Consider the following 57,671-nt stretch of genomic DNA (forward strand, 5'->3'; position numbering starts at 1 on the left):
GACTAGTACTAATTGGTCGAGGACTTAACCAAGTAAGGTTGTTCTCTAAAAGAAATAATAATATCTAGTTTTGAAAGAACGAAGTTCTTTCAGATAAATAGTGTGGTGGCGATAGCTAGAAGGATACACCTGTTCCCATGCCGAACACAGTAGTTAAGCTTCTAAACGCCGAGAGTAGTTAGAGGATCGCCTCTTGCAAGGGTAGGAAGTTGCCGCGCTTATTATTCCGAATTAGCTCAGTTGGTAGAGCACCTGACTGTTAATCAGGTTGTCGTCAGTTCGAGTCTGACATTCGGAGTATATTAGAAAGTGCTAACAAAAGTTAGCACTTTTATATTATCTAATTAATTTTGCCGGCTTAGCTCAGTTGGTAGAGCATCGGTATCGTAAACCGGCGGTCACAGGTTCAAGTCCTGCAGCCGGCATAAAGAAGCCAAATTGTTTAAAAACTATTTGGCTTTTTTATATTTTTAAAATTGAAAATAATTATGTTAAGAGGGAGTGATTATTACTTGAAAAAAAGTAATGATATTTCTAATAATCAACCGCAAGGATTATCTTCACTTATAACTACGGAAACTTTTGAAAGGTTTACATATTATGGTACAAGATCGACATTACTATTTTATATGTATTATTCAATAAGCAGTGGTGGTCTAAATTTATCAACTTCTACTGCTGCTTCTATTTTTTCAATTTTTGGATCGATGGTTTATCTTATTTCAGTATTTGGGGGATATATAAGTGATCGTTTTTTAGGTAATCAATCTACGGTATCTTTAGGTGCCATATTGATTATATTCGGACAAATATTTCTTTCTATTCCATTTTTTAATTTATATTTATTAATCCTTTCACTGATCTTTTTGACGTTTGGGACTGGTTTATTAAAACCAACGATATCTTCGATGATAGGTAATTTATATGGTATAAATGATAAAAGGCAGGATTCTGGATTTACATATTTAATGTCTGGCATTAATTTAGGAGCTTTACTTTCACCAATTATTATTGGCTTCATAGGAACACATGTTAATTTTCATTTGGGTTTCTTATTTGGGGCTATTTCTATGACAATTGGTTTGCTGATATATCAAAAAAGTAAATTCAAATATATTAATGACGATAATATTTATCCATCTAACCCAATTGAACCTTATGATATCAAGAATATATTAATTAAATCATCAATATGTTTAATTGGAGTATTTTTAATATCATTATTAATGTTTGAGCTTGGTTCTTTTAATATTAATAACCTAATAACTTTTATAAGTGTTTTAATAATTATTATTCCATTTTTATATTTCTTATTTATATTCTTTAGTAATAAAATTAACGCAAAAGAAAAGCATAATTTATGGATATACTTATTTCTCTTTATATCGGCAACTATGTTTTGGATTATTGAAGAACAAGGATCTACAGTATTTGCCATGATGGCTAATTTTAATACAAATAATAATTTTCATGTTAATTTTTATGTATTAGAATTGACATTATTTTTAATATTTTCAATATTTATTTTAAAAAATAAATTGAATATTAAAAGGTTATTAACTTGTTTATCTATTTTTGTATTTATTTCTATATGTATGTATATCTTTTTGAATAACTTATACATACATATTCCTTCTTCTTGGTTTCAATCCATTAATCCATTATTTATATTAATTTATACGCCTTTATTTGCTATGATGTGGAAAAAATTTCATTTTTCATCTATTATTAAATTCTCTATGGGAATTGGATTTGCAGGACTAGGATGTCTATTCATGTTAATACCACTTATCTTTTTGAATAGTATTAGTAATCCTATATGGATATTAATTTCTATAGGAATTGTAAGTATTGGAGAAATGTTAATATCGCCAATTGGTTTATCTGTAACTAACAAATTGGCTCCTAAATACTTTAAATCACAAATGATGGGAATGTCATATTTATCATATGCCAGTGCCCAAGCAATTAATTCTCAAATAATAAAATATTATTACTTAAGTCCGGCAACTTATTTTACAATTCTAGGTATTTTTGGATTATCTATAGGGATATTATTAATTTGTATATATTTTTTTATAAAAAAATAAATTATTTTGTAAAAAGTATTGACTATTTATGTATAATTAGATATTATATTAATTGTTGGTTATGAGAGACCAACACAATAACTTGATTAATTAATATTAAAAGAGTTATTGACAAATATTAATTATAAATGTTATTATTAATATTGTTGATTAATTTAATATCTTTCGGAGGGGTAGCGAAGTCTGGCTAAACGCGGCGGACTGTAAATCCGCTCCTTCGGGTTCGGTGGTTCGAATCCACTCCCCTCCATATTATTGGGCTATAGCCAAGCGGTAAGGCATCGGGTTTTGATCCCGTGATGCGCTGGTTCGAATCCAGCTAGCCCAATCTTTGATGACTAACTTGTAAAAGTTAGTCATTTTTTTATGTTATAATTATGATATTATCAAATTTGGAGGGAATATATCATGAAAATAGGATTTATTGGTGTTGGTTCAATGGCAAAAGCTATGATTAAAGGATTTGTAAATTCAAAAAATATTAATTCTAATGATATTTTGATTCATAGTAAACATTCAAATAATTATGTTAACTTTGCTAAAGAATATGGATTAACAGCTGTTAGTACTAATGAAGAATTAGTTAAAAATAGTGATTGTATTGTTTTAGCTGTAAATCCAATTCAAGTAATTGATGTTTTGAAAGATATCAGAGAACTATTATCTGTAGATAATAAAATATTGTTATCTATTGTATGGAATTATAGCTTAAATCGACTTGAAGAACTAACTGACTATGATTTGCCTATTTTTAGAACAGTTCCTAATGTAAACGTTGAAGTTAATGCTGGTAGTTTATTATATGCATATAATGAAAATGTTAGTGAAGAAAATTTAAATGACATTGTATCTAATTTTAAACTATTAGGAGAAATGATTAATTTAACGGAAAACAAATTAAATACAGCAGGTGCTCTTGTTGGCTGTACACCAGCATATGCTTACTTATTTGCTGATGCTTTTAGCAGAATTGCTGTGAAGTATGGCTTAAGTAAGAGCGAATCAAATAAAATGATTGCACAATCCGTTAAAGGTTCTATGGATATGATTAGTAAAAGTAATTCTAATCCGACCGACTTAATGGATGAAGTATGTTCACCAGGTGGTAGTACGATTAAAGGACTACTTGCATTGAAAGAAAATGGCTTTGAAAAGGCTATTGATAAATGTTTTGATGCCACTCAAGATAATTAACTTGTGAGGAGGCTTAAATATGGCTTTACCAATTTATATCCAAATTCATAATGAAATTAGAAAAAACATTGAAAATGGTACTTGGAAGTTGGGGATTAGAATTCCTTCCGAAAGAGAATTATCTTCACAATTTAATGTTAGTAGAATGACTTTACGTCAAGCAATTCAAACTTTAGTTGATGAAGGAATTTTAGAACAGCGTGTAGGTTCTGGGACTTTTGTTGCTAATGAGAAAGTGCAAGAAAAAATGTCCGGGGTTACTAGTTTTACAGATATTATGTTAGCTCAAGGAAAAGAACCTTCTAGTAAGACGATTTCTTACCATTCATTAGAACCATCTTTGAGTGAAATTGAAAAACTTAAAATAAACCAAAGTGAGAAAGTTGTTAGGATGGAAAGAATTAGATATGGTGATGGGTTGCCTATATGTTTCGAAATTGCTACGGTTCCAGAAAAAATAGTTCAAAATTTAAGTAAAAATGATGTGACTAATTCATTTTATGCTTCTTTAAAGCACAAACTAGGTTTAATTCCTAAAGTGTCTAAACAAACAGTTTCTGCGACATTAGCATCTGAAAAGATTGCTGATTATTTGGATATTAAAAAAGGGGATGCAATTTTGTTGTTGCGTCAGACCACTTCATTACAAAATGGTGAACCTTTTGAATATGTTAGAACTCAATATGTTGGTGAACGTTTTGAATTCTATTTAGATAGTAAAAAGAGTACTCTTGAATGAATCTATTCATGAGTACTCTTTTTGTTTTGTTTTTTAACCAAGTAGATGAATTTTGGTAGTGCTAGCATTCTATTAAACCGAGATGGCTGTTTGATTAATCGATATAACCATTCAATATTATGTTTGATCCAAAACTGTGGTGCTCTATCTGTATGTCCAGATAAAACATCAAAACTACCACCTAATCCAATCCACAAACTATTTAATTTATTCTTATATTTAAATATAAAATCTTCTTGTTTAGGAAAACCTAATGCTACAAATACCATATCAGGTTTTTTGTTAATGATATCTTTAGCTATTATCTCATCATTTTTAAAATATCCATCTCGTAGACCTTTTATTTCTAAATTTGGATATTTATTCATTAATATTTTTTTTAGGTCTTTAATTACTTCTGGTTTGGCTCCTAAAAAATATGCTGATTTATTATTTTTATTACCCCAAGCTAGTAAGTCTAATAGGACATCATAGCCAGTGATCCTTTCAGGCATATTATGACCTAAAATTTTTGCTCCTTTTAGGATACCAACACCATCAGGTACTAAGTAATTAGCAGCTTTTACTTTTTTACTGTATTCAGGATGATCTAAAGCATAAGTTATAATTTCTGGATTAGCTGTTACTACAAATGTATTTTCTTTATTATTAATTCGATCTTTTATGTTATTTAGGAAATCCTTAAAAGTTGTATTTAAAAAATTAAATCCTAAAATATTAGTTTTATTATTTTTCATTTTTTTCCTTTCGAAGTGAATTATATATGAATATTTCTTTAATTAATGATAAAATAAAAGACAATAAAAAGCGATAATATTAGGAGGATTTAGTTAAATATGGCAGTAAATTTTGATAATTTGACATTGCACACGGATGCATACGAACTTAGTATGATGCAAACGTATTTTCAACAAGGCTTACAAAATCGTCATAGTGTATTTGAAGTTTATTTTAGAAAAATGCCATTTGGAAATGGATTTGCAATTTTTGCAGGTCTAGAACATGTTATTAACTATATTAATAATATCAAATTTACAGATGATGATATTGATTTTTTGAGAAAAGATGGTAATTATAGTGAAGACTTTTTATCATATTTAAAGAATTTTCATTTCACAGGAACCATTCGTTCTGCTGTTGAAGGTGACTTGGTCTTTAATAATGAGCCCATTATGCAAGTTGAAGGTAATGTTTGTGAATGTCAATTAGTTGAAACTGCAATTTTAAATATTGTTAATTATCAAACATTAATTGCTACGAAAGCTGCCAGAATTAGATTAGCATGTGGTGATGATTCACTTATGGAATTTGGTAGTCGTCGTGCTCAAGAAACTTCTGCTGCATTTTGGGGAGCTCGTGCTACTTACATCGGTGGATTTGATGCCACTTCAAATGTACTTGCAGGTAAGGCATTTAATATCCCAGTAAGTGGTACTCATGCACACTCATTAGTAGAATTCTTTCAAGATGATTATTTAGCATTTAAGGCTTATGCTGAAAGTCATTATAATTGTGTTTTCTTAGTAGATACCTTTGATACGCTTAAGAGCGGAGTCCCTAATGCCATTAAGGTAGCTAAAGAAATGGGTGATAAAATCAACTTTGCTGGAGTTAGAATTGATTCTGGTGATATGGCTTATTTATCAAAAAGAGTTCGTGAGATGTTAGATGAAGCCGGTTTTCCTAATGCTAAAATTGTCGCATCAAATGATTTGGATGAAAAAACTATTACCAGTTTAAAAATGCAAGATGCAAAAATTGATGTATGGGGAATTGGAACCAAATTAATCACAGCTTTTGATCAACCAGCTTTAGGTGCTGTTTATAAGATGGTTTCTGTAGAAAATGATGAAGGCAAGATGATTGATACTATCAAATTATCTAATAATGCTGAAAAAGTTTCTACGCCTGGTAAAAAACAAGTTTGGCGTATTACTGAAAAGAAAGATGGAAAATCTGAGGGAGATTATATTACATTTAGTGATGAAGATCCTAGAAAACAAGATAGTTTGTATATGTTTCACCCTCAATTTACTTATATTAATAAAACTTTAAATGATTTTGATGCTAAACCACTGTTACAAACTATTTTTAAAGATGGAAAGTTAGTATATAATCAGCCTAGTTTATCAGAAATAAAAGATTTCTCTACTAAAGCTTTATCTTCATTATGGCCTGAATATAAACGTGAGTTGAACCCACAAGAATATCCAGTTGATTTATCTTTGAATTGTTGGAACAATAAAATGAATATTATTAAAAATGTACATGAAAAAATTAAGAATAGAAAAGGTGAATTTTAATGCGTTCAATGCAAAAGCAAATTATTGACGACTTAAAAGTAAAGCCATCAATTGATCCAAAACAAGAAATTAGAAATAGAATAAACTTTCTAAAAAGTTACATGAAAAAGTTTTCATTTTTAAAATCATTAGTATTAGGCATTTCTGGTGGTCAAGATTCAACATTAACTGGTAAAATTGCTCAATTGGCTATTAGTGAACTTAGAAAAGAAACTGGAAACGGTGACTATAAATTTATTGCTGTTAGACTGCCTTATGGTAAACAAGCTGATGAATCAGACGCTATGGATGCAATTAAATTTATGAATGCTGATATTGTAATTAGAGTTGATATTAAATCAATGGCTGATTCTGCCGTTGCTGCTGTTGAAGAAGATGGTCCTGAAATTTCAGACTTTAATAAAGGCAATATTAAAGCTCGTGAAAGAATGATTGCTCAATATGCAATTGCAGGACAAGAATCTGGTGCTGTACTTGGTACTGATCATGCTGCTGAAGCAATTTCAGGATTTTATACTAAATTTGGAGATGGAGCTGCTGATATTACACCAATTTTTGGTTTAAATAAACGTCAAGGTAAGGAGCTTTTAAAACTATTAAACGCCCCTGAACATCTATATGAAAAAGTGCCTACTGCTGATTTAGAAGACAATCGTCCCGCATTACCTGATGAAGCTGCTTTAGGTGTTCGCTACGATGATATTGACGATTATTTAGAAGGTAAGGATGTTTCTGATAAGGTCGCTTCAATCATTGAGAATCGTTACAAAAATACAGCTCATAAGCGTCACTTGCCTATTAATATTTATGATAATTTTTGGAAATAGAGAGGATTTTTAATAATGAAAAAAAACAAAATGCCAATGTATGCTTCACTATTATCAGACTTAATTTCTGGTACTAATGAAACTGGAGAAAAAATGAGTAAAGATTATGAACCACTTGAAGCAGCAATGGAGAAAAATGATTTAAGTAATATTGATTTAAAATCTACTAAAGATACCTTTCAAAATGGTACTGATACTTATAAAACTTATTTAGATCAATTAAATGATGCTGACGTTCCTGCTAAGGCGTTAGGAATGCATTCTAACCTAAAATCTGCATATGCTAACTATGTAAAGGGATGCCAAGATATGGTGGATAGCATCAAAGGTGATTCAATTGATAATGATGCTTTTAAATCCGCTGGTGACTTACAACAAGCAAGTATTGAAAAAGTATTTAAGTACGCACAAAAGATTATGATGACTGCTTAATTTATAATTAAAAGTAGTTGGCAATTTTTATTGCCAACTACTTTTTTTGACAAAAAATTCGATGATATAATATTTATAGTTAATTTAATTAAAGGGGATTATCAATCTTGGATTCTAAAATTACAAAAGTAGTTGCTAAAAATTTAAATAATTTTACAGTAAAACAAATTAATGCGGTTTTATCTATGCTAACTTCTGGTAATACAGTTCCCTTTATTGCTAGATATCGTAAAGAACGAACTGGAAATTTAGATGAGGTAAAAATTCGTTCGATTGAAGATGAAAATACAAGAGTTACTAATTTGTTTAATCGCAAGGACGAAGTAATCAAGTTAATTAAAGAACAAAATAAATTAACCGATCGTTTATATAATGACATTATTGATGCAGAGACTTTACAACAAGTCGAGGATTTATATTTGCCTTATAAAAAGAAACGTATGACTAAAGCTGATATTGCTAAACAACAGGGATTAGAACCTTTAGCCCAAAAGATATTATCGTACGATGATTCTTTTGATCAGCAAGCAGCATCTTTTATTGATATAAATAAAAAATTAAATAGTAAAGGAGATGTTTTGTCAGGAGTTCATGAAATATTGGCAGAATATTTTGGCAATGCTGCTAAATATCGTGATTGGATTCGTAAATATACTAATAGTACCGGTCTTTTAACTAGTAAAATAAAAAATAATGCTAAAAATAAAGATGATGATCAAGTATATAAAAATTATTATGAATTTGAAATCCCCATTAAAAAAGCTAAAAGTTATCAAATCTTGGCAATCAATCGTGGTGAAAAAGAAAAAATACTAACAGTTAAAATAGTTGTTAATAAAGACAAAATTTTTAAATACCTATCAAACCATATTAATGGTAATATGCATGGAAAAGCAGCTGATTTTATTGAAAATAGTTATCAAGATGCTTATAATCGTTTTATTAAGACTGCAATAAATCGAGAAATTAGGAATCAAATGACTGAAGTAGCTGATGAACATGCCATTCAAATTTTTGGTAAAAATTTATATAATTTATTAATGCAATCTCCATTAAAGGGTAAAGTAGTCATGGGTTTTGATCCAGCTTATAGAACTGGATGTAAATTAGCAGTTATTGATGTAAATGGTAAATTCTTGGATAAGTTAGTCATTTATCCCCATGCACCGGCTAGTAAAAACGAACGTGAACATGCCTTAAAACAATTTATTGATTTTATTAAAAAGAATCATGTTGAAATGATTGCAATTGGGAATGGCACTGCTAGTCGTGAATCAGAACAATTTGTGATTAAAGCAATAAAAAAAATAAGCTGGCCGATTTATTACGTAATTGTAAATGAAGCTGGAGCTTCCGTATATTCTGCTAGTCAATGTGCTCGTGATGAATTTCCTAATTTTCATGTTGAAGAACGCTCAGCAGTAAGTATTGGAAGAAGGCTTCAAGATCCGTTAGCTGAATTAATTAAGATTGATCCTAAATCAGTTGGTATTGGTCAATATCAACATGATCTGCCGGAAAAACAATTAGACCATAAACTTGATCGCATCGTTGAAACAGCTGTAAATAAAGTAGGGGTTAATGTTAATACCGCTAGTGTGGAACTTTTAACACATGTTTCTGGGATGAATAAAAATGTTGCAAATAAATTAGTGTCTTATCGTAATGAAAATGGTGAATTTAATAATAGAAAATCTTTGGCAAAAGTTCCTAGATTAGGTAAGAAAACTTATGAGCAAGCAATTGGTTTTTTAAGAGTTATTGATGGTGATAATCCTTTAGATAATACTGATATTCATCCTGAAAGTTATTCAATTGCTAAAAAAATAATTAATATGACTCATATGGATTTAAATATGATGGGAACAAATCAGATGAAGGAAAAATTAAATTCTATTGATATTGCCAAATTTATTAATGATAATCATTTAGGTTATGAAACGGTAAAAGATATTTATCAAGGACTAATTAAGCCGGGTAGAGATTTTCGTGATAATATGCCTAAACCAATATTAAAACAGGATGTATTGAAAATTGATGATCTATATAAAGGTTTAAAATTACAAGGAACTGTTCGTAATGTTGTTGATTTTGGAGCTTTTATCGATATTGGTGTAAAGCAGGATGGATTGGTTCATATTTCTAATATGAGTAATAAGTTTATTTCAGATCCCAATACAATTGTTTCAGTTGGTGATATTGTGACAGTTTGGATTAAAGATATTGATATTGATCGCGGTCGAATTCAGTTAACGATGATCAATCCAACACAAAATGGATAAAATATGACAGATAAAGAATTGCAGTTATTAGTAGAAAAAACTTCTTTAAGTTATTTTGCTAAAAAGTTTAATCATAAGGCTTATTTTAATAATAGATTGAAAACCACTGGTGGTAGATACCACATTCAATCTCATAATATTGATATTAATCCTAAAATGTTAGAAGAACATTCATATCAAACATTAGTAGGGGTAGTAAAACATGAGTTATGTCATTATCATTTGCATTTAGCAGGTTATTCTGGTAAACATAATACAGTTGCATTTAAACAAATGTTAAATGCAGTTGGTGGTTCTAGATATGCACCTGCTCCTAAAAATAAGAATACATTGAAATATGTATGTAGTAATTGTGGACAAATTTATTTAAGAAAAAGAAGAATTAATACGAATCGCTATGTATGTAGCAAATGTTATGGAAAATTAATTAAACGGGGATGATTTATTTGGATAAGAAGTTAATTGTTAGAGTTCCAGCCACTTCATCTAATTTAGGTGCTGGTTTTAATTCTTTAGGAATTGCTTTTCATTTATACTATACAGTAATTGTTGAAGAAGAAATGGATGAATGGCAAGTTAATCATGCATTGGGTAAAAATATTCCACATGACAAAAATAATCTTATCGTCAAGACAATTTTGTCAATTGATCCTAATATTCATCCACATCAATTGACCGTTATGTCAGACGTTCCAATGGAAAGAGGAATGGGTTCTAGTACGACTGCATTAGTAGCTGGTATTAAAATTGCTAATGCTTTAGGGCACCTAAATTTATCTCTAGATGAGCAAATTGACATAGGAGCAAAATTAGAAGGACATCCTGAAAATGTTACCTCTGCAATTTTAGGTGATTTAACCATTTCCACTTTTGATGGTGATAGATGTACTACTGTAAAAGCATCGATGCCTAAAAATATTTCTGTTTTAATGTTTATTAATAAACATTCTGTAGCATCTAAACAAGATTTACCAAAAACAATTAATTTTGATGATGCTATTCAATCAAGTAGCTTTGCTAATGTATTCGTTGCTTCCATTATGAGTGGTGAGTGGAGCAAAGCAGCTGAAATGATTGAAAAAGATAAGTTTCATGAACATTATCGTGAAAAAGATGTGCCAGAATTAAGTACGATTAGAAAATATGCGCATGATATTGGAATTCGTGGTACTTATATTAGTGGGGATGGTCCTACTATTGCTACATTTGGAACTGAAAATGAATTATATCAATTAAGGGATGTTTTAAATAGTCATCATTTAGATGGCGACTTAAGAGTTTTAAAAATTGATTATGATGGAGCCTCAGTTAGAGGAGAATAATTGAGACTTACTACAAATAAATTTGTCAAATTAATATAAATTGACTATAATATTATTTGTAGTTGATTAAGCGGCCATGGCGGAATTGGCAGACGCGCAAGATTAAGGATCTTGTCGGGAATTATCTCGGTGGAAGTTCGAATCTTCTTGGCCGCATAAATAAAAAGGTACCTTCGATAATTTCGAAGGTACCTTTTTATTTATTAATATGATGTAGCAGCAGTATTATTAGTATTGTCGCTAGTTGAATTTGCACTATTATCACTAGTAGTATCTTGAGTATTATTTAAAACGCTAGAAGTACTTAAGCCTAATGTTTTTCTAATATCATTTGAAACATTTAATAACTCTTGTTGTGTTGGTACTTCATAGTCAACACCATTAACCATTGCAGATTCACCTTGAAGAGTTTGTGATTTAATATGATGAGTTGCATCGCCATATCTTTCGCGTAATGCAACCATATCATCAAACTTCATATCGGTTTTAAGTTTACCTGAAATGGAGTTTAATATTTCTTTATATCTTGGGAATGAAGAAATATTCATCCCTTTAATTACTAATTTTTGTAGAACTTGTCTTTGTCTAGTTTGACGACCATAGTCACCTGCAGGATCTTGATGACGCATTCTTGAATAATCAAGAGCTTGAGCACCATTAAGAGTTACTGTTTGACCCTTAACAACGTTGGCATTTCCATATTTGAAAGTTAAAGGAGGAGTAACAGTAACACCACCAACAGCGTTGACCATTTGTTCTAGTCCACCCATGTTAATAATTGCGAAGAAGTCGATTGGAACATTTAATAAGTTTTGAACAGTTTGAACAGCACTGGAGGCACCACCAATTGAATATGCAGCATTAATTTTTTCATAAGGTTGTGAGTCTCCAGGAACAGTTACTTTTGTATCACGAGGAATACTTGTTAAATGAATGGTTTCTGATTTAGGATTAACTGTTGCTAAAATCATAGTATCAGTTCTTCCTGTATCATTACGTCCTAGTGCACCAGTATCAGTTCCTAAAAGTAAAATTGAGACTGGCTTATTTTGAGCGATAACATTAGAAACATTTCTTTCTTTATGTTCAACACCTGGTTCATATGCTTTGTTAGCAGCTGATTTCATATTTGTATAGACATTGTAAGCGAAAATCAATCCTAACACTAATAATATTAGAAATATAAAGAATGCAATCCAAGCACCACGATGCTTTTTTTTCTTAAAATGAGGCTGATTATTTTGTGTTCTAGAGTATGCTTTATTTTTATCATTATTGTTTTGCATGTTTTAGTCATTACTCCTTTTATTTAAATGTGATCAAAATACTAATAGTTTATATTATAAGCGCATTTTATCAAAAAAAAATAAATTTCTCGATATTTTTTATATATATAAAGGTTATGATATAATTTTATCGTTTGATTGATAAACGATTTTTCTAATAAATGCACTTAAGTACGTAGTTTATCAATTTTTATATAATTTGTAAATTTATAAGGAGCGATATTTGTTTTGAAAAAAACTTTTTTGTATGTTTTGATATCTACATTTATGTTTAGTTCAATGGAAATTGCACTAAAAAGTGTAGGTAATGCTTTTAGTCCTATCCAATTAAATTTAATTCGTTTTTTTGTTGGAGGATTAGTTTTACTACCAATTGTTTTAAAAAATAAAAATACTGTTAATAACAATAAATGGAAAAGTCTAGGTATATTTTCCCTGACTGGTTTTTTATGTGTTGTATTTAGTATGACACTATATCAATTAGCAATTGTTTATGATCAAGCTGCAACGGTAGCAGTTTTATTTAGTTGTAATCCAGTTTTTGCAATATTATTTGCTTTTATTATTTTGCGAGAAAAAATTAATCGATTAGGTTTAATATCATTAGTTATTTCGATAATTGGTTTATTAATTATTGTTAATCCAGCCAATTTAACTAATCCTTTAGGTTTAACTTTAGCTTTAGGTTCAGCTTTGACTTTTGGTCTATATAGTATTGTATCTCGTTGGGGCTCATTTGTGAGCGGATATGGTGGATTAGCTTTAACTTGTTATACTTTTTTGGCAGGATCTATAGAACTATTTGTGTTAATTTTAATTACCCACATTCCATTTGTTGCTAATTTTATGAATTCAGTTTCATGGTTGAAGTCATTTGCTAATACACCAGTACTACAAAATGTTAACCTTCACTATTTTTGGATGTTACTATTCATCTGTGTATGTGTTACTGGTGGTGGATTTGCCTTTTACTTTTTAGCAATGGATCGAGCAGGGGTTTCAATTGCTTCATTAGTGTTCTTTATTAAACCTGGGCTAGCACCTATACTTGCAATGATGTTAATCGGTGAGAAAATTAGTTTAAATACTTGGATTGGAATTATTGTAATTTTAATTGGTTCTGTAATAACATTTATTGGTAGTCAGCTTGAACAAAAGGAATCTGATTTAAAAGAATAAATAAAAGAGATGATAATATGTCATATTTAGTAATTATGCGACATGGTGAAAGTGAGGCCAATCGAGATAAAATATTTACTGGTTGGAATGATGTTCCTTTAACTGCAAAGGGAATTGAACAAGCACATTATGCTGGTAAATTAATTGAAGAATTGAATATTGATTTCGATGATGTTCACACATCATTTTTAATGCGTGCAATCGATACTGCACATATTGTCTTAAAAGAGATTCATCAAGAATATATTAATGAACATAAAACATGGCGACTTAATGAACGTCATTATGGTGCTTTGAGAGGTAAGCAAAAAAGTTATATTAAAGAAAAATATGGTGAAAAACAATTTAAGTTATGGCGTCGTAGTTTTTCAGCAGTACCTCCACTACTGAAAAAATTAGATAACGAATTACGCTACGAAAAAATTGGGGTCAAAGAACCACGTGGTGAAAGTTTAAAAATGGCTTATAAAAGAATATTAAGCTATTGGATCGATGGTATTGCACCAAAACTATTAGATAATCATAATCAATTAATTGTTGCTCATGGATCTACTTTAAGGGCTTTAATTAAATACCTAGATAAAATATCAGATAAAGATATTGATAAAGTAGAAGTACCTAATGGCAAACCAATTGTCTATGAATTTGATAGTCGTTTAAATATAATTAGTAAAAAAATGATGAAATAAAAAAGCAATGATAAAAAATCATTGCTTTTTTATTTCATCATTTTTATTTTTCATAGAAGGCAAGTGTACCCATTGGATCCCATGGATCTAGTACAACTGGGTCTTTTGCTTGGGCATCTTTTAATTCATCTGATAAGTATTTCTTGTTAATAACAACTTGGTATGCAAAACGTCTGAACCATGATTCGCTCATTACAAAGTAACCTTTTGTACCAACTTTGTTCCCCCATGAGTTTTCAACTTTCCATTTAGTGGGTTGACCATCAACAATATCAACACCAGTTAATACCATTGCATGATCCATAACACTTTCTTTGTAGTCTAATTGTTCTGCTTTTGAAAGTGATAAGTCAGTATCGAATAATTCATCTTTTGAGTATAATCCATCATCCATAATACCCATTTTTCTATCTGAATTTTGAACAACATCACTACCAAACCAAACACTTTCACCATTTTGAATTTGTTTAATTGCTAATTTTTCAAAAGTATCAATATCAATATTCAAATGTTTAACTTGGCGGCCACCAACAACATTACCTAACATATCAATTGTGTATGTTTTATTATATGGTTTATCATCAGTAGGGGAATTAATGAATGATACGTAATCTTCTAAGTTTAGGTTTACATATTTATCAAAGAATTTATTTGGTGTTAAATTCTTATCAATATGATAATTTTTATCATGATCACGATATTCAAAATTAAATTCTTTAGTAGGTTCACCTAATGTATAAACTAAAATACGATAAATATCATTTAACATTTCATCCTTAGCGCTTTCAACATCTGAACCATCTTTAACTAGTTTACGTAGTTGAATAGCATCTTTTCTTAACTTAAGATTTAAAACTGAATTTAAGTCAGTAGTATCATTACTATTAAATGTTTCAGGCATTGCTGATTGAGGAACAACTCCGTATTTTTCAATAACAGCACATAGCATGTCCCATTGACCACCATCTTGTTGAGGAGTTTCAAGTAACCATGCTACTCTTCTTGAAGTTAGTGGTTGATCTGCGGTTTTAATAATATTTTCTAAGAACCAATTTGATTTTTCAAATTTATCCCAGAAGGTAGTGTAAATTTGAGATAATTCAAAATCACCATTTAAATTAAAGTTTTTAGCTAAATTATGTCTCATAGTGTTTAATGCAGCGAAAATCCAGCAACGACCACTATGCTTTTGATTAGAAACTTCACCAGTATCCAATTCTAATGAAAATACGGGATCCATTTTACTTACAGAACTATAATTAGAAGATGTTTTAGCAACACCGTCATGACTTATAGCACGTTGTAAGATTTTAGCTTCTTTACGATTATCTAAATCTTGTTGGTACTTTTTAACATTGTCTAAACTAATACTCTTTCCCATGATAATTCCTCCTTATATACTTTAATATTATAGACCTTTTTTCTAATTTTATAAATGCAAATCCCAATAAAAAGACCCAATTACTTTTTTGTAATTGGGTCTTTTTATTAAAATTAAATTAGAAACTATCTTGCTTGATAAGTTTTAGAACCATTTTCGTCACCAACAATAACGGTATTTACCATATCTAAAAATAATCCATGTTCTACAATTCCAGTTAAATTATTTAAAATTTGTTCTAGTTCATGTGGGTGTTCTATTGAATGCATTTTTAAATCAATAATGTAATTATCAGCATGAGTAAGAACGTGTCCACCTTTAGCATTAGTTCGAAATTGTGGTTGGTATCCCATGTCATCTAATCTTTTGAATAGATGGGTACTTCCATAGGGTGTAACTTCAAGTGGCAAAGGAAATGATCCCAAGTTTTTGGCAATTTTAGTTTTATCAACAATCCAAATATTCTTCTTAGAATTTATGGCAACAATTTTTTCTCTTAAGTGTGCAACACCGCCACCTTTAATTCCTTGAAAATTTTCATCAATTTGATCAGCTCCGTCAACTGTCAAATCAATATGATCAACATCATCGATGCTTTTTACATCAATACCTAAGTCACGAGCCCTTTTGGCGGATCGATTAGAAGTAGGGACACCAATTATGCGAAGTCCTTCTTTAGCAACTCTTTTTCCTAATGCATCTAAAAGATATTTAACTGTAGAACCAGTTCCTAGTCCAACTGTCATACCATCTTTAATATACTTAACAGCTTCTTGACCAGCTACTTGTTTCATTAATTCTTTATCCATAATCTTTGCCCCTCTAAAATATTGGTAAATGAATGTGGGATAAGATAATACATTATCCAATTTAATTTTCGATTTAAGACTAATTTAACCTAATATGATTAAACTATTAGTTAATATAATTTTCTATTTTAATAGCATGTTTGTCAAATAAAATATTATGTTTATTATACTTAATATTTGCTATAAAATAGGTACTATAATTATAATATAAATAATAGGATGTGTATGTATGAAACGTGGATTTCAGATTATATCAAAATATAAAAATGATGATATTCATTTACCATATCGTGCAACTAAACAGGCTGCAGGTTATGATATTGAAAGTGCATGTGATTTTAAACTACCCTCAATTTGGAAAATAGGTTTTCTAAAGGTCTTGTGGGCAATTAAACATGAAAAATCTGTATCAGAAAAAGACATGCAAAAGGCTAAAGAAATTTTGAAACCATATTTAGTACCTACAGGTATTAAAGTTTATATGCAAAGCAATGAAGTTTTTATTATTGCTAATCGTTCTAGTGGTCCATTAAAGCGCAATATGGTATTGCCTAATGGAATTGGCGTGATTGATGCTGATTACTATAACAATGATAATAATGAAGGTGAATTATTCGTTCAATTAACTAATTTTGGTCTTACTGATCGTAAGATTAAAAAAGGTGAAAGAATTGGACAAGGAATCTTTATGCCATTTTTAACTGTTGATAATGAAGAAAATACAGGTGAAACTAGAACTGGTGGTTTTGGTTCATCTGGTAAATGATTTTTTAATGAAAGGTAATTATATTGGCTAAACCAAAAACTCAATTTGTTTGTCAAGAATGTGGATATATTTCACCTAAATATTTGGGTCATTGTCCTAATTGTGGTAAATGGAATACATTTGAAGAACAAACAACGCGAAAAGAAAATAATAGCTTGAAGTCCACTCGTAGAATGGATTTTAATGGGAAAAAATCTAAGCCAGAGTTAATTAGTGAGGTTTCTTATGATAAAGAAAATCGTTTTGAAACTGATTCTGATGAATTTAATCGTGTCTTAGGTGGTGGAGTAGTTCCAGGTTCATTAATATTAATTGGTGGGGATCCTGGAATTGGTAAATCTACATTACTTTTACAAATCTCTGGGCAATTAGGTAAAAAAAACCAAACTATTTTATATGTTTCTGGAGAAGAAAGTGCCAGCCAAATTAAAATTAGAGCTGAGCGATTAGGTGTTGAAGGCAAAAATTTGTATTTATATCCAGAAACAGATATGGGAGCTATTAAAAGTGCAATCGATGAATTAAAGCCCGATGCAGTAGTAGTTGATTCAGTGCAAACTATTTCTGAACCGGAAGTTGATTCAAGCATTGGTTCAGTTTCACAAGTACGTGCAATTACTTCTGATTTAATGTCGATTGCAAAAACTAATGGCATTACAATCTTCTTAGTTGGTCATGTTACTAAGGGTGGAGCAATTGCCGGCCCTAAGACTTTGGAACATATGGTTGATACAGTCCTGTACTTTGAAGGTGACATGCATCATTCATATCGAATCTTACGAGCAGTGAAAAACCGTTTTGGATCAACCGATGAGTTGGGAATCTTTGATATGCAAGAATCTGGATTAGAAGAAGTTGCTAATCCATCAGAAGTATTTTTAGAAGAAAGATTAAAAGATGCAACTGGATCTGCAATTGTAGTTTCAATTGAGGGAACCAGACCTATTTTAGTCGAAATTCAAGCTTTAATTACACCTTCAGTTTTTGGAAATGCGCAAAGAACTGCAACTGGTATTGATCGTAATCGAGTAGCAGTTTTAATGGCAGTTTTGGAAAAAAGAGCTGGTTTGATGTTACAGAATCAGGATGCATTTTTAAAAGCAGCTGGTGGTGTTAAATTGAACGAACCTGCAATTGATTTAGCTGTCGCAATTGGGATTGCTTCAAGTTATCGTGATGTTGGGACCAATGCAGCAGAATGTTATATCGGTGAAATTGGTTTAACTGGCGAAATTAGACGAGTAAATCGAATTGAACAACGAGTTGCAGAAGCTAAAAAATTAGGATTTAGTCGTGTTTTAGTCCCTAAAAATAATTTACAAGGTTGGAAAGTTCCTAATGGTATCGATGTTGTTGGAGTTTCAACTTTATCTGAGGCAATTAAGATAGCCTTGAGATAATTTGAAAGGAGATGAATAAGCAAAATGAAAGCTTTTGATAGATATACAGTTGTACAATTAATATTTATTATTGTTGGTGGTACATTAGGTATAATTTATTTACCAGTGCTATGGTTAACTATTTCTGTGGAAAACGTTAGTTTACTAAATAATGGTTTTGTTAATTCAATTTTAGGAGCCATTATTTTCTTCATATTATCTCTAATCTTTGGAAGAAGAATTGTTAAAACATTAAGTAAACTGGAAAAATATTTATCTAGTAAAAATCCATTTTATATTTTAATGGGCACGATTGGCATGATTATTGGCTTAGTTTTAGCTATTTTAATATCAATTGTATTATTCAGAACGCCATATTTCATAACCAATACTCTAATCCCAGCTTTACTAATGATTGTTTTTGGTTATTTGGGATTTGTTTTAGGAACTACTAGACTAAATGATTGGAATAAAATATTTCACTTTAGTTTAAAAAAAGCTACTAATACTTTTAGTAACAGTACGAAAAAAGAGAAAAGCTATAAAATTTTAGATACCAACATTTTAATTGATGGTCGTATCTATGAATTAATTAAAACTGGATTCTTAGAAGGAACATTATTAGTGCCTAAATTTGTATTGTATGAGTTACAATATATTGCTGATTCCAGTGATAGCGCTAAAAGAGTGCGTGGACGTCGCGGCTTAGATATTTTAAATAAGTTACAGACTGAAAAAATAATGCCAATTGAGATTACAGATAAAGACTATAAAGAAATTCCAGAAGTAGACAGTAAACTAATTCAACTAGCTAAAAATGTTGATGGTGAAATTGTTACTAATGATTATAACTTAAACAAAGTAATTAAATTTCAAAGAGTTAAGGTATTAAATATTAATGAACTAGCAAGTGCATTGAAACCTAGTTATATTCCAGGAGAACATCTTGAAGTTATGATCCTAAAGAAAGGGACCGAAAGAAGTCAGGGTGTAGCATATTTAGATGATGGAACAATGGTAGTTGTGGAAGAAGGTAAGAATTATCTTAATAAACGACTAACGGTTGAAGTGACAAGCTCCATTCAAACTGATGCTGGTAAAATGATTTTTGCTAAGATAATCAATAAGTAAACCTTCCATAAGAATTTTTTGAACTCTTTATTTTTATTAATAATAATTGTAAAATTATATTGATGCTATTTTACAAGAAGAGGAGAAATATCATTGGCTAATAAAAATATTCGTGTTAGATATGCACCAAGTCCTACTGGTCATCTACACATTGGTAATGCAAGAACAGCAATTTTTAACTACTTATTTGCTAGACATAACAAAGGTAAGTTTATTATTCGTATCGAAGATACCGATACGAAACGTAATGTAGCTGATGGTGAAAAAAGTCAGTTAGATAATTTAAAATGGTTAGGTTTAGACTGGGATGAAGGTCCTGATAAGCCTGGTAAATTTGGACCATATCGTCAATCAGAGCGTCGTTCAATTTATGATCCACTAATTCAACAATTGTTGGATGAAGATAAAGCATACTATTCGTACAGAACAGAAGAAGAACTTACTGCCGATCGTGAAGAACAACGTGCTCGTGGTGTTATGCCTCATTATGAATATGAATATGAGGGTATGACAGAAGAAGAAATTCAAAAATCAATGGCTGAATCAGAAGCAAAAGGCTTAAAACCAGTTATTCGTTTCAGAGTTCCTAAGAATCATACTTATGCTTGGGATGATATTGTTAAGGGACATGTTGAATTTAATTCAGATACTATTGGTGGAGATTTCGTCATTGTAAAACGTGATGGAATGCCTACTTATAACCTTGCCGTTATTATTGATGACCATATGATGAAAATTTCACACGTATTTAGAGGTGATGACCACGTTGCTAATACACCAAAACAATTAATGATGTATGAAGCATTTGGTTGGGATGCTCCTAAATTTGGTCATATGAGTTTAATTACAAGTGCAGGAACTGGTAAAAAATTAAGTAAACGTGATGAATCTATTATTCAATTTATTGAACAATATCGTGACCGCGGATACCTTCCAGATGCAATGTTTAACTTCATTACATTGCTAGGTTGGTCTCCAAAGGGTGAAGATGAAATCTTTAATAAGCAACAATTTATTAAGATGTATGATGAAAATCGTTTAAGTAAATCACCAGCTAATTTTGATAATAAGAAGTTAGAATGGATTAATAATCAATATGTAAAATCTGCGGATGAAGACGTTGTTGTTGATCTTGCTTTACGTCAATTAATTGATAAGGGCAATATTGAAAAAAATCCTGATTCTAAAACTGTTGAATGGGCACGTAAATTAATTGTTACTTATAAACAACAAATGAGTTTTATGGCTCAAATTAATTCAATGGCTTCAGTATTCTTTAATGAACCAGAAGAAATTTCTGGAGAAGCATTGGAAGAAATCAGCAATGATACTGCTCCAGTAGTATTGAAAGAATTTTCATCAAGAATTAAAGATGTTGCTATTTTTGACAAAGTTGAAATTCTTAAGACTATTAAATCAATTCAAAAAGACACTAAAATCAAAGGTCGTCAATTATGGATGCCAATTAGAATTGCAGTTACCCACGAAATGCACGGACCTGAACTTCCAGAATCTATTGAATTAATTGGTCGCAAAAAAGCATTAAAACATATTGATGAAACTTTAAAGCAAATTAATCAATAATAATATTTTATTAAAATATAAATTGGTCTTGTTAGATGATATTCTAATAAGACCTTTTTTGTTTGATAATGAAACTGAAAAAATGGCTTAAATTATGATAAAATAAACTAAAAGTATAAATAAGAAATAGGGGTGCCCAAATTGTTAAGGATCTATAATACATTAAGTCAACAAAAAGAAACATTTGAACCAATTAAGCCAAGAGTGGTTAATATGTATGTGTGTGGTCCTACAGTTTACAACTATATTCATATTGGAAATGCTAGAAGTGTAGTTGCATTTGATACTATTCGTAGATACTTTGAATATTGTGGATATCATGTTAACTATATTTCTAACTTTACTGATGTTGATGATAAGTTGATAAAGGCAGCTAATGATCAAAATATGTCAGTTATGGATTTAGCTGATAAATATATTGAAGCTTATAAAGAAGATGTAAAAGCTTTAAATGTAGAACCTGCTACCAACAATCCACGTGCTACTGATAATATTGAGGGAATTATTGATTTTATAAAAAAATTAGTTGATAAGGGATATGCTTATGAATCTGATGGAGATGTTTATTATCGTGCACGTAAGTTTAATGGATATGGAAAATTAGCTCACCAAAGTATTGATGATTTAGAATCTGGAGCTAGTCAGCATGTTAATGATGAAGAATTATCTAAAAAAGACGATCCAATTGACTTTGCTTTATGGAAAAAAGCAAAAAATGATGAAATTGCTTGGAATTCACCATGGGGAAAAGGTCGTCCAGGTTGGCATATTGAGTGTTCAGTTATGTCTACAAAATATTTAGGTAATACGATTGATATTCATGGTGGGGGAGAAGATTTAGAATTTCCTCATCATGAAAATGAACGTGCTCAGAGTGAGGCCAAAACCGGTAAAAAATTTGTTAATTATTGGATGCACAATGGCTTTGTTACTGTTGGAGATGAAAATGAAAAAATGAGTAAGTCTCTAGGTAATTTTGTAACTGTTCATGACATTATTAAGAATGTGGATCCACAGGTTGTGCGTTTTTTAATGTCTACTACCCAATACAGAAGACCTATTCAATATAATCAAGCCAATTTAGATGCTGCAGCCAACAACTTGAAAAAAATAAAAAATGCTTATAATAATCTAAATTATCGTTTAAAAGATGCTGATTCTTTTAATGATCCTAAAGTAGATCAAGAAGTTAGACAGATTCAAGCAGATTTTCAAGATGCAATGGATGATGATTTTAATGCACAAAATGGTATTGATTGTGTTTATGAATTAGCTAAACTGGGTAATGTATATGCAGAAAGGTCAATTGTTTTTGAACAAACAGTTAAATTAATATTGAAAAAATTAACCAAAATGGCATCAATCTTTGGTGTTAAGTTTGAAACTGATGAAGAAATCAATGATGACAAAATTAACAATTTGATTAAGGAAAGAGATCAAGCAAGAGCAGATAAAAATTTTGCTAGAAGTGATGAAATAAGAGCAATCTTGAAATCTAAGGGAATTATTCTAGAAGATACTGCCCAAGGAACAAGATTTAGAAGGGAATAATTTAATTAATGGAAGAACAAGTACCTAATTACAAACAATTGAATGGTATTGCTTTAGCTTATTTGGGTGATTCTGTATATGAAGTTTACATTAGAAAACATCTTTTAGCATTGGGCATTACTAAGCCCAATCGTTTACAAAAGACTGCCAGAAAATATGTTTCTGCTAAGGCACAAGCTGCTTTAATTGATTTAATGAACCAAGAACATATTCTTAGTGAAGAAGAGGAATCTGTTTTTAAACGTGGTCGTAACTGTAAAAGTTACACCCATGCTAAAAATACTAGTGTATTAACTTATCGTTACTCCACAGGTTTTGAGGCAATGATGGGTTATTTGTCATTAAGTGATAATAATGAACGTTTGCAAGAATTATCTAAGTGGTGTATTGAAAATGTTGATGCAGGGAGGCTAGAGTATGAAAAGTAATAATGATGAACAAAATCAAAGTGAGTTTATTATTGGTCGTCATCCAGTAGTATCTGCATTAAGAGGTAAACAAGAAATTAATAAAGTTTTCTTACAAAATGGTATTCATAAAGATGAAAAAAGTGTAGAAGAAATTATTAAACTAGCTAAGAAAAAACATTTAGTAATTTCAATGGTGCCTAAACAAAAGTTAGACCTATTATCTGATCATCAAAATCATCAAGGAGTGGTTTTATCAATATCTCCATATAAATATGCAAGTATTGATGATTTATTTGAATATTCAAAAAGCAATGATACTGAGCCATTCTTTTTAATTTTAGATAATATTGAAGATCCACATAATTTAGGATCTATTATTAGAACTGCTGATGCTGCTGGAGTTACTGGTATTATTATTCCCAAGCATCGTGCTGTTGGCTTAACTGCAACTGTTGCTAAAACTTCTGCTGGAGCGATTGAAAGAGTACCAGTTGCAAGGGTTACTAACTTAATTAATACTGTTAATGAACTAAAAGACCGTGGAGTCTGGATTTTTGGAACTGATATTAAGGGAAATGATTACCGTCATTGGGATGCTAAAGGATCATCAGCTGTAGTAATCGGGAACGAAGGAAAAGGAATTTCTCCATTACTTAAAAAAAATGTTGATGAGATGTTAACCATTCCTATGATAGGTAATCTTCAAAGCTTAAACGCTAGTGTAGCTGCTGGACTTTTAATGTATCAAGGATATAGTTCTAGACATCCACTATAGGATATTTTAAAAATGAAAAAACAATTATTGTTATTAGACGGATATAATATTATTGGTAATTGGCCAGAATTAAATCAGTTAAAGCTTGCTGATCGTCTAGCAGATGCAAGAGATGAATTAATATCAATCATTGCGGAATATAAAAAATATCGTGATTTAGATATTTCTATAATTTTTGATGCAATGTATGTTCCGGGGTTATCTAAGAAGGACACCAAACATAACTTAAATATTATTTGGACAAATAAAGATGAAACAGCTGATAGTTATATTGAGGCTTATGCTCGTCGTAAACAATCAAGGTTTGTTCAAGTGGTTGTGGTTACCAGTGATCAAGCAGAACAATGGACTGTTTTTTCAGCAGGTGCATTAAGAATTTCTGCAAGAGAATTGCTAAGGGACGTTAAGAGATCCAAACAAGAAATTAAAAGTCAGGTTAGCACTTATGCTAATAATTCATATGTTAGGAATAATCCTTGGTCTGGCAATCAACTAATGGAACTAGAAAAGTTGAGAGATAATCTTTCTAAATGATATTAAAATATTAATATTAATATTTTGGTATAGGTATCAAATCTTATTATGAGAACTTTAGTTCGCTTGTTCTTTAATTTTTATATGTGTAAATTAATTTTTATAAATTTTCGTAGGGAGAAATTATGAATAATTGTTTAATTGATTTACAACTTATTAAAAATTTTAAGAATGGACACGATGAATACTTTGATGAACTTTTTATAAAATATAAACCTATTGTTAAAAAGTTATGGCGACAATATTACTTTAATGATATTGATGAAGATGATTGGTTCCAAGAATCAAGAATTACGATGCTAAAAATTATTGATAAATTTGATATAAATCGTGGGACATCCTTTGGAATGCTTTATAAAAGAAGTCTTAAAAATCGTTTGTTTGATATATTAAGGAAAAGCAAAGCAAAAAAAAGAATGCCCATCGATAAGAAAGTATCATTTAATGTTAATGAGGAATACTATAGTAACTGTGTTGAAGATTGTAGAAGATTAAATCCAGAATTTTCTTTAAAAATGGATGCAGTTAGGAAAAAATTAGTTACCCGTTGTTCTATGTTTGAAAAAGAATTATTATTTAAAATGTCTAGTTCTAAATTAGAATCTGATGATTATCAGTTAGTTAAGTTTAAACAAATTAATAAGATTAATGATGAACAATTTAGAAATTGTTGTTCTAGAATAAAAAATAAACTTAAAATTATTTTGGTAGAAGAAGGTATTTTAAAGGATGATCGTAAAATTGACGATTAAATTTTAAAATGATATTATTTATCTATCAGTTCAGGAGGGTATGCCTTGCCACAAAAGAAGGTTTCATTAGCATGTGAAGTTTGTGGTTCAAGAAACTATACAACTAATGTTAAGAAAGATCATACTAAGCGTTTAGAAATTAAAAAGTATTGTAAAAATTGCAATACATCAACAATTCATGAAGAAACATTTTAATACGGGGGAAATTACAAATGAAGTTAATTAACTTTTTTAAAAGTGTTGGCACAGAAATGAAATTAGTTGTATGGCCAAATAAACATCAAACAAGAATTGATACTTCAACTGTTGTTGGAATGTCAGTTGTTTTCGCAATTTTCTTTGCAATTATTGATTGGGCTATTCAATCAGGTTTAACATTTATTTAATTAAATATTTAATTAAAATAAAATAAATGATATTATGTAATTAATGCGGAACTTCGTTTAGGCGAAGTTTTTTTGTTTGGAAAAAATTAAAAGGAGCTAAATTTCAATGGAATCAACACAAAAACAATGGTATGTAATTCATACTTATTCTGGATATGAAAACAAAGTAAAAACCAATTTGGATTCTCGTAAAGAATCAATGGGAATGGAAGACTATATTTTTCAAGTAGTAGTTCCTGAAACTGAAGAACACGAGGTAAAAGATGGTGTTGATAAAGTTAAAATGGATAAAACATTCCCTGGATATGTTTTAGTTGAAATGGTTATGACAGATAAGGCTTGGTATATCGTAAGAAATACCCCAGGTGTTACTGGATTTATCGGTTCACATGGACAAGGTAGTAAACCAACTCCATTACTTCCAGATGAAGTAGATTACATTTTAAGTCAATTAGGTGTAGAAAAGAAACATCAAGATTTAGATGCTGAAGTTGGCGATACAATTACAATCATTGATGGTGCCTTTGCTAACTTGACTGGTAAAATTGTTGAAAAAGATGAAGAAAAAGGTAAATTGAAAGTTGATATTGACATGTTTGGTAGAGAAACAACTGCTGAACTTGATTTCAATCAAGTTAAGCCAATTAGATAATTTAGGGTTGTATAAATTATTTAAACATGATATATTGTATTTTGTATGTTTATGCATACTTGTTGTGGGAGGAGAAATCTAATCTCCAATTTTTACCACACACGGACTTAAGGAGGTATGTCTCGTGGCTAAAAAAGTAGCTAACGTAGTTAAATTACAAATTCCTGCGGGTAAAGCAACACCTGCTCCTCCAGTTGGACCTGCATTGGGTCAAGCTGGAATCAACATTATGGGATTCACTAAGGAATTCAATGCACGTACTGCTGATCAAGCAGGCATGTTAATTCCTGTTGTTATTTCTGTATATGAAGATCGTTCATTTGATTTCATTACTAAAACTCCACCTGCTTCAGTATTATTGAAAAAGGCTGCTGGTGTTGAACATGGTTCTGGTGAACCAAATTCTAACAAGGTTGCTAGTGTAACTAGTGACCAAATTAAGGAAATCGCCGAAACTAAGATGAAAGATCTAAACGCAGCTGATGTTGAAGCCGCAATGCGTATGATCGAAGGTACTGCTCGTAGTATGGGATTCACTGTTGAAGGTTAATTTCATATTCAACATGTAAGTACCATAACACCTGACTAATTCAGATGTTATGTGGGAGGTTTATCCGTTACAACCACAATTGCAAGGAGGAAAACACAGATGGCTCAAAATAGAAGAGGTAAAAAGTATCAAGATGCTTTAGAACAAGTAGATCGTAATAAATCTTACTCAGTTGAAGAAGCAGTTGAACTTGTTAAAAAAATTGATTTTGCTAAATTTGACGCAACTGTTGAAGTTGTATTTAATTTAGACGTTGACACAAAACAAGCAGATCAACAATTACGTGGTGCTGTTGTCTTACCAAACGGTACAGGTAAAGACCAAAAAGTTGTTGTATTTGCTAAGGGTGACAAGGCTAAAGAAGCTGAAGAAGCTGGCGCAGATGTTGTTGGTGAGGCTGATTTAGCTGAAAAAATCCAAAATGGTTGGTTAGACTTTGATGTTGCTATTGCAACACCAGACATGATGGCTCAAGTTGGTCGTTTAGGACGTGTTCTTGGACCAAAAGGTTTAATGCCTAACCCTAAGACTGGTACAGTTACTATGGACGTTAAGAAAGCTGTTTCTGATTCAAAATCAGGTAAAGTTACTTACCGTACTGACCGTGATGGTAATGTTGCAGTTATTATTGGTAAGTCATCATTTGATGCTGAAAAATTAGTTGGTAACTTCAAGACAATTGAAGATTTAATTGTTAAGAATCGTCCAGCTTCTGTAAAAGGTTCATACATTACTAACTTATCAATTTCAACTACATTTGGCCCTGGTGTCAAAGTTGATCTTGACTCATTCTAAAGTTAAGTAATTAATTTGGAATTTAAAAATCCCTATTGACCATATTTTGATTATGTGGTAAATTATTATTGCTAATTAAATATGACTTCTACCTAAGACTTGGGTGGTATTTAATACCTTAATATCCTGACGAGGACTTTAAAACGGTTTCTCTATGTCTGGGTAGGCATGGGGATTTTTTATTAAATCCCAAAAAAATTTGGGAGGTGAAATAATGCCAAAGAAAGCAGTTATTGATGCTAAAGCTAAACGAGTAGAAGCTGTTACTGAAAAATTTAACAATGCTACTTCTGCTATCATTATTAACTATCGTGGATTAAACGTTGAAGAAGTTACTGATTTACGTAAACAATTACGTGATTCAAACGTTGCTTTCAATGTTATTAAGAACAACATCGCTGTTCGTGCTTCTAAAGAAGCCGGATACGAAGAATTAGGTGATTTATTTAAGGGACCTACAGCCGTAGCATTCTCTGATGAAGATCCTATTGCTCCAGCTAAAATTTTAAAGAATTTTGCTGATAATACTGATGCTGTTGAACTTAAAGGTGGAGTTCTTGAAAATAAGGTTGCTAGTCTTGACGAAATTGAAGAATTTGCTTCACTACCAAGTCGAGAAGAATCTATTTCTACTCTTGCCAACATCTTACAAGCACCTGTTCGTAAATTTGCTATTGCAGTTAAAGCAGTTGCCGAAAAAGATGATGGAGACGCAGCTTAGTTTCTAAATAAAAATTATAACTATCCAAATTGGAGGAAAATAAAATGGCTTTTGATAAAGACAATATTATTGAACAAATTAAAGAAGCTTCAATCACAGACCTAAACGACTTAGTTAAGGCAATTGAAGAAGAATTCGACGTTACAGCAGCTGCTGCTGCACCAGCTGCAGGTGCTGCTGATGGTGGTGCTGCTAAAGATTCATTCGACGTTGAACTAACTGAACCAGGTAACCAAAAGGTTAAGGCTATCAAGGTAGTTCGTGAAATTACTGGTAAGGGTCTAAAAGACTCAAAAGACCTAGTTGATGGTGCTCCTTCAGTAATTAAAGAAGGCGCTAAAGAAGACGAAGCTAACGACATCAAGTCAAAACTTGAAGAAGTTGGCGCAAGTGTTACTCTTAAGTAATAACTTTCTTTTAAAAAGACGTACAACATTTGTTGTGCGTCTTTTTTGTTAAAACTTGTTAACTTGTTTATAAATTGAGATAATAATATTAATAATATTATTATGGGGGAAATATATTTGAAAACTTTTTTTCGAAGATGTGCTGATTGGGTAAATCGACACATGACAATAGTCAAAGTACTATTCGTTATATTTGTTTTAGGTGTTGTTATTCATGTTGGAATTTCTGAAGGATCAGAAATTAGTGGACATAAGATGGCACAAAGTTTTGCTACACAAACACCAATGTCGCTATTTATAATGATGATATTAGGGTTTATTGCAGTCTTACCAATGTTAATTTATGATTTTACAATTGTTAATTTTTTACCAGGAAAATTTAAGAAAACATATATTGCTAAAACCGGTTGGATTACCAATACACTTACTAATATTGCTGGATTTGGTGGTGTTTTGGGTGCAAGTTTAAGAGCTAATTTTTATAGTAAAAACGCTACCAAAAAACAAATTCTATACGCCATTTCTAAAATAGTTATATTTTTATTGGCAGGTCTTTCAACCTATTGTTGGATAGCTTTAATAATGATGTTTTCTTTTGGCTTTGGCACTAATTCTTTTGATTGGTGGTGGTGGATAGTATTAATCTTAGGTGGTTTATACTTTCCATTATTACTTTTAATCACTAGAAAAACAAATTTGGAATACTTTAAAGATTTAAATCTAAAATTAGAATTAAGATTAGTTATCGGTTCATTATTAGAATGGTTTGGTTGTGCATCTTTCTTTATGATTATTGGATTGTTTATGCATCAATCTATTAATATTATGGCAGTCTTCCCTGTATTCATTGTTGCCAATGTAATTGGAGTTGCTTCTTTAATACCGGGAGGAATAGGTAGCTTTGATAGTACAATGATGGCTGGATTATTGTTTTTAGGAGTTTCTCCTAGTAGTGCAGTAGTTTGGCTATTATTATACAGAGCATTTTATTATATTTTACCGGTTGCTTTAGGGATTATTTTCTTTATCGTAGATTTGTTGCAAAGGTTCAATGAATTTTTGGATGATATTCCTAAAGTCATTTTACAAAGAATTGCACATATATTTATAACTATTTTTATGTATTTTTCTGGAATAATGATGTTGTTAGTAGCAGTTATTCCTAATTTAGTTTTAGTAAATAAATTTTATTTATCTTTGGAACCTTATACATTTTACTTTTTAGATCAATTAACAACCATTATCGTATCCTTCTTGTTAATTGGTTTTGCTAGAGGTTTTGGATCTAAAGTCAAAAAAGCCTTTTGGCCTACGACCATTTTATTAGCTATTTCTATTGGAAATACTCTTTGGAAAGAAGATTTTCCTACTAATATGGTAATTTTATCATTACTATTAGTATTTGCACTATGGTTAAGTTATGGTGTCTTATATCGGGAAAAATTTACTTACTCATGGGGACATATCATAATAGATTTTGTCATTTTTGGTCTTGCTTTTATCTTCTATGGTTTAATTGGTTTATTTACTAATTTTCAATTTACTAAATTTCCATTTCATTTTGCCAATTCGTATCTATTTCCATCACCTCAGGTTTGGTTTGCTGGATTCTTAGGATTAATTTTGGCTTGTTTGATTCTAATTTTGACTTATCGGTACTTATCTTATACTAAAACTCAATGGTTAGATCAACCCTTTGATTCTAATCGGGTATTTAATGTGATTAAAGTGTATGGAGGCAATGAAGTTAGCCATTTGGCATATGTTAGAGATAAGGATATTTATTTTTATCAAGAAGATGGTAATGATCAGTTATTCTTTATGTATAAGCGTCGTGCAAATAAAATTATCATTATGGGAGAACCTATTGGTAATATGGATAAATTAGACGATGCAGTTGATCAATTTATAAATGACAGTGATAATTTAGGATATTCATTAGTATTTTATGAAATTGGTGAAGAACTAACGATGTTGTTACATGAAAAAGGTTTTAGTTTTACTAAAGCTGGTGAAGAAGGGCATGTTGTACTAAAAGACTTCTCTATTTCAGGTAAAAAGCATCGTGGTGAAAGAGCTTTAATGAACAAATTTGATCGTGACGAATATAAATTTGAAATTATTCAACCACCATTTTCAAATGAGTTTATTAAAGAATTAAAAGTAGTATCTGATCAATGGTTAAAAGGAAATCCTGAGAAGGGTTTTTCATTAGGTTATTTTGATAAATATTATTTAAGCCAGGCACCGATTGCTATTATGAAAGATAAAAATAATAAAATTGTTGCTTTTGCTAATATCATGCCAACTGGTGATCATGAAATGACATCAATTGATTTAATGAGATCAAGTAATGATGCACCTTCAGGTATAATGGATGGTATTTTCATTAACTTATTTAATCACGTTAAAGATCAAGGATATAAATCTTTTAATTTAGGAATGGCTCCATTATCTAATGTTGGGGAATCTAAATATAGTTTTATTGATGAAAAAATTTCTAATTTGATTTATAAATATGGAACTGCTTTCTATAGTTTCCAAGGCCTTCGTTCTTATAAAGAAAAATATGTACAAGAGTGGGCACCTAAATATATTTCTTATCGTCGAGGTAATTCATTAGTATTTACAATGCTTCAATTACTTATATTAGTAAATGAACATATTGATACCAATAAGAGGCCAAGCTTCTTTAAGAAATATTTTAAATAATATAAATTAAATGCTCTAAATGATTTAATAGATCATTTAGAGCATTTTTTTGTTACAAAAAAATGATGTATTCAGTTTAATCTGAATACATCATTTTAATTTAATTATTTTAATGCTTAGGGTACCAAATCTTATAATCGTCTTTCTTCATTGCTTCAACTTTACCTAAACGATAACCATTACCAACTTGTGAGAAGAAGTCATGATTAGCAGTTGAAGTTGAAATTCCGTTCATAACAATTGGGTCAACATCTTCACTATTATCAGGGAACAATGGATCTTGACCTAAATTCATTAATGCTTTATTAGCATTATAACGAATGAAAGCTAATACATCATCAGTCCAGCCAACTTGATCATATAACAAGTGAGTGTATTTTTCTTCATTTTCATATAAATCATATAAGAAGTTATACATCCAATCTTTTAGATCTTGTTGTTCATTTTTGCCTAATTTGTTAAAACCAATTTGGAATTTGTATCCGATATAAGTTCCATGAACAGATTCATCACGAAGAATTAATTTAATAATTTCAGCAACGTTAGGTAGTTTATTATGACCTAGATACCATAATGGTGTATAGAATCCAGAATAGAATAAGAATGTTTCTAGAAATACACTAGAGATTTTTTTCTTTAGTGGATTACCATCATCATGGTATAAATTATAGATTTTCTTGGCTTTATTTTGTAAGAATTCTTCAGAGTCACTCCAGTCAAAAATTTCATTAATTTCTTCAGGAGTATTCAAAGTTGAAAAAATTGAAGAATAACTTTTAGCATGAACTGATTCCATAAATTGAATATTATTTAAAACAGCAGTTTCATGAGGAGTTACAATATCCTTTCTAAGAGCTGCCATTCCATCTTGCGATTGAAGGGTATCCAACAAAGTTAAACCACCAAATACGTGTCCAACTAACCATTTGTGGTCATCATCTAAAGTACGCCAATCAGCTAAATCATTTGATAAAGGAATACGGGTATCTAACCAAAATTGTTCAGTTAATTTTTCCCAAGTTGCTTTATCAATTTGATCACTAACAGCATTCCAATTGATTGCTTTATAATTATCCATCTTACTTAGCTCCTTACTTAATTAGATTGAGCAACTTTCACACTCATTAACACCAACTTCTTGGTTATCATCTGTGTATGTTCTTACATAATACAATGATTTTATGCCCATTGCATGTGCATAATTTCTTAAAATATTTAAATCACGAGTTGTCATCTTATCAGTACGTCCATCTTTCCATTCATATAGTCCTTCAGGAATAGTTGAACGCATAAATAGAGTAAGACTTAAACTTTGATCGACATGTTCTTGTGCAGCTGCGTAAATATTGATTACTTTACGCATATCAATATCATATGCTGATTTGTAATATTTTAATGTTTCATTAGATAAGTATGGAGCAGGGTAATAGATTTTACCAGTCTTGGATTCATATCTTTCTTCAACTTTACTAATAATAGGATGAAGACTAGCTGTTGAATCATTAATATATGAAATGGAACCATTAGGAGCAACTGCTAATCTGTTTTGATGATAGATACCATCTTTCATAACAGCTTGCTTTAATTCATTCCAATCATCTTCATTTGGAACAAATATATTTTTAAAGATAGATTTAATTTTATCTGATTTGGGACCCCAATATTTATTAGTGTATTTATCGAAATATGATCCGTCAGCATATTTACTATTTTCAAAATTACTGAAAGTTTCTTTTCTTTCTCTAGCAATTTTATTAGAAGCCACTAAAGTCCAATAGTTAAGTAACATAAAGTAAACATCAGTAAATTCAACAGATTCATCTGAACCATATTCAATTTGATTTTTAGCTAAGAAACTGTGTAGTCCCATACCACCTAGACCAATACTATGTGATAATTCATTTCCGCGTTGAATAGAAGGTACAACATCAATATCTGAATGATCAGTTACAAATGTTAACGCTCTGACCATCGAATTAACTGATTTACCAAAATCTGGACTATCCATTAAGTTAACAATATTTGTTGATCCTAAATTACATGAAACATCGGTACCTTTTTCAATATAATCTTGTTTATTATCAACAGTTGATGGTTGTTGTACTTGCATAATTTCTGAACATAAATTACTCATCACAATTTTTCCATCGATTGGATTAGCGCGGTTAGCAGTATCAATATTCATGATGTAAGGGTAACCTGATTCTTGTTGTAATTTACTAATTTCAGTTTCAATATCACGAGCTTCGACTTTTGTCTTTTTGATTTCATTATTTGCGACCATATTGTCGTATTCTTTTGTAATATCAACATATGAGAAGGGTTCACCATATATTCTTTCCACATCATATGGACTAAATAGATACATATCTTCATCATTTTTAGCCAATTCATAAAATTTATCTGGGACTGTAATTCCTAATGATAAAGTCTTAACACGAATTTTTTCATCAGCATTTTCTTTCTTAGCAGATAAGAAAGAAATAATATCGGGATGAAATACACTTAGATAAACAGCACCAGCACCTTGTCTTTGTCCTAATTGATTAGAATATGAAAAACTATCTTCTAATAGTTTCATAACAGGTACTACACCAGAAGCAGCGCCTTCAATATGTTTAATCGGATCACCAGCAGCACGTAGATTTGAAAGATTAATTCCAACACCACCACCAATTCTAGACAATTGTAGGGCAGAATTAATAGTTCTTCCTATTGTGTTCATGTTATCAGTAGGTTGAATTAAGAAACATGATACAAATTCACCACGACGTTTTCTACCAGCATTTAAAAATGAAGGAGTGGCTGGTTGGTATCTTTGATGAACAATTTCATTTGCTAAATCTAAAGCTAATTCTTCATTTCCATCAGCAAATAGAAGTGCATTCATTGCTACACGATCAATAAATTGTTCAAGATAATATTCACCATCATTAGTTTTTAAAGCATATTGAGCGTAAAATTTATATGCAGCCATAAAAGATTTAAAGTGGAAGTTTTGTTCTTTTAAGTATTGATATAATTTTTCCATAAATTTGAAATCATATTTATCTACGAAATTTTTTTCAATATATTGATTTTTAATTAAATAATCAAAACGTTCTTTTAATGAAGAAAAACTTTTTAAGTTGGGCTCTACATTTTCTTTAATAAAAGCATCTAAAGCTTCTTTATCTTTATTCAATTGGATCTTACCATCTTTAGGGATGTTAATTTCGTTATTTAAATCATAATAAGTAACATCTTTTAGGTCCTTTAATGACATTTACAACCACTCTTTCATAATTTTTTGATTATTAGATAAAATATGGCGAGACCATTAGCGGTTTCGCCAAAAATTAGATTTTATAATATAATGTATTTATTAACAACTATGCTAATTGGCTTAATTGGTCTGGTCTAAACCCTGAAATAGCATTCATACCTTCAGCTTCAACTACAGGTAATGACATAAATCCCTTTTCTTTTAGGTAATCAACATATTCTGGTTGTTCATTTATATTTCTTTCAATAAATTCAATATTGTGTTCTCCTAAAAAACGTTTAGTCATTTTGCATTGCATACAGTTATTTTTTGAATATACAGTAACTTTTTCCATGATATAATGATCCTTTCTAGTTGTTAATTTATTTTTTTATTTCCGTCCATCGGATTAATTTATATATAAATTCTACACCAGAAAATTAAAAAATCAAACATAAAAACACCATATTTAGTATTGGAAGATTTCTAAACATACCAAGTATAGTGCTTTGTTGATTTTAAAAAATTTTATAAATATTTTTTTAGAAGTGAGTGATATAAAAATGAACGAGTACTATTATACACCTAACCCAGATGTTGTCCATGAACTCCACACATGGAAATATGAATTGTTGGGGAATGATTTGAAATTTACTACCGATAACGGTGTTTTTTCAAAAAAAACAGTTGATTATGGATCATCAACCTTAGTTAAAAATATAAATATAGATAAAATACCAGCTGGTAATATCCTAGATTTAGGTTGTGGATATGGACCTATGGGGATTGCGTTAGCTAAAAATTATCCAAATCGTATTTTTGAAATGGTAGATGTGAATAATTTAGCTTTATCTTTAGCTAAAAAAAATGCCGAACAAAATTCAGTTAAAAATGTTAAAATTCATAATTCAAATATTTATGAAGATGTCAAAGACAGATTTGCTGCTATTTTAACTAATCCTCCTGTTAGAGCTGGTAAAAATATAGTAAATGGAATGATTTCAGGAGCTTTAGATTACTTGTTACCAAATGGGACACTAACTGTTGTCCTTCAAAAAAAGCAAGGAGCACCTTCTGCAAAAAAATTAATGAGTTCATTATTTGGCAATTGTAAGATCATTCGTAAAGATAAGGGATATTATATTTTAGAAAGTACTTTTAAAGGTTAATTGATTATGAATGAATATTTTATGCAAGAGGCTTTATACGAAGCTAAAAAAGCTAGCTTGATTAATGAGGTCCCAATAGGAGCAATTGTTGTTAAAGACAATAAAATTATTGGACGTGGTCATAACTTAAGGGAACACAGCAATAATGCTCTTGATCATGCTGAAATTATTGCAATTGATGAGGCTTGTCGTTATTTAAACAGTTGGCGATTAGAAAATTGTGATTTATATGTAACAATTGAACCATGTTTAATGTGTGCAGGAGCGATAATAAATTCCAGAATTAAAAATTTATATTATGGAGCGCCTGATTATAAAGCCGGAGTATCTGAAAGTTTATATCATATATTTAATGATCAAAGATTTAATCATCATGTGAATGTAGAAAAAGGTATTTTAGCTAATCAAGCTAGTTATGAAATGAAAACTTTTTTTAAGAAAGCTAGAAAGCGTAAAAAGTTATTAAAAAAATTAAACAATAGTCTTGATAAATAATAATAAATCAGTTAGTATTATTTATGTCGAAAGACCTTGAAGCAAAGTTGTGTTTACGAACCGTGTCAGATCCGAGAGGAAGCAGCACTAAGTATTCTACGCTTGTGCTTCTTGTTTTTTATGTAATTAAACTCTTAGTCAATTGATGGCTAAGAGCTTTTTTTTACTCCAAATAATTTTTAAGTTATGTATGCAATAGCATAATTACTTAATAGCATATATAATGTAATTAATATTTAACATTTGAAAGGGAGTTTTTCATGAGCTATCAAGCTTTATACCGTGTTTGGCGTCCGCAACGTTTTGATGATGTAATTGGTCAGGATGTTATTACTACTACTTTAAAAAATGCAATCATTACTAATCAATTAAGTCACGCTTATTTATTTGCGGGACCTCGTGGAACTGGAAAAACTTCTGCTGCTAAAATTTTAGCTAAAGCTATTAATTGTCCCAATAAACAAAATGGTGAGCCATGCAATGAATGTGATATTTGTAAAAGCATTACGAATGGGACCTTAAACGATGTAATTGAAATTGATGCGGCCTCAAATAATGGGGTTGAAGAGATTAGAGAAGTACGTGATAAGGCTAAATATGCACCAACAGAAGCTGAATATAAAGTTTATATTATCGATGAAGTTCATATGTTATCAACAGGTGCTTTCAATGCTTTACTGAAAACATTAGAAGAACCACCTGCACATGTTATCTTTATTTTAGCTACAACTGAACCACAAAAGATTCCAGCTACCATTATTTCAAGAGTTCAAAGATTTGATTTTAGAAGGATTACTTCTAAAGATATTTTGGATAGAATGGAATTTATTTTAAAACAAAAAAATATGGACTATGATGATAATGCTTTAAAGGTAATCGCTAAGTCAGCTGAGGGTGGTATGCGTGATGCTTTAAGTATTTTAGACCAGGTTTTATCATTTGGCTCTGATCATGTAACTTATGAAAATGCATTACAGGTTACTGGCAGTGTGACTAAAACAGTCATGACTAAATATTTGTATTGTGTTATTCAACATGATGTCAAATCAGCATTAATGAATGTTCAAGACATTTTAAAAGAGGGAAAAGATGCTAGCAGATTTATCGAAGACTTAATCAACTATTGTCAAGATATTCTATTGTATCAACAATCTCCTGAAATGGTTGAATCCGCTGAGTTAGGAATTATTGATGATGATTTTAAAAGTTTAGCTAAACAAATTAATGATCAAGTAATCTATAAAATGATTAACCAGTTAAATGACGTTCAATCCCAAATGCGTTATACAATGCACCCTGATGTATATTTAGATGTTTTGACTGTTAAGCTATCTAGTAATTATGACATTAAAAATGAATCTAATGATGATAATGCAGAATTAAAACAACAAATTCAACATTTAAATGAGCAAGTTTCTTCATTGAATGATCAAATTAATCAATTAAATAGTGGAAAAATTAAGCAACCAACAATTGAGCAACAAACGGTACCTAAGCAAAGAACTGAAAAAATTAATAAAACTAAAGTAAAAACTTCTAATAAGGGAGAAAGAGTCAACTTAAGTAAAGTTTATCCAGTGTTGGATAATGCTACTCGTGAAAACTTAAATAATTTGCAAAATATTTGGGACGAATTATTGCAATCGTTGGACGTTACTCAACGTGCTATGATGCATGTTTCTAAGCCAGTTGCTGCAAGTAGCAATGGTGTAATTGTTTCTTTTGAATATCCTTTCTTATTCCAAAAAGCTAATTCAGACACTGAACTTAGTGATGCATTGGAAAATGGAATGGATCGTATTTTAGGTTATGTTCCTAAAATTGTATTTGTGCCAAGTGATAGATGGCCAGAAATTAGAAAAGATTATTTAGTTAATCGAAAAAATAATCACAAAGAATCCGAAAATAATAATGATTCAGAACATTCTACTATTGAAAAAAATGAAGAAAAACATGATAATAATGTTGAGAACAATCCAGATGATTCAGAGATTGTGAAAAAAGCCAAAGATATGTTTGGTGATGGTATTATCAATTTAAAAAATGATTAAGGAGATATAAGACTTATGATGAATGGTATGAACATGGGAAAGATGATGAAACAAGTTAAACAAATGCAAAAACAGATGGGTGCTGAACAAGAACAAATTAATAGTAAAGAATTTACTGGTAAAGCTCCCGAAGATATGGTTAAAGTAGTTTTTTCTGGTGATCGCAAGATGAAAGACATGCAAATTAAGCCAGAAGCTATTGACCCAGACGATCCAGATATGATGTCCGATTTAGTAATTAGTGCAGTTAATGATGCACTATCACAAATTGATAAAGAAACTCAAGATTCATTAGGTAAGTACACTAAGGGAATTCCTGGGATGTAATTTTATAAAGAAGGTATATTATGCAATATCCTGAACCAGTTGCCAAGCTAATCGATAGTTTTATGCGCTTACCTGGAATTGGGCATAAAACAGCAATCAGATTAGCTTATTTTGTAGTAGATATGAATGCTGATGATGTTTCCAAGTTTTCATCTGCTTTGAAAGAAACTAAAGATAAATTAAGATATTGTTCTATATGTGGAAATTTAACTGAAGAAGATCCATGTGTTATTTGTAAGGATAAAAGTCGTGACCAAAATATTGTATTGGTTGTAGAACAACCTAAAGATATTATGGTTATGGAGAAAATGAAAAGTTATCATGGCTTATACCATGTACTTGGTGGAGTTCTTTCTCCAATTGAAGGTACTGGGCCAGAAGATTTGAATATTAAATCTTTAATTAAACGATTACAGACTAATTCCAATATTAAAGAAGTAATCATTGCAACCAACGCTACACCTGAGGGTGAAGCTACAGCTATGTATCTTTCCAGGTTAATCAAGCCAGCTGGAATTAAAGTTACTAGATTAGCACATGGACTGTCAGTTGGCAGTGATATTGAGTATGCTGATGAAATGACTTTATCTAGAGCGGTTTCTGGTAGAACTGAAATATAGAGGTGTTAAAAATGTTAGGTTTTAGAAAAAATTTTAAAAATGTGGGTGCACAATATGATGAATTTCTATTAGATTCTATTGATCGAGCAAAAGACAAATGGGATAAGGCTCAGGAAACTGAAAGAGCAGTTTCAGAAATTGATGAAGAAATTATCGCTCAAACTCAATTATCTAAAGCCAAGTATTTATTTTTATACCGAGAAGCAAGAGAACGTAATGTTCATAACAATAGAATTCAATCTTCAGTAATAGATTACTAAATAAAAAAGTGTTAAAGTCTTTTTCAGATTTTGACACTTTTTTTCATTTGTTGAAAAGTAAAAATTAAAGTACAATTGTTACATAAATAAAAAAAGTGAGTGAATTAATATGGCAGGTAAATTTGTTACTTTTGAGGGCCCTGATGGTGCAGGTAAAACGACTGTACTAAATAAATTATTAGATAATTTACAACTTAAATTGGGATCTAAATTGGTTACCAGTCGTGAACCCGGTGGTAATCACATTGCTGAAAGTATCAGAAATGTGATTTTAGATCGTGAAAATACTAAAATGGACTCTAGAACTGAAGCATTATTATATGCAGCATCTAGAAGACAAAATATTATTCAAACAATTAAACCTGCTTTGAATGAAAATAAGCTAGTAATATGTGATCGTTTTTTAGATAGTTCAATTGCTTATCAAGGTGGCGGCCGTAAAATTGGGGAAAAATTAGTTTATTATATGAATCAATTTGCTACTGAAGGATTCTTACCTGACTTAACAATTTATTTTGATATTCCAGTTGAAATTGGGCTAAAAAGAATTGCCAAAAATCGCAATGCTAATGATATTGATCGATTGGATGTTGAGACAGTTGATTTTCATAAACGTGTTCATAAAGCTTATCAAGACATTGTTTATGATAATCCTAATCGGGTGAAAGTTGTTGATGCTACTAAGCCAATAGCGGATGTTTACAGTGATGTTTTAAGTATTATGAAAAAGTATGTTAATGAATTTATGTAACAATAATTTTAAGGAGTGAATTATAATGAAATTATTAATTGTAATTATTCAAAATAAAGATGCTAATAAACTTCAATCTCAATTCGTAAAAAATAATATTCAACAAACTAAGTTATCAACCACTGGTGGTTTTTTAAAGTCTGGTAATACTACTTTTATGATTGGAATCAAAGATGAAAGAGTACAAGAAGTTTTGGATTTGATTAAGAAAGTTTCTAGAAAGCGTGAACAATATATGACTCCTCCAGTTAATTTAGATGGTGGAGTATCTGATGCTTCTTACCCCGTTAAAATTGAAGTTGGTGGATCTATTGTTATGGAAATGCCAATGGATAATCTTTATCATTTCTAATTGAGGTAATTTAATGAATGAAAACAACGTAATTAATGAAGTAACTATTAAACAACCTCATCTATCTGAAAACTTTATTAAAGTTATTGCAAGAAATGAATTATCTCATTCATATCTATTTAATGGTGAATCTGGAGTTGGAAAGTTAGCTCTTGCTTTGTTTGTTACGATGGGAATCTTTTGTCCCAATCGTAAAAATGGCTATCCTTGTGGACAATGTAATGAATGTCGGCGTATTACTGAACAGCAACATCCAGACGTTGTTATTATAAAACCAGATGGTCAAAGTATAAAAGTTGATCAGGTTAGATATTTAAAAGACGAATTTTCTAAAAGTGGTCTTGAAGGAAACAAAAAGGTATTCATTATTCAAGATGCAGAAAAAATGACTAGTGGAGCTGCTAATAGTCTTTTGAAATTTATTGAAGAACCTGGCAATAATATTTTTTCGTTTCTATTAACTACTAATATGAATTTGATTTTACCTACAATTATTTCTAGAACTCAAGTTATTGAATTACAACATTTGGATACTGATTCTTTTGAAGAAAAGTTAAGTAAGATGGGTATTCTCAAAAGCCAATTGCATTTAGTTAATAAATTAACCAATAGTACTGAAATGGTAAAAGTTTGGCAAGAGGATGATTGGCTAAGTAAAATGCAAAATTCAATTGGAAATTGGTTTGATTTAATCGTAAATAATGATGCAGAAGCATTTGTCACCATTCAGTCTAATTTTATGCCATTAGTAATCGACAAAGATCATAGAGCACCGGTCATTAATATGATGATTGCTATTTTTGAAGATGTATTAAATTATAAATATTTAAAATTTGGTCAATTTAGTTTTCCAAATAACGAAAAAAATATAGAATCACTTGCTAATAAAATTTCATCTAAAACATTAGTTCAAATTTTAGAAATCATTTTAGGGTGTAATAAACAATTATCAATTAATGTTAGTTTTCAAAATATATTAGAATCGATAACACTAAAGGTTATGAATATTTTAAACCAATAATTAATTTAAAAAATGGAGTGGATTTTAATTGGATAAACGTGAATTATATGATGGATTCAAAAATATGGAAGCACAAACTCAATTAATGCTAACTAAATTTTCTGAATTAAGAGAGGGTTTAGCTGAAGTGTTAGAAGAAAATGCTGAATTAAAGATTGAAAATCAACATCTCCATGAATTTATAGAAGAACAAAAAATTGATGATAAAAACGTTGAAAGCATTAAAGAACCACGCTTATCTAAATCACGTAAGAATTTAGAAAAGCTTTACAATGAAGGCTTTCATGTATGTAATCAATTTTATGGAACTCATCGTGAAGACAATGAAAGTTGTATCTTCTGCAATGAAATTTTAAATAGATAGTTTTATGGAGGATTAAATTGAATATTCAACATAGTTTTACTGGAAACAATGATAAGGGTAAACTTTATTTAGTTCCAACACCAATTGGGAACTTGGATGATATGACATTTAGGGCGATTAAGATATTGAAATCAGTTGATATTATTGCAGCTGAAAATCCTAGTCATACACAACAGTTATTAAATCATTTTGAAATTGAAAGCAAAAAAATTAGCTTTAGAGAAGATAACAAAGAACGTCGTATTCCTGAATTAATTGAAAAACTAAATTCTGGTATTTCAATTGCTCAAGTTAGTGATGCAGGAATGCCATCAATTAGTGATCCAGGACATGAATTAGTTTCTGCTTGTGTGGAAAATGATATTAGTGTTGTATCATTGCCTGGTGCTAATGCTGGAATTACTGCATTAATAGCTTCTGGATTAAATCCACAACCATTTTATTTTTATGGATTTTTAAAACGAAAATATAGTGACCAAATTAGTGAATTAGAAAATTTAAATAATCATAAAGAGTCGTTAATAATTTATGAAGCACCCCATCGTTTGCTTAAAACGCTAAAGAATATTAAAAAGGTTATGGGTGTTGATAGAAAAGTAGTTCTTTGCCGTGAACTAACTAAAAAATTTGAAGAATTTACTCGTGGAAGTATTGAAGAATTAATTGAGTGGGCAAGTAATAATCAAATACGTGGTGAATTTGTTATTATTATTGATGGCAATAATAATCCTGATAATGTTGAAGAAGATGCTTTATCAGGATTATCTATTTCTGAACAAGTTGACCATTTTATTAATCAGGATATGAAACCTAATGCTGCAATTAAAAAAGTTGCTAAAATCCACGAAGTTAGAAAGCAAGAAGTTTATAACATATATCATGAAATTAAGAATTGAGGTTTAACTATGGAGCCTACAGAATATAGTGAAAAACATCGAGTTACTTATTATGAAGCTGATTTTACTAAAAGAATGACTTTAGCAATGATGTTAGACGTTATTATATTAGCTTCTGAAGATCACAGTGATTATCTTGGAGTTGGTGCTGACTTCGTTAGAGAATTCGGTGTTACTTGGATTGTTATTCAATACAATGTTGATATTAATCGTATGCCGACTGTGGATGAAGAAATAACCGTAACTACCAAATCCAAATCATATAATAAATATTTTGCTTATCGTGAATTCAAAATTAAAGATGAAAATGGTGATCTTTTAGTTCACATGACAGGACTATGGGCAGTCATGAATTATGAAGCTAGAAGAATTTCCTCAATTCCTAGTGAGATAGTTACTCCATTTGGTGCTGAAAAGGTAAATAGAGTGCCAAAATTAATGAAACCACTTAAAGTGGACTTAGATAATTCTAATCATCGTCGATTTAGTGTTAGATATACTGATATTGATTCAAATAAACATGTCAATAATGCTCATTATATGGACTGGATGATTAATGTATTACCTTCAGAGTTTTTAACTACCCATTCACCTGTTCATTTTGACTTAAGATATGAAAATGAAGTTAAGTATGGTACTGATATTGAAAGCCATTACAATATGGAAAAGTTAGAAAGTGGTAATATTTTAACTAAACATGAAATTATGAGTGGGGATAAGCACTGCACAGTTGCCGATATCATTTGGCAAAATAACTGATTAAATTAATAGACGTTTTCATTTTTTTATGGAGATGTCTATTTTTTTTGTTATAATTTAGTTTGTAATTTTAAAATAATATAAAATCAAGGGGATCGAAGATTAAATGAAAGTATTGGCTTTGGACACATCTAATCGACCATTAACGGTTGCTATTTTAGACGATGATCGTGTTTTAGCAACAGAATCAACGACAGTTCATCAAAAACACGCTGAATATTTATTACCAATTATTGACGAATTGTTTCAAAAAGTTGGAATGAAACCTAAAGATTTACAGAGAGTGGTTGTTGCTAATGGCCCTGGTTCTTATACGGGAATTCGTATTGCAACAGCAACTGCTAAAACTTTAGCATATACTTTAGATATTGATTTAGTAAGCGTTTCTAGTTTGTTGACTTTAGCTCTTAATGTACAACTAGAAGGTAGCTTAGTTATGCCAATCTTCGATGCCAGAAATAACAATGTTTTTACAGGACTATATAAAATTGAAAATGGGATGCCTAAAGCAATTATTAATGATCAACATACTGATTTTGATAAGTGGTTATCACTAGTTGGGAGTGTTGATTCCAATATTTATGCGATTGGGGAGACCGCAAACTTTTTAGATAAACTTAGCAAAAATTATGGTGATAATCTCAAATTGTTAGATCAATTTGCTAATTTACCTCAAGCAGCTAAATTAGGTACTTACGGGCAAAAACAAACTCCAATTAAAGATATCCATAGTTTTGTACCTAATTACTTACGATTGACTAAAGCAGAAGCAGATTGGAAGAAAAATAATCCTGAGGAAGAAGAAACATCATATGTTGAAAAATTTGATTAATTGGTATCGAAAAACTTTTCTTAACACTAACAAATCCTTTAAAAGGGAATGCTTAAAAGTTAAAAATCATAATGTTGAGATCAATGATCATAAATATTATGTTGCAAAAGCAATGATTACAGATATTCCTGATATCATGAAAGTAGAAAAATCAGTTTATAATGGAGCAACGCCATGGACAGCAGATGTATTTGAGACAGAATTACGTCGACGTGATGATCGATTTTATTTATTAGTAAGATATCGCGATCAACTTGTTGCTTTTATTGGTAGTTCCTTGAATGATAAAGAAAAAGATTGTCATATATCTAATGTTGCTGTTTTATCTGAATTTCAAGATCGTGGATTAGGTTACTTTTTAATCGCTAAGGTTATCCAAAAAGCACGTCAATTAGAATATGAAACGGTTTCTTTAGAAGTACGTCTAAGTAATGTTAGAGCGCAAAGATTATATTCTGATTTGGGATTTAAAAAAAACGGTTTAAAGAAAAATTATTATGACGATGACAATGAAGACGCATTGGATATGGTTTTAGACTTAAATTTGTATGAAACCATTCCTAATAATTTTGGAATTTAATAAAGAAATGAAGGTATTTTTTTGAAACCACATATAGTAATGTCTTTTGAATCTAGTTGTGATGAAACTAGTGTGGCTATTATTGAAGATGGCCATAAAATTTTATCAAATATTGTTGCTACACAAATAAAAAGTCATCAACGTTTTGGCGGAGTGGTACCAGAAGTTGCTAGTCGTCATCATATTGAAGAAATTACTATTTGTGTTGATGATGCAATGAGAGAAGCAAATGTAACTTATGATGATATTGATGCAATTGCAGTTACTTATGGTCCTGGATTAGTAGGAGCCTTATTAATTGGTGTTACTGCTGCTAAAACAATTGCTTGGGCTCATGATATTCCATTGATCCCAGTCAATCATATTGCTGGTCATATTTTAGCTGGTCGTTATGTAGAAAAGATTGAATATCCGGCATTAGCGTTAGTTGTTTCTGGTGGACATACAGAATTAGTTTTAATGCCTGAAGAAGGCGAATTTAAAATTATTGGTGAAACAAGGGATGACGCCGCTGGTGAAGCTTATGATAAGGTTGGTCGAGTTTTAGGCATTAATTATCCTGCTGGACCTAAAGTGGATGAAATGGCATCAAAGGGTAAAGATACTTTTGATTTTCCACGTGCTATGGAAAAAGATGATAATTTTGACTTTAGTTTTAGTGGATTAAAAAGCGCATTTTTAAATACAACGCATCATGCTGATCAAATAAAAGAAAAATTAAATAAGGATGATTTAGCAACTAGTTTTCAAGATGCAGTTGTTGATGTATTAGTATATAAAACTAAGCGAGCATTAGCGAAATATCCGGTTCATCAACTGATATTAGCAGGTGGAGTGGCTGCTAATCATGGACTAAGATCTGCTTTAGATAAAGCAATTAATGATGTTTCAAACACCCAATTGGTAAAAGTGCCATTAAAATTATGTGGTGATAATGCTGCGATGATTGGTGCAGCAGGTTATGTTTTAGCTAAAAAGAATATTTTTGCAGGTGTTAACTTAAACGCAGATCCTAGCTTGGACTTCGATTTATTAGAAGATAAATAAAAAAGGCATTATCGTAAATTCGATAAATGCCTTTTTTTATTCAATCTTAAGACTATATTCTTCCCATTTATTTTCTTTTTCTGTAATTTGTTTATTGATACCATCTAATTTTGTTTGTAAATCATTTAATTTATCGATATTTTGTAAATTTTCTGGTTTAACCATTGATTGCTCAAGCTCTATTTTGTTTTGATTTAAATTATCTAAATCAGTTTCTACCTTTTCGATGATTCTTTTAATTTTACGCTCTTTTTTTTGTTGATTTTTGTTGATTATGAATTGTTTTTGATTATCCGATTGAACATTATTTTCTTCATTATTATCTTCTTTTGCTTCTTCACGCTGTTTAATTGCTAATTGTTCTTCTTTTTTCTCAAAATAATAATCATAGTTACCTAAATATTCTTCAGAACCACTGTTTGTTAGTTCAATAATTGAAGTTGCAATTTTATTAATAAAGTAACGGTCATGAGAAACAAATAGAATAGTACCATCGAATAAATTCAAAGCATTTTCTAAAACTTCTCGGCTATCAATATCGAGATGATTAGTAGGTTCATCCAAAATAAGAAAATTATCGTGGTGCATTGCTAGTTTAGTTAATAACAAGCGAGCCTTTTCTCCACCAGAAAGGGTACTTACAACTTTATCAACATCATTACCTGAAAATAAAAAGCTGCCTAAAATTGATCTAATATGTTGTTCAGTTTGGGTAGGGTATTCGTCCCATATTTCGTCTAAAATAGTTTTTTTGTAATGTAATTTTTCTTGATGCTGATCATAATAACCAATTTGTACACCAGTACCAATATTAATTTTTCCAGTTATTTTTGGTATTTGCTTAATTATAGTTTTCAATAAAGTAGATTTTCCAACACCGTTAGGTCCAATTAGTGCAACTGCTTGGTGCTTTTTAATATCTAAATTTATATTATTACTTATTTTTTGATTATTATATCCAATTGTAAGATCATTAACTTTTAAAACTACATTTCCACTTTGCTTGTAAGGTGAAAATGAAAATTTAGCAGCTTTTTCTTCATTTTCAGGGGCATCGATACGATCCATTTTTTCTAATTGTTTACGACGAGCTTGTGCTCGTTTGGTTGTAGATGCTCTTACAATATTTTTCTTAACAAAATCTTCCATTTTATGAATTTTCTTTTGTTGTTTTTCAAAATTTTTCAGTTGAATTTGATAATTTTCCTGTTTTTGTTTGACGAAAGAAGAATAATCACCTTTATATGCATCCAAATGTCCATGATTTAAATCATAAACTTCGTTTACAATTTTATCCATAAAATAGCGATCATGTGAAATGATTAGTAATGCTCCTGGATATCCTTTAATATAATTTTCTAACCAAGATATAGTTTTAACGTCAATGTGATTAGTTGGTTCATCGAGAATTAACAAGTCTCTTTTTTCTAATAATAATTTAGCCATAGCTAATTGAGTTTGTTGACCACCAGATAATTCATTGATCTTTTTATTATATGAATCTTTTTTAAAACCAAATCCTGCAAGTACTGACCTAATCTCTGCTTCATATCCAAAGCCGTTTTTGGCTAAAAAGGTTGCTTGTAATTTATCATATACTTTACTAATTTCTGCTAGCTTTTCAGGGCTATCAATGACTTTAGAATCAGCCATTTTTTGTTCATATTCGTGTATTTTTTTTTCTAGTTCACGTAGTTCTTTAAAAACAGATTCCATTTCTTCTATAATAGTTCTTTTTGACTTTAATCCAGTATTTTGGGCCAAATATCCAATCGTTAAGCCATTTTTAGTTGTAATGTTTCCTTCATCAATTGATTCTTTACCTAAAATCATTTTTACTAATGTTGATTTACCAGCACCGTTACGACCAACTAAGCCAACTTTACCATTTTCTGGAATGCTCATATTTACATTTGTGAAAAGATCTTCTCCACCAAAACGTTTTGTTAACTTATTAGCTTGTAAAATAATCAAACTATTCACCTCCTGTAAGTGATTATAAATATAACAATACTAGTCATTTTAGCACATAACGTATATATTATTAAAATTATACAACTATAAAAGATTGAAAAGCATTTCACAATCAATGCTTTTGTGTTAAAATTATAGTTCGTTATGTGTAAAACTCAAGAGGAGGCAATGGACATGAAAATTCCTAGGGCAACAGCAAAAAGATTGCCTATGTATTATCGATATCTTAGTGGATTGCATGGTGCGAAAGTTAAGCGTATTTCTTCAAGCACTTTTGCCGATGCAGTTCAAGTTGATTCAGCAACAATTAGAAGAGATCTTTCTTATTTCGGTGCCCTTGGTAAACGTGGCTATGGATACGATGTTGATGACTTGTTAGATTTCTTTAAAAAGATTTTAAATCAAGATCATTTAACAAATGCAGCTTTGGTAGGACTAGGTAACTTAGGCCAAGCATTATTGCATTTTAATTTTCACAAAGATAGTAATGTAAGAATTTCTGCAGCCTTTGATATTCATGATAATATGATTAATACTGTTCAAAGTGGTGTACCTGTTTATGATGTTAATGATCTTGAAAAACAATTAAGTGAACAACAAATTGAAGTTGTTATTTTAACAGTTCCAACAGGAGTGGCTCAAAAAATTTGTGATCAAGCAATTGCTGGTGGAGCTAAGGGAATTATGAATTTTACTTCTAAAAGATTGTCAGCTCCTAAAAATGTCAGAGTACAAAACGTAGATTTAACAAATGAATTACAAACACTTATTTACTTTATTGAACATTATGATAACTAAAACTCAACACTAACTTCTAAGTACTTTCAGAAATTATGAAGGTACTTTTTTATTAAGCATCTTTCTTGCATTTAATCATAAAACATAATATATTAATAATTGTAATTAGCACTCTTTTATATTAAGTGCTAACGATTATTAAATGTTAATTGGAGGGATAGTAACAATGTTAAAACCATTAGGTGATCGTGTTGTTATTGAAACACAAAATGAAGAAGAAAAAACGGTTGGTGGCATTGTTTTAGCGAATAATGCTAAAGAAAAACCACAAACTGGAAAAGTTATTGCTGTTGGATCTGGACGTATTCTAGATAGTGGCAAAACATTAGAACCATCTGTTAAAGCTGGAGATAAAGTACTGTTTGATAAATATGCCGGAACTTCAGTTGACTATAATGATGAATCTTACTTAATTTTGCATGATAAGGACATTGTTGCGATTATTGATTAATAAAAAATGAATTATTAAAATTTTAATGAGGTGAAGTATTTATGGCTAAAGAAGTAAAATTTTCTGAAGATGCTAGAAATTCAATGCTAAGAGGTGTTGATAAATTAGCCAATACTGTAAAAACAACTTTAGGACCAAAAGGCCGTAATGTTGTTTTGGAAGAATCAGCTGGTACTCCTAACATTACTAATGATGGTGTAACCATTGCTAAATCAATTGATTTACAAAATCATTTTGAAAACATGGGAGCTAAATTAGTTTCTGAAGTTGCTTCAAAGACTGATGATATTGCTGGTGATGGTACTACTACTGCTACTGTTTTAACTCAAGCAATTGTTAATGAAGGAATGAAGAATGTTACTGCTGGTGCTAATCCAGTTGGCATTCGTCGTGGAATTGAAAAGGCTACTAAGGTTGCTGTAGATAAGTTACATAGCATGTCACATGAAGTTAAAAATAAAAATGATATTGCTCAAATTGCTTCAATTTCTGCAGATAACCCTGAAGTGGGTAACCTAATTGCTGATGCTATGGAAAAAGTAGGTAATGATGGAGTTATTACTGTTGAAGATTCTCGTGGTGTTAACACTACTATGGATGTTGTTGAAGGAATGCAATTTGATCGTGGATACATGTCTCAATATATGGTTACTGATAACGAAAAAATGGAAGCTGATTTAGATAATCCATATATTTTGGTAACTGATAAAAAGATTAATAATATTCAAGAAATCTTACCAGTATTACAAGCAGTTGTTGAACAAGGTCGTTCATTATTGATTATTGCTGATGATATTGGTGGTGAAGCTTTGCCAACACTTGTATTAAACAAGATGCGTGGAACATTTAACGTTGTTGCCGTTAAAGCTCCTGGCTTTGGTGATCGTAGAAAAGATCAACTACAAGATATTGCTACTTTAACTGGTGCAACACTTCTAACTGATGACTTGGGTATTAATTTAAAAGATGTTAAAATCGATCAATTAGGTCAATCAAATAAAGTAAATGTTACTAAGGACAATACAACTATTGTTCAAGGTTCTGGTGATAAAGATCAAATTGCCAAACGTGTTACTGAAATTAAAAATCAAATGGATACTACTACATCTGAATTTGACCGTGATAAATTAAGAGAACGTTTAGCTAAATTAGCTGGTGGAGTTGCAGTAATTCGTGTAGGAGCTGCTACTGAAACTGAATTAAAAGAACGTAAATACAGAATTGAAGATGCTCTAAATTCCACTAGAGCTGCGGTTGAAGAAGGTTTTGTTCCTGGTGGTGGAACTGCATTTATCAATGTTCTAAGAGATATTAGTTCTATTGAAGCTGATGGTGATGAACAAACTGGTGTTAACATTGTTTTAAGTGCATTAGAAGCCCCAGTAAGACAAATTGCTCATAATGCTGGTGTTGATGGTTCAGTTGTTGTTGAACACTTAAAGGATAAAGATAAAGGTGTAGGATATAACGCCGCAACTGGTAAATATGAAGATATGATTAAGGCTGGAGTCGTTGATCCAACTAAAGTATCTAGATCAGCATTACAAAATGCTGCCTCGGTTTCTGCATTGTTATTAACTACAGAAGCAGTAGTCGCTGATATGCCTAGCGAAAATGATGGTGGTAATAATACACCACAACCAGGTATGGGCGGTATGATGTAGTCATTTAATATAATATAGAAAAAAGGATTCCTTTTGGAATCCTTTTTTGTTTATCAAACTTGTTTTTGATTGTGCATATTTGTATAATTTAGTTAATATAAATTTAATTGAAAGGAAAACGATTAATGTTAAAACTTGAAATAATCGTTTGCTTATTTGCGACTTTAATAATTTCAGCTATTCTAACTCCATTTATTAGGAAATTAGCTTTTAGATGGGGAGCTATTGATGATCCAAATAAACGAAGAATGAATAAAATTCCTATGCCCACTTTGGGTGGCTTAGCAATCTTTGCATCATATACATTTTCGACAACTATTTTGTTAAGAAAACAGATGCCAACACATCAGCTATATGGAATGCTTGCTGGTGAAGCGATAATAATATTAACTGGTGTTATCGATGATATATGGGTCCTTAAACCTCGTCAAAAAGTTTTGGGCATAAGTTTGGCATCCATAGTAGTTTTCTTCTTAGGTAGCGTTCAGATGAACACAGTAACCTTACCATTTATCGGAACTTTTGGTCTAGGTTGGTTTAGTTTACCAATTACTTGGATTTGGATTTTAGCCATTACGAATGCTGTTAATTTAATTGATGGGCTTGATGGATTAGCCACTGGAGTATCGGCAATTGCACTAACTACCATGGGAATTACAGGGATGTTTTTCTTAAACGTAGGTAATACATATGTATCTATTATGATATTTGCACTAGTTGCATCTTGTTTGGGATTCTTACCATATAACTTTTTTCCTGCAAGAATTTATTTGGGAGATACGGGATCACTATTTATTGGCTTTATGATTTCTATATTCTCTTTGAATGGTTTAAAAAATGCTACCTTTATTACCGTAATCATCCCAGTTATTATTTTAGGGGTGCCAATTACTGATACTATTTATGCTATTTTAAGAAGGTTATTAAATAAACAAGCTATTTCACATGCCGATAAAAAGCATTTACACCATCGTTTAATGCAAATTGGTTTAACTCATCGTCAAACGGTTTTAGTTATTTATGGAATTGCTTTAATCTTTTCATTTATTTCATTGCTATATCCAATTTCAACAATGTGGGGTTCTATTCTACTTACAATTGCTACGCTATTGGGACTTGAATTATTTGTGGAATCTATTGATTTAGCTGGTAAAGGTAGGCAACCATTGTTAAACGCAATTAAGAAAATCGTAAAAGAAAATACAAGTAAAAGCAATCACTAAAAAAAGATTGATTCTATTTAATTAAGAATCAATCTTTTTTGTTATTTTTATACGGATTAAAATCTAATTCAAAATATTTTTCATCACCGTCAACCATATTAACGCGATTATTTAATAAATTAACGATATCTTGTTTAAAATTTTCAATATAATGATTGTCGACAGCTACAATGACGGAAACTTTATCAGTATATTGGGTATCAATAATATTAATATCGTTTTCATTTAAGTGATATTGCAATTGATTAAACAATTTATAATCCACATTAATTGTAATTTCAGTTTGTAAAACTTTTTCAATTACCCCAACACTTTCAATTGCCTTAGTGGTTGCATTACTATAAGCGCGAATCAATCCACCCGCACCTAGTTTAATTCCACCAAAATATCTTGTAACAACAGCAACCGTATTATGAATGCCAATCATTTTAATTGCATCTAAAATAGGAACACCAGCGGTTCCAGATGGTTCTCCGTTATCACTAGCACGTTGAATATGATCATCTTGTCCAATTACGTATGCATAACAATTATGGGTGGCCTTTTTATTTTCTAACTTGATACTTTCAATAAAATTATTTGCTTCTTCTTCATTTTGAACTCTTGCAATATTACAAATGAATCTTGATTTTTTTATATCAACTTCATTTGATCCTTTTGTTTTTATTGTTAAATAGTTTTTTTGCATTTTTAAAGAACCTCTTATATTAATTTTTTATTTTTGCGTATTTATTAAGTATGATTAAAAATTTAGTGGAACTATATGGAAGACAAATTGATGAAACAATGATTGATTCTAAATTATTGAAATCTAGTTTAATAAAAAGATATTTTCCAATTGAAGTTCATAATAACCATATTCATTGTAAACGATGTGGACAAGATAGCAATAAAATAAATGCTGAATTACCCAATGACAATTATTATTGTCCAATCTGTATAAATCTAGGTAGAGTAACTTTCAAAAAACAATTATGTTACCTAGATGAACCTAATAATTTTAAAAGATCAAACCCGATATTAACATGGAAAGGTCAATTAACCAATTTACAAAACGACTGTTCTAGAGACATTATTAAAGTTTTCAACCAAAACAAGAAACACCTATTATGGGCGGTCACTGGTGCTGGAAAAACTGAAATGTTATTTAAAGGGATTGCAGAAGCCATTAAACAAAATAAACGTATTTGTATTGCTTCACCAAGAGTTGATGTTTGTAACGAGTTATTTCCGAGAATTCAGGCTGCTTTGAAAAATACTGATATGATTTTATTACATGGACGTCAAGATGAAGAATACCGATATACTCAAATTACAGTATGTACAACCCATCAATTACTGAGATTCTATCGTGCTTTTGATGTGCTAATTATTGATGAAGTAGATTCATTTCCATATGTATCAGATGCAGGGTTACATTTTGCAGCTCAAAATGCATGTAAGATTAATTCTAGTTTATTATATCTAACTGCAACCCCATCCGAAGATTTAATCAAATTAGTTAAATATAATGAATTAAATATTAGTTACTTACCATTACGTTTTCACCAACATCTATTACCCGAAATTAATAATAAATTAATAGGAAATTGGCGTTTAAGGATTAATAAACAAAAACTACCATTTAAACTTTTAAATTTAATTAATAATAAAATAAACAGTAATCAGAGATTTTTATTATTTGTTCCACGAGTTAAGGATTTAGGGCCTTTGTCTGATTTACTAAAAATAAAATTTAATCATAAACTATGGGAAACTGTTCATTCAACTGATGATAAACGAATAGAAAAAGTACAAAAGATGCGTGATGAAAAGGTATTATTTTTGATTACTACCACTATTTTGGAGCGAGGGGTTACCTTTCCTGGAATTGATGTAATTGTTTTGGGCGCTGAAGATAATATTTTTTCAACTTCTGCTTTAGTTCAAATTGCAGGAAGAGTAGGGAGAAAAAATGATCGTCCTTTTGGTGAAGTTACATTTTTAATAAACTATTATACAAAAACTATAAAAAAGGCAGTTAAACAAATCAAATATATGAATAAACTAGGACAGAAGTTATTATGAAAAATAAGTGCTTGTGGTGTAACAAAAATATAAACAATGAATTAACATTATCTTTCATTCTTAGTTTTAAAAGCTATCAAGAACAATCTTTATGTAATGAATGTTTGAATTTATTTAAAGCCATTAATAATGATTTATGTTGTCATATTTGTGGAAGAAGTGGAACATTTAATTCAAATAAATGTTCTGATTGTTTAAGATGGCAAAAAATAGGAGATTCTTTAATTAACCATTCTTTTTTTCAATACAATGATGTAATGAAAGATTATATGCAAAAATATAAATTTAATGGTGATTATCGATTAAGAAAAATGTTTTGTAAATATTTTGAACAATATTTAAATTCTGATATGATAATTATCCCAGTTCCTGTTAGTGATAAAACATTTAAGCAAAGAGGCTTTAACCAAGTAGAAGGATTCTTAGAAAATGTTGAATATCTAAATGCTTTATTGGTTAATGAAGATAAGCAAACACAATCGCATTTGAATCGTAAAGATAGAATTAGTACAAAGCAACCATTTAAGTTAAATCATTCAATGAAAAATAATATTTTTAATAAAAATATTATTATAGTTGATGATATTTATACTACAGGAACTACAATGCGACATGCAGGTAAATTATTGATTGATAATGGGGCTAAAACCGTTCAAGGATTAACCTTAGCAAGATGATTTATTTGTTATGTTACTTTTAGTTTATAAAACATAAAACTATTTTTAAAAGTGGTAATAAAATGTTAAGATAATATAGTATATATTAATTAAAATCGGATTAAATTAAACAAAATTAAAAACGAAAGGGAATTTATTAATGCCTAATATTTTAAAGAAATGGGTTGAAAGCGATAAGCATGATATCAAACGTTTAAGTAAGTTAGCGGATAAAGTTGATAATTATGCTGATGAATATCGTAAATTAAGCGATGAAGATTTAAAAGCTAAAACTCCAGAATTTAAAAAACGTTATCAAGATGGTGAAACGCTAGATGATCTTCTTCCTGAAGCATTCGCTGTTGCAAGAGAAGGAGCTACTCGTGTTTTAGGACTAACTCCATTCCATGTTCAAGTTATGGGTGGAATTGTGCTTCATGAAGGAAGCATTTCTGAAATGAAAACTGGTGAAGGTAAAACATTAACTGCTACTATGCCTGTATATTTAAATGCATTGGCTGGTAAGGGTGTTCATGTTATTACAGTTAACGAATACTTATCCAAGCGTGATGCTGAACAAATGGGTGAACTATATAACTGGTTAGGCTTAACAGTTGGTGTTAACTTAACTGAAATGAGTGCTGAAGAAAAACGTGAAGCATACAATGACGATATTACCTATTCTACTAATAGTGAAATCGGATTTGATTATTTACGTGATAATATGGTTGTTTACAAAGAAGATATGGTACAACGTCCATTGAACTTTGCTATTGTCGATGAAGTAGACTCTATTTTAATTGATGAAGCTAGAACCCCATTAATCATTTCTGGTCAAGCTAAAGGTTCACAAGAATTATATATCCAAGCTGATCGTTTTGCTAAAACTTTAAAAGACAAAGATGATTTTAAGATTGATTTGGAATCAAAAACTGTTGCTTTAAAAGATCAAGGTATTGAAAAGGCTGAAAAGTACTTTAACTTAAAGAATTTATATGATACTGATAATACAGCTCTAACTCATCATTTGGATGAAGCATTACGTGCTAACTACATTATGCTTAAAGATAAGGACTATGTGGTTTCTAATGGTGAAGTATTAATCGTTGATTCATTTACTGGTCGTATTATGGAAGGTCGTCGCTTTTCTGATGGGCTACATCAAGCAATTGAAGCCAAAGAAGGCGTTGACATTCAAGAAGAAAGTAAAACCATGGCTAATATCACATACCAAAACTTATTCAGAATGTACCATAAGTTAGCTGGTATGACTGGTACTGCTAAAACAGAAGCTGATGAATTTAGAGAAATCTATAATATGGATGTTATTTCAATCCCTACTAATAAACCTGTAGCCAGAGTTGATGAACCTGATTTACTATATCCAACTCTTCAATCTAAATTCGATGCAGTTATCAGTAAAATCAAGGAATTACACAGTAAGGGACAACCAATGTTGATTGGTACCGTTGCTGTTGAAACATCAGAATATCTAGATAACAGATTAACTCAAGAAGGAATTCCACATAATGTTTTAAATGCTAAGAATCATGCTAAGGAAGCTGAAATTATTTCCAACGCTGGACAAAAGAATGCAGTTACTATTGCTACCAATATGGCTGGTCGTGGTACTGATATTAAACTTGGACCGGGTGTTGTTGAATTAGGTGGATTAGCGGTTATTGGAACTGAACGTCATGAATCAAGACGTATTGATAATCAATTACGTGGTCGTTCAGGTCGTCAAGGAGATCCAGGTCTTTCACAATTCTATCTTTCATTAGAAGATGATTTAATGCGTCGTTTTGGTTCTGACCGTATTAAGAGCTTCTTAGAAAATATGAAAGTTGATGGCGAATCTGCTGTTATTAAGAGTAGATTAATTACTAAACAAGTTGAATCAGCTCAAAAGCGTGTTGAAGGTAATAATTACGACTCTAGAAAACAAGTTCTTCAATATGATGATGTTATGAGACAACAACGTAATGTTATCTATGGTGAAAGATATCAAATTATTGAAGAAAATAAATCTCTTAAGTGGGTATTAATGCCAATGATTCAAAGAACTGTTAATAGAATTGTTAACTTGCATACTCAAGGAGATAAGAAAGATTGGGATTTAGATACTATTTTAGATTTTGCTATTAGTGCTTTAGTAAGTCCTGATCGCATTAGTTTGGATGATTTAGAAAATAAATCTGCTGATGAAATTAAAGACACTCTAATGAATCTTGCTAAACAAGTATATAAAGAAAAACAAGATCAATTATATGATCCTAATCAAATGCTTGAATTTGAAAAGGTTGTTATTTTAAGAGTTGTTGATTCACACTGGACTGATCATATTGATGAAATGGATCAATTGAGACAATCAGTTGGTTTAAGAGGTTATGGTCAATTGAATCCATTGGTTGAATATCAACGTGAAGGTT

Annotated in this window: 59 protein-coding genes, 5 tRNA genes, 1 rRNA gene, 1 other RNA gene and 1 other annotated feature (1 of these 67 running past the window's edge); of the genes, 57 read left to right on the forward strand and 9 right to left on the reverse strand. The window is 30.5% G+C overall.

The window, feature by feature from the left end:
- Window positions 1-101 precede the first annotated feature (101 nt).
- From rrf to C7N71_RS05325, 8 genes are all read left to right on the forward strand, one after another.
- Window positions 102-218, forward strand: a 5S ribosomal RNA gene (rrf, locus tag C7N71_RS05290).
- Window positions 219-225: 7 nt separating this feature from the next.
- Window positions 226-298 (forward strand) — tRNA-Asn (locus C7N71_RS05295).
- 54 nt (window positions 299-352) lie between these two features.
- Window positions 353-425, forward strand: a tRNA-Thr gene (locus C7N71_RS05300).
- 87 nt (window positions 426-512) lie between these two features.
- Window positions 513-2,090: a peptide MFS transporter gene (locus C7N71_RS05305; protein WP_157944365.1), complete on the forward strand. Its 1,578-nt coding sequence runs from the start codon at window positions 513-515 to the stop codon at window positions 2,088-2,090.
- Window positions 2,091-2,257: 167 nt separating this feature from the next.
- Window positions 2,258-2,340 (forward strand) — tRNA-Tyr (locus tag C7N71_RS05310).
- Window positions 2,341-2,346: 6 nt separating this feature from the next.
- Window positions 2,347-2,418: transfer RNA gene (locus C7N71_RS05315), tRNA-Gln, on the forward strand.
- Between the two features lie 80 nt (window positions 2,419-2,498).
- Window positions 2,499-3,284 (forward strand): pyrroline-5-carboxylate reductase, encoded by a 786-nt coding sequence (gene proC, locus C7N71_RS05320; RefSeq protein WP_105988101.1) that lies wholly within the window; start codon window positions 2,499-2,501, stop codon window positions 3,282-3,284.
- Between the two features lie 19 nt (window positions 3,285-3,303).
- Window positions 3,304-4,023, forward strand: a complete 720-nt coding sequence (locus C7N71_RS05325) for a GntR family transcriptional regulator (RefSeq protein ID WP_105988102.1) — start codon at window positions 3,304-3,306, stop codon at window positions 4,021-4,023.
- A 2-nt stretch (window positions 4,024-4,025) separates the two neighbouring features.
- On the opposite strand, the gene C7N71_RS05330 is transcribed toward C7N71_RS05325, so the two are convergent.
- Window positions 4,026-4,760, reverse strand: a complete 735-nt coding sequence (locus tag C7N71_RS05330; protein WP_105988103.1) for a WecB/TagA/CpsF family glycosyltransferase — start codon at window positions 4,758-4,760, stop codon at window positions 4,026-4,028.
- A 99-nt stretch (window positions 4,761-4,859) separates the two neighbouring features.
- Between C7N71_RS05330 and C7N71_RS05335 the strand changes: the two genes are divergently transcribed.
- The 7 genes from C7N71_RS05335 to C7N71_RS05365 all read left to right on the forward strand — a co-directional run bounded on the left by C7N71_RS05335 (window position 4,860) and on the right by C7N71_RS05365 (window position 11,345).
- On the forward strand, window positions 4,860-6,326 hold the full coding sequence (locus C7N71_RS05335; protein WP_105988104.1) for a nicotinate phosphoribosyltransferase: 1,467 nt from the start codon (window positions 4,860-4,862) through the stop codon (window positions 6,324-6,326).
- Window positions 6,326-7,153, forward strand: a complete 828-nt coding sequence (gene nadE / locus C7N71_RS05340; protein WP_105988105.1) for an ammonia-dependent NAD(+) synthetase — start codon at window positions 6,326-6,328, stop codon at window positions 7,151-7,153. Before C7N71_RS05335 ends, nadE begins: the two co-directional genes overlap by 1 nt.
- 15 nt (window positions 7,154-7,168) lie before the next feature.
- Window positions 7,169-7,585 (forward strand): hypothetical protein, encoded by a 417-nt coding sequence (locus tag C7N71_RS05345; protein ID WP_105988106.1) that lies wholly within the window; start codon window positions 7,169-7,171, stop codon window positions 7,583-7,585.
- A gap of 107 nt (window positions 7,586-7,692) precedes the next feature.
- Window positions 7,693-9,867: a Tex family protein gene (locus C7N71_RS05350; RefSeq protein ID WP_105988107.1), complete on the forward strand. Its 2,175-nt coding sequence runs from the start codon at window positions 7,693-7,695 to the stop codon at window positions 9,865-9,867.
- A 3-nt stretch (window positions 9,868-9,870) separates the two neighbouring features.
- On the forward strand, window positions 9,871-10,308 hold the full coding sequence (locus C7N71_RS05355) for a SprT family protein (protein WP_105988108.1): 438 nt from the start codon (window positions 9,871-9,873) through the stop codon (window positions 10,306-10,308).
- 5 nt (window positions 10,309-10,313) lie between these two features.
- Window positions 10,314-11,189, forward strand: a complete 876-nt coding sequence (thrB, locus tag C7N71_RS05360; RefSeq protein ID WP_225361887.1) for a homoserine kinase — start codon at window positions 10,314-10,316, stop codon at window positions 11,187-11,189.
- Window positions 11,190-11,259: 70 nt separating this feature from the next.
- Window positions 11,260-11,345: transfer RNA gene (locus C7N71_RS05365), tRNA-Leu, on the forward strand.
- Window positions 11,346-11,392: 47 nt separating this feature from the next.
- On the opposite strand, the gene C7N71_RS05370 is transcribed toward C7N71_RS05365, so the two are convergent.
- Window positions 11,393-12,475: an LCP family protein gene (locus C7N71_RS05370; protein ID WP_105988110.1), complete on the reverse strand. Its 1,083-nt coding sequence runs from the start codon at window positions 12,473-12,475 to the stop codon at window positions 11,393-11,395.
- A 228-nt stretch (window positions 12,476-12,703) separates the two neighbouring features.
- Here C7N71_RS05370 and C7N71_RS05375 point away from each other — a divergent pair, with 228 nt between their 5' ends.
- Both C7N71_RS05375 and C7N71_RS05380 read left to right on the forward strand, forming a co-directional pair.
- Window positions 12,704-13,654: a DMT family transporter gene (locus C7N71_RS05375; protein WP_105988111.1), complete on the forward strand. Its 951-nt coding sequence runs from the start codon at window positions 12,704-12,706 to the stop codon at window positions 13,652-13,654.
- Window positions 13,655-13,671: 17 nt separating this feature from the next.
- Complete coding sequence (locus tag C7N71_RS05380; protein ID WP_105988112.1) at window positions 13,672-14,343, forward strand: 2,3-bisphosphoglycerate-dependent phosphoglycerate mutase; 672 nt, start codon at window positions 13,672-13,674, stop codon at window positions 14,341-14,343.
- Between the two features lie 43 nt (window positions 14,344-14,386).
- Here the strand turns inward: C7N71_RS05380 and C7N71_RS05385 are convergent, their stop codons facing one another.
- Window positions 14,387-15,724 (reverse strand): C1 family peptidase, encoded by a 1,338-nt coding sequence (locus C7N71_RS05385; RefSeq protein WP_105988113.1) that lies wholly within the window; start codon window positions 15,722-15,724, stop codon window positions 14,387-14,389.
- Between the two features lie 125 nt (window positions 15,725-15,849).
- Window positions 15,850-16,533 carry a ribose-5-phosphate isomerase RpiA gene (gene rpiA / locus C7N71_RS05390; RefSeq protein ID WP_105988114.1) on the reverse strand — a complete coding sequence of 228 codons (684 nt, stop codon included), beginning with the start codon at window positions 16,531-16,533 and terminating at the stop codon, window positions 15,850-15,852.
- Between the two features lie 229 nt (window positions 16,534-16,762).
- On the opposite strand from rpiA, the gene C7N71_RS05395 reads away from it, so the two are divergent.
- From C7N71_RS05395 to mprF, 17 genes are all read left to right on the forward strand, one after another.
- The gene (locus tag C7N71_RS05395; protein ID WP_105988115.1) at window positions 16,763-17,299 is read left to right on the forward strand and encodes a dCTP deaminase/dUTPase family protein; all 537 of its coding nucleotides are present in this window, start codon (window positions 16,763-16,765) and stop codon (window positions 17,297-17,299) included.
- A 23-nt stretch (window positions 17,300-17,322) separates the two neighbouring features.
- Window positions 17,323-18,699, forward strand: coding sequence for a DNA repair protein RadA (radA, locus tag C7N71_RS05400; RefSeq protein WP_105988116.1), 1,377 nt, complete (start codon window positions 17,323-17,325; stop codon window positions 18,697-18,699).
- Between the two features lie 24 nt (window positions 18,700-18,723).
- A complete protein-coding gene (locus C7N71_RS05405) occupies window positions 18,724-19,809 on the forward strand; it encodes a PIN/TRAM domain-containing protein (protein WP_105988117.1) in 1,086 nt (361 codons plus the stop codon).
- 93 nt (window positions 19,810-19,902) lie between these two features.
- On the forward strand, window positions 19,903-21,393 hold the full coding sequence (gene gltX / locus C7N71_RS05410; protein WP_105964971.1) for a glutamate--tRNA ligase: 1,491 nt from the start codon (window positions 19,903-19,905) through the stop codon (window positions 21,391-21,393).
- Between the two features lie 141 nt (window positions 21,394-21,534).
- Window positions 21,535-22,944: a cysteine--tRNA ligase gene (gene cysS / locus C7N71_RS05415; protein ID WP_105988118.1), complete on the forward strand. Its 1,410-nt coding sequence runs from the start codon at window positions 21,535-21,537 to the stop codon at window positions 22,942-22,944.
- Between the two features lie 8 nt (window positions 22,945-22,952).
- Window positions 22,953-23,372 carry a Mini-ribonuclease 3 gene (locus C7N71_RS05420; RefSeq protein ID WP_105988119.1) on the forward strand — a complete coding sequence of 140 codons (420 nt, stop codon included), beginning with the start codon at window positions 22,953-22,955 and terminating at the stop codon, window positions 23,370-23,372.
- Window positions 23,362-24,129, forward strand: coding sequence for a 23S rRNA (guanosine(2251)-2'-O)-methyltransferase RlmB (rlmB, locus tag C7N71_RS05425; protein WP_105988120.1), 768 nt, complete (start codon window positions 23,362-23,364; stop codon window positions 24,127-24,129). The genes C7N71_RS05420 and rlmB overlap by 11 nt, the downstream gene beginning before the upstream one ends.
- Window positions 24,130-24,141: 12 nt before the next feature.
- On the forward strand, window positions 24,142-24,663 hold the full coding sequence (locus C7N71_RS05430) for an NYN domain-containing protein (RefSeq protein WP_105988121.1): 522 nt from the start codon (window positions 24,142-24,144) through the stop codon (window positions 24,661-24,663).
- 125 nt (window positions 24,664-24,788) lie between these two features.
- Window positions 24,789-25,415, forward strand: coding sequence for a sigma factor (locus C7N71_RS05435; RefSeq protein ID WP_105988122.1), 627 nt, complete (start codon window positions 24,789-24,791; stop codon window positions 25,413-25,415).
- Window positions 25,416-25,460: 45 nt separating this feature from the next.
- Entirely contained in the window at window positions 25,461-25,610 is a 150-nt protein-coding gene (rpmG, locus tag C7N71_RS05440) for a 50S ribosomal protein L33 (protein WP_105988123.1), read from the forward strand.
- Window positions 25,611-25,627: 17 nt separating this feature from the next.
- The gene (secE, locus tag C7N71_RS05445) at window positions 25,628-25,801 is read left to right on the forward strand and encodes a preprotein translocase subunit SecE (protein ID WP_105964964.1); all 174 of its coding nucleotides are present in this window, start codon (window positions 25,628-25,630) and stop codon (window positions 25,799-25,801) included.
- Between the two features lie 106 nt (window positions 25,802-25,907).
- Window positions 25,908-26,453 carry a transcription termination/antitermination protein NusG gene (gene nusG / locus C7N71_RS05450; RefSeq protein WP_105964963.1) on the forward strand — a complete coding sequence of 182 codons (546 nt, stop codon included), beginning with the start codon at window positions 25,908-25,910 and terminating at the stop codon, window positions 26,451-26,453.
- A 124-nt stretch (window positions 26,454-26,577) separates the two neighbouring features.
- Window positions 26,578-27,003, forward strand: a complete 426-nt coding sequence (gene rplK / locus C7N71_RS05455) for a 50S ribosomal protein L11 (RefSeq protein WP_105988124.1) — start codon at window positions 26,578-26,580, stop codon at window positions 27,001-27,003.
- A gap of 99 nt (window positions 27,004-27,102) precedes the next feature.
- The gene (gene rplA / locus C7N71_RS05460) at window positions 27,103-27,798 is read left to right on the forward strand and encodes a 50S ribosomal protein L1 (RefSeq protein ID WP_105988125.1); all 696 of its coding nucleotides are present in this window, start codon (window positions 27,103-27,105) and stop codon (window positions 27,796-27,798) included.
- A gap of 73 nt (window positions 27,799-27,871) precedes the next feature.
- Window positions 27,872-27,988, forward strand: a sequence feature (ribosomal protein L10 leader region).
- Window positions 27,989-28,012: 24 nt separating this feature from the next.
- A complete protein-coding gene (rplJ, locus tag C7N71_RS05465; protein ID WP_105988126.1) occupies window positions 28,013-28,519 on the forward strand; it encodes a 50S ribosomal protein L10 in 507 nt (168 codons plus the stop codon).
- Window positions 28,520-28,563: 44 nt separating this feature from the next.
- Window positions 28,564-28,926 (forward strand): 50S ribosomal protein L7/L12, encoded by a 363-nt coding sequence (gene rplL, locus C7N71_RS05470; protein ID WP_105964959.1) that lies wholly within the window; start codon window positions 28,564-28,566, stop codon window positions 28,924-28,926.
- A 117-nt stretch (window positions 28,927-29,043) separates the two neighbouring features.
- Window positions 29,044-31,638, forward strand: a complete 2,595-nt coding sequence (mprF, locus tag C7N71_RS05475; RefSeq protein ID WP_404799024.1) for a bifunctional lysylphosphatidylglycerol flippase/synthetase MprF — start codon at window positions 29,044-29,046, stop codon at window positions 31,636-31,638.
- Window positions 31,639-31,747: 109 nt separating this feature from the next.
- On the opposite strand, the gene nrdF is transcribed toward mprF, so the two are convergent.
- The 3 genes from nrdF to C7N71_RS05490 all read right to left on the reverse strand — a co-directional run bounded on the left by nrdF (window position 31,748) and on the right by C7N71_RS05490 (window position 35,237).
- A complete protein-coding gene (nrdF, locus tag C7N71_RS05480) occupies window positions 31,748-32,716 on the reverse strand; it encodes a class 1b ribonucleoside-diphosphate reductase subunit beta (protein WP_105988128.1) in 969 nt (322 codons plus the stop codon).
- A gap of 21 nt (window positions 32,717-32,737) precedes the next feature.
- Window positions 32,738-34,903 (reverse strand): class 1b ribonucleoside-diphosphate reductase subunit alpha, encoded by a 2,166-nt coding sequence (gene nrdE / locus C7N71_RS05485; protein WP_105988129.1) that lies wholly within the window; start codon window positions 34,901-34,903, stop codon window positions 32,738-32,740.
- Between the two features lie 106 nt (window positions 34,904-35,009).
- On the reverse strand, window positions 35,010-35,237 hold the full coding sequence (locus tag C7N71_RS05490) for a redoxin NrdH (RefSeq protein ID WP_105988130.1): 228 nt from the start codon (window positions 35,235-35,237) through the stop codon (window positions 35,010-35,012).
- Window positions 35,238-35,445: 208 nt separating this feature from the next.
- Here C7N71_RS05490 and C7N71_RS05495 point away from each other — a divergent pair, with 208 nt between their 5' ends.
- The 16 genes from C7N71_RS05495 (at window position 35,446) to tsaD (ending at window position 46,406) form a co-directional block, all read left to right on the forward strand.
- A complete protein-coding gene (locus C7N71_RS05495) occupies window positions 35,446-36,051 on the forward strand; it encodes a class I SAM-dependent methyltransferase (RefSeq protein ID WP_105988131.1) in 606 nt (201 codons plus the stop codon).
- Between the two features lie 6 nt (window positions 36,052-36,057).
- On the forward strand, window positions 36,058-36,546 hold the full coding sequence (gene tadA, locus C7N71_RS05500) for a tRNA adenosine(34) deaminase TadA (RefSeq protein WP_105988132.1): 489 nt from the start codon (window positions 36,058-36,060) through the stop codon (window positions 36,544-36,546).
- 28 nt (window positions 36,547-36,574) lie between these two features.
- Window positions 36,575-36,670, forward strand: an RNA gene (gene ffs, locus C7N71_RS05505) — signal recognition particle sRNA small type.
- A 136-nt stretch (window positions 36,671-36,806) separates the two neighbouring features.
- Window positions 36,807-38,597 carry a DNA polymerase III subunit gamma/tau gene (gene dnaX, locus C7N71_RS05510; protein ID WP_105988133.1) on the forward strand — a complete coding sequence of 597 codons (1,791 nt, stop codon included), beginning with the start codon at window positions 36,807-36,809 and terminating at the stop codon, window positions 38,595-38,597.
- Window positions 38,598-38,612: 15 nt separating this feature from the next.
- Entirely contained in the window at window positions 38,613-38,924 is a 312-nt protein-coding gene (locus C7N71_RS05515; RefSeq protein WP_105957047.1) for a YbaB/EbfC family nucleoid-associated protein, read from the forward strand.
- A gap of 20 nt (window positions 38,925-38,944) precedes the next feature.
- Window positions 38,945-39,544 carry a recombination mediator RecR gene (gene recR, locus C7N71_RS05520; protein ID WP_105964951.1) on the forward strand — a complete coding sequence of 200 codons (600 nt, stop codon included), beginning with the start codon at window positions 38,945-38,947 and terminating at the stop codon, window positions 39,542-39,544.
- Between the two features lie 11 nt (window positions 39,545-39,555).
- Window positions 39,556-39,804, forward strand: coding sequence for a YaaL family protein (locus C7N71_RS05525; protein ID WP_105988134.1), 249 nt, complete (start codon window positions 39,556-39,558; stop codon window positions 39,802-39,804).
- 109 nt (window positions 39,805-39,913) lie between these two features.
- Entirely contained in the window at window positions 39,914-40,555 is a 642-nt protein-coding gene (gene tmk, locus C7N71_RS05530; protein ID WP_105988135.1) for a dTMP kinase, read from the forward strand.
- Window positions 40,556-40,580: 25 nt separating this feature from the next.
- Window positions 40,581-40,907, forward strand: a complete 327-nt coding sequence (locus C7N71_RS05535; protein ID WP_105957051.1) for a cyclic-di-AMP receptor — start codon at window positions 40,581-40,583, stop codon at window positions 40,905-40,907.
- 13 nt (window positions 40,908-40,920) lie between these two features.
- Window positions 40,921-41,928 (forward strand): DNA polymerase III subunit delta', encoded by a 1,008-nt coding sequence (holB, locus tag C7N71_RS05540; RefSeq protein ID WP_105988136.1) that lies wholly within the window; start codon window positions 40,921-40,923, stop codon window positions 41,926-41,928.
- 28 nt (window positions 41,929-41,956) lie between these two features.
- Window positions 41,957-42,292 carry a DNA replication initiation control protein YabA gene (locus tag C7N71_RS05545; protein WP_105964947.1) on the forward strand — a complete coding sequence of 112 codons (336 nt, stop codon included), beginning with the start codon at window positions 41,957-41,959 and terminating at the stop codon, window positions 42,290-42,292.
- 11 nt (window positions 42,293-42,303) lie between these two features.
- Window positions 42,304-43,188: a 16S rRNA (cytidine(1402)-2'-O)-methyltransferase gene (gene rsmI, locus C7N71_RS05550; protein WP_105988137.1), complete on the forward strand. Its 885-nt coding sequence runs from the start codon at window positions 42,304-42,306 to the stop codon at window positions 43,186-43,188.
- A 9-nt stretch (window positions 43,189-43,197) separates the two neighbouring features.
- Window positions 43,198-43,947: an acyl-[acyl-carrier-protein] thioesterase gene (locus C7N71_RS05555; protein WP_105988138.1), complete on the forward strand. Its 750-nt coding sequence runs from the start codon at window positions 43,198-43,200 to the stop codon at window positions 43,945-43,947.
- A gap of 106 nt (window positions 43,948-44,053) precedes the next feature.
- The gene (tsaB, locus tag C7N71_RS05560) at window positions 44,054-44,779 is read left to right on the forward strand and encodes a tRNA (adenosine(37)-N6)-threonylcarbamoyltransferase complex dimerization subunit type 1 TsaB (protein WP_105988139.1); all 726 of its coding nucleotides are present in this window, start codon (window positions 44,054-44,056) and stop codon (window positions 44,777-44,779) included.
- The gene (rimI, locus tag C7N71_RS05565) at window positions 44,760-45,359 is read left to right on the forward strand and encodes a ribosomal protein S18-alanine N-acetyltransferase (protein ID WP_105988140.1); all 600 of its coding nucleotides are present in this window, start codon (window positions 44,760-44,762) and stop codon (window positions 45,357-45,359) included. The genes tsaB and rimI overlap by 20 nt, the downstream gene beginning before the upstream one ends.
- A gap of 39 nt (window positions 45,360-45,398) precedes the next feature.
- Window positions 45,399-46,406, forward strand: coding sequence for a tRNA (adenosine(37)-N6)-threonylcarbamoyltransferase complex transferase subunit TsaD (gene tsaD / locus C7N71_RS05570; RefSeq protein WP_105988293.1), 1,008 nt, complete (start codon window positions 45,399-45,401; stop codon window positions 46,404-46,406).
- Window positions 46,407-46,442: 36 nt separating this feature from the next.
- On the opposite strand, the gene C7N71_RS05575 is transcribed toward tsaD, so the two are convergent.
- Window positions 46,443-48,380, reverse strand: a complete 1,938-nt coding sequence (locus C7N71_RS05575) for an ABC transporter ATP-binding protein (protein ID WP_225361889.1) — start codon at window positions 48,378-48,380, stop codon at window positions 46,443-46,445.
- 168 nt (window positions 48,381-48,548) lie between these two features.
- Between C7N71_RS05575 and C7N71_RS05580 the strand changes: the two genes are divergently transcribed.
- The 4 genes from C7N71_RS05580 to C7N71_RS05595 all read left to right on the forward strand — a co-directional run bounded on the left by C7N71_RS05580 (window position 48,549) and on the right by C7N71_RS05595 (window position 52,516).
- Entirely contained in the window at window positions 48,549-49,178 is a 630-nt protein-coding gene (locus C7N71_RS05580) for a redox-sensing transcriptional repressor Rex (RefSeq protein WP_105964943.1), read from the forward strand.
- A gap of 166 nt (window positions 49,179-49,344) precedes the next feature.
- Entirely contained in the window at window positions 49,345-49,629 is a 285-nt protein-coding gene (gene groES / locus C7N71_RS05585; RefSeq protein WP_105988141.1) for a co-chaperone GroES, read from the forward strand.
- 41 nt (window positions 49,630-49,670) lie between these two features.
- Window positions 49,671-51,293: a chaperonin GroEL gene (gene groL, locus C7N71_RS05590; RefSeq protein ID WP_105988142.1), complete on the forward strand. Its 1,623-nt coding sequence runs from the start codon at window positions 49,671-49,673 to the stop codon at window positions 51,291-51,293.
- 125 nt (window positions 51,294-51,418) lie between these two features.
- Window positions 51,419-52,516 carry a glycosyltransferase family 4 protein gene (locus C7N71_RS05595; RefSeq protein ID WP_105988143.1) on the forward strand — a complete coding sequence of 366 codons (1,098 nt, stop codon included), beginning with the start codon at window positions 51,419-51,421 and terminating at the stop codon, window positions 52,514-52,516.
- Window positions 52,517-52,544: 28 nt separating this feature from the next.
- On the opposite strand, the gene C7N71_RS05600 is transcribed toward C7N71_RS05595, so the two are convergent.
- Window positions 52,545-53,204, reverse strand: coding sequence for a YigZ family protein (locus C7N71_RS05600; RefSeq protein WP_105988144.1), 660 nt, complete (start codon window positions 53,202-53,204; stop codon window positions 52,545-52,547).
- Between the two features lie 50 nt (window positions 53,205-53,254).
- Here C7N71_RS05600 and C7N71_RS05605 point away from each other — a divergent pair, with 50 nt between their 5' ends.
- The 3 genes from C7N71_RS05605 to secA form a co-directional block, all read left to right on the forward strand.
- Complete coding sequence (locus tag C7N71_RS05605) at window positions 53,255-54,583, forward strand: DEAD/DEAH box helicase (RefSeq protein ID WP_105988145.1); 1,329 nt, start codon at window positions 53,255-53,257, stop codon at window positions 54,581-54,583.
- Window positions 54,580-55,260 (forward strand): ComF family protein, encoded by a 681-nt coding sequence (locus C7N71_RS05610; RefSeq protein WP_105988146.1) that lies wholly within the window; start codon window positions 54,580-54,582, stop codon window positions 55,258-55,260. The genes C7N71_RS05605 and C7N71_RS05610 overlap by 4 nt, the downstream gene beginning before the upstream one ends.
- Window positions 55,261-55,399: 139 nt before the next feature.
- A protein-coding gene (gene secA / locus C7N71_RS05615; RefSeq protein WP_105988147.1) for a preprotein translocase subunit SecA crosses the window boundary here: on the forward strand, window positions 55,400-57,671 show its 5' portion. The gene runs 92 nt beyond the window's last position; only the first 2,272 of its 2,364 coding nucleotides appear in the window; the start codon lies at window positions 55,400-55,402; its stop codon lies off the right edge, out of view.

The sequence above is a fragment of the Apilactobacillus timberlakei genome (assembly GCF_002993965.1).
In the GTDB taxonomy this organism is placed as follows: domain Bacteria; phylum Bacillota; class Bacilli; order Lactobacillales; family Lactobacillaceae; genus Apilactobacillus; species Apilactobacillus timberlakei.

Bases quoted from the DNA above. Each gene is read 5' to 3' on its own strand.
- proC (WP_105988101.1), top strand. From the start codon at position 2,499: ATGAAAATAGGATTTATTGGTGTTGGTTCAATGGCAAAAGCTATGATT.
- C7N71_RS05325 (WP_105988102.1), top strand. From the start codon at position 3,304: ATGGCTTTACCAATTTATATCCAAATTCATAATGAAATTAGAAAAAAC.
- C7N71_RS05330 (WP_105988103.1), bottom strand. From the start codon at position 4,760: ATGAAAAATAATAAAACTAATATTTTAGGATTTAATTTTTTAAATACA.
- C7N71_RS05335 (WP_105988104.1), top strand. From the start codon at position 4,860: ATGGCAGTAAATTTTGATAATTTGACATTGCACACGGATGCATACGAA.
- nadE (WP_105988105.1), top strand. From the start codon at position 6,326: ATGCGTTCAATGCAAAAGCAAATTATTGACGACTTAAAAGTAAAGCCA.
- C7N71_RS05345 (WP_105988106.1), top strand. From the start codon at position 7,169: ATGAAAAAAAACAAAATGCCAATGTATGCTTCACTATTATCAGACTTA.
- C7N71_RS05355 (WP_105988108.1), top strand. From the start codon at position 9,871: ATGACAGATAAAGAATTGCAGTTATTAGTAGAAAAAACTTCTTTAAGT.
- C7N71_RS05370 (WP_105988110.1), bottom strand. From the start codon at position 12,475: ATGCAAAACAATAATGATAAAAATAAAGCATACTCTAGAACACAAAAT.
- C7N71_RS05380 (WP_105988112.1), top strand. From the start codon at position 13,672: ATGTCATATTTAGTAATTATGCGACATGGTGAAAGTGAGGCCAATCGA.
- C7N71_RS05385 (WP_105988113.1), bottom strand. From the start codon at position 15,724: ATGGGAAAGAGTATTAGTTTAGACAATGTTAAAAAGTACCAACAAGAT.
- rpiA (WP_105988114.1), bottom strand. From the start codon at position 16,533: ATGGATAAAGAATTAATGAAACAAGTAGCTGGTCAAGAAGCTGTTAAG.
- C7N71_RS05395 (WP_105988115.1), top strand. From the start codon at position 16,763: ATGAAACGTGGATTTCAGATTATATCAAAATATAAAAATGATGATATT.
- C7N71_RS05405 (WP_105988117.1), top strand. From the start codon at position 18,724: ATGAAAGCTTTTGATAGATATACAGTTGTACAATTAATATTTATTATT.
- C7N71_RS05420 (WP_105988119.1), top strand. From the start codon at position 22,953: ATGGAAGAACAAGTACCTAATTACAAACAATTGAATGGTATTGCTTTA.
- rlmB (WP_105988120.1), top strand. From the start codon at position 23,362: ATGAAAAGTAATAATGATGAACAAAATCAAAGTGAGTTTATTATTGGT.
- C7N71_RS05430 (WP_105988121.1), top strand. From the start codon at position 24,142: ATGAAAAAACAATTATTGTTATTAGACGGATATAATATTATTGGTAAT.
- C7N71_RS05435 (WP_105988122.1), top strand. From the start codon at position 24,789: ATGAATAATTGTTTAATTGATTTACAACTTATTAAAAATTTTAAGAAT.
- secE (WP_105964964.1), top strand. From the start codon at position 25,628: ATGAAGTTAATTAACTTTTTTAAAAGTGTTGGCACAGAAATGAAATTA.
- nusG (WP_105964963.1), top strand. From the start codon at position 25,908: ATGGAATCAACACAAAAACAATGGTATGTAATTCATACTTATTCTGGA.
- rplA (WP_105988125.1), top strand. From the start codon at position 27,103: ATGGCTCAAAATAGAAGAGGTAAAAAGTATCAAGATGCTTTAGAACAA.
- rplJ (WP_105988126.1), top strand. From the start codon at position 28,013: ATGCCAAAGAAAGCAGTTATTGATGCTAAAGCTAAACGAGTAGAAGCT.
- rplL (WP_105964959.1), top strand. From the start codon at position 28,564: ATGGCTTTTGATAAAGACAATATTATTGAACAAATTAAAGAAGCTTCA.
- nrdF (WP_105988128.1), bottom strand. From the start codon at position 32,716: ATGGATAATTATAAAGCAATCAATTGGAATGCTGTTAGTGATCAAATT.
- nrdE (WP_105988129.1), bottom strand. From the start codon at position 34,903: ATGTCATTAAAGGACCTAAAAGATGTTACTTATTATGATTTAAATAAC.
- C7N71_RS05490 (WP_105988130.1), bottom strand. From the start codon at position 35,237: ATGGAAAAAGTTACTGTATATTCAAAAAATAACTGTATGCAATGCAAA.
- C7N71_RS05495 (WP_105988131.1), top strand. From the start codon at position 35,446: ATGAACGAGTACTATTATACACCTAACCCAGATGTTGTCCATGAACTC.
- tadA (WP_105988132.1), top strand. From the start codon at position 36,058: ATGAATGAATATTTTATGCAAGAGGCTTTATACGAAGCTAAAAAAGCT.
- dnaX (WP_105988133.1), top strand. From the start codon at position 36,807: ATGAGCTATCAAGCTTTATACCGTGTTTGGCGTCCGCAACGTTTTGAT.
- C7N71_RS05515 (WP_105957047.1), top strand. From the start codon at position 38,613: ATGATGAATGGTATGAACATGGGAAAGATGATGAAACAAGTTAAACAA.
- recR (WP_105964951.1), top strand. From the start codon at position 38,945: ATGCAATATCCTGAACCAGTTGCCAAGCTAATCGATAGTTTTATGCGC.
- C7N71_RS05525 (WP_105988134.1), top strand. From the start codon at position 39,556: ATGTTAGGTTTTAGAAAAAATTTTAAAAATGTGGGTGCACAATATGAT.
- tmk (WP_105988135.1), top strand. From the start codon at position 39,914: ATGGCAGGTAAATTTGTTACTTTTGAGGGCCCTGATGGTGCAGGTAAA.
- C7N71_RS05535 (WP_105957051.1), top strand. From the start codon at position 40,581: ATGAAATTATTAATTGTAATTATTCAAAATAAAGATGCTAATAAACTT.
- holB (WP_105988136.1), top strand. From the start codon at position 40,921: ATGAATGAAAACAACGTAATTAATGAAGTAACTATTAAACAACCTCAT.
- C7N71_RS05555 (WP_105988138.1), top strand. From the start codon at position 43,198: ATGGAGCCTACAGAATATAGTGAAAAACATCGAGTTACTTATTATGAA.
- tsaB (WP_105988139.1), top strand. From the start codon at position 44,054: ATGAAAGTATTGGCTTTGGACACATCTAATCGACCATTAACGGTTGCT.
- rimI (WP_105988140.1), top strand. From the start codon at position 44,760: ATGTTGAAAAATTTGATTAATTGGTATCGAAAAACTTTTCTTAACACT.
- tsaD (WP_105988293.1), top strand. From the start codon at position 45,399: ATGTCTTTTGAATCTAGTTGTGATGAAACTAGTGTGGCTATTATTGAA.
- C7N71_RS05580 (WP_105964943.1), top strand. From the start codon at position 48,549: ATGGACATGAAAATTCCTAGGGCAACAGCAAAAAGATTGCCTATGTAT.
- groES (WP_105988141.1), top strand. From the start codon at position 49,345: ATGTTAAAACCATTAGGTGATCGTGTTGTTATTGAAACACAAAATGAA.
- groL (WP_105988142.1), top strand. From the start codon at position 49,671: ATGGCTAAAGAAGTAAAATTTTCTGAAGATGCTAGAAATTCAATGCTA.
- C7N71_RS05595 (WP_105988143.1), top strand. From the start codon at position 51,419: ATGTTAAAACTTGAAATAATCGTTTGCTTATTTGCGACTTTAATAATT.
- C7N71_RS05600 (WP_105988144.1), bottom strand. From the start codon at position 53,204: ATGCAAAAAAACTATTTAACAATAAAAACAAAAGGATCAAATGAAGTT.
- C7N71_RS05605 (WP_105988145.1), top strand. From the start codon at position 53,255: ATGATTAAAAATTTAGTGGAACTATATGGAAGACAAATTGATGAAACA.
- C7N71_RS05610 (WP_105988146.1), top strand. From the start codon at position 54,580: ATGAAAAATAAGTGCTTGTGGTGTAACAAAAATATAAACAATGAATTA.